Raw genomic sequence first — 53,842 nt, forward strand, 5'->3', positions numbered from 1 at the left:
ATAAATCTTTGGACTTACGTCATCATCCGGTATTAGCAGCAATTTCTCGCTGTTATTCCGAACCCAAGGGCAGATTCCCACGCGTTACGCACCCGTGCGCCACTAGACCCGAAGGTCTCGTTCGACTTGCATGTGTTAGGCATGCCGCCAGCGTTCATTCTGAGCCATGATCAAACTCTCAAGTTGATGAACCTTCCAATCGCGACGGAATAATCACGACGAGAAAGCGATCTCAAGGAGCCGTTCCTGCACAAATTACAAATACTGTGGAATTGTAATAAGGACATATAGGAACGGCCTAATTTAACCGAGCTCCTTGCGCCTTGAACGCAAGACCCGGAGCCGCCGCCCACATGTCCCTTCATCTATACCAACAATGTCAAAGAGCGCAAAAGCCCGACGCCACTCCAAACCCCTTTTTATCGGGGCGATCCGACGCCTGGTTTATGGTGACCGTAAAGGCGAACCGTGTGGTCCGTCGCTGCGGTGGAGCTCATTTAGGTGGGGGGTCCCGGACCGTCAACGGCTTTTTGCAATTTTCTTACAACGCCCAGTGAAAACCGCGGATTTCCGCGGGTTTGCGGCGACCCGGGAGCCCGGCTACCGGCGGCTGCCCCGATCGAATCGGCCACCAGCGGCTCGAATCGCCCCGCTGAGTCGCGCCCGAAGCAGGTCGGGAGGGCCGATTCACGGCACCCGGCGGGAATCGCCCGGAGTCGTTTCAGCGACACGGCGCCGGCCCGTTCCCGCAACGCCGCCAATTTCAGGCCGACTGGATATAGCTCCGCATCGCCTCGGCATCGGCCTCGATCCGGTCGATGCGGTATTTGACGAGGTCGCCGATCGAGACGACCCCGATCACCCGGCCGCCCTCGACCACCGGGAGATGGCGGATGCGCCGCCGGGTCATCAGCGAGAGCGCCCCGATCGCCGCCTCGGACGGGCTGACCGTGATCGCGGGCGAGGTCATCACATCGCCCACCTTGCGATCGAGCGCGCCCGCGCCATGGCTGCTCAGCGCGTGGATCACATCGCGTTCCGAAAAGATGCCGACCACTTGCTGACCGTCCATCACCGGTACCGCGCCGATTCGCCGGTCGGCGAGCAGCGTCACCGCCTCGCCCAGGCTTTGATGCGCGGTGATCGAGATCACGTCGCGTCCCTTGCCGGCCAGGATCGCTGCTATCGTCATCATCCATACTCCCCATGCACGACCCGGTTTGCTCCCGAGTCTCTGAGGCGCTTGAGGATTCCACGTTTGCGGCCATATGGGAAGCATGAGCGAACACGCCTCAGGACTTGATGACCCCGAACAGGCGGCATTTGCCTGGCGCCGCTATCGCCGGATGCTCGGCTGGATGAGCCTGTTCTCGCTTGCATGCGGGCTGGTCGCGGCATTCGGGCTGCAGCAACTCTATGGGCCGCTGTCCTGGGTCGCGGTCGCCGCGGCGATCGGCGGCATCGGCGGATCGGTGCTGATGGCAGCGGCGCTGATGGGGCTGGTGTTCCTCAGCTCGGGCACCGGCCATGACGAATCGGTCGATGCGCGGGATCCCGAAGGCCCCGCCGGTCCGCGGCACGACCGGCCCTAGCTTTCCGGCTCCAGTTTCAGCGCGAAGTCCAGCTTCGCCTCGCCATTCGCCGGGACGATGACGCGCCAGGTCTTCACCCCCTTGCGCTCGATCAGCTTCTCGCTGGATGAGCCGACCTTATAGGGAATCTCCAGCTCGAAAAGCTCCGGCGTGGCGCGCGCATTGGTGACGCGGACCCTATAGGGTTTGCGCCGTTCCGATCCCGGGCGCGCGACGACCGTGTAACGCAGATCGGGGCTCTGCCCGGCGCCGATCTCGACCTCGTCGCCGACCGCGCGGTCGGCAAGCCTGCTTTCGGCGACCAGGATCGGGGCGCCGTCCACTGGCTCGAACAGGGCGACGCCGCCTGCCGGCAAGGGCAGGCCAAGCCCGTTCGTCGCGCGATTCTCGGTGCGCAGCACGACCTCGGCCGGTGCGCTCTCGGGCTCGTCGTCCTTGTCGTAATCGAATTCCTCGAACGCGCCTTTATGGATCCGTTCGAACCGTATGTTCGGCTGATCGATCATCGCGACCTGCTTGCTGCTCTTCGCGGCGACGGTGACGCGTTCGGGAATACGGTAGAGCTTCAGGTCGCCCAGTTCCTCCAGCTTCGCCTTCATCACCACACTGATCGCCATCGGCACCTCGTATAGGCCCTGGCGTCGTCGCTGGGCCGTCACGACGATATCCTCATAGGATTCAGCCGCGACTTCCGATGGCGGCTCAGGCGGAGCAGGCCGATCGATATTCCAGCGCGCATGGGTACTGGTGATGTCCATCGGCCAGCATTGCAGGCGCAGCTCGGGTGGTGGCCCCTTGGGCAGCGCCGCATTGGCTTCCCTGTTCGGCGCGCCCGCGACGGCCTGGGTATGGGCGTCGGCAAAGCCCTGGCTCCCGCCATTGGCGATGGTCATCCAGGCGAACAGGTCGAGCGTCTTCCCGTCCCCACTCAGCCGCGCGACATAATTGGCCGACCAGTCGAAGCCCTGGGCGAGATAGGAAAGCTGCACCGTCGCGGTCGCCGCCACCGCGCTGTCAGTGACGACCGACAGAGTCGGTTTCGCGGAGAGATCGGCCGGCACCCCCGAATAGGAGAGCGCTTCGGGGAGCCCCGAGCAGGACAGAGCCTCGACGCCTTCCGGCGTAGTGAGCAGCACCCCGCCGCCGGGGCCCGACTGGATGATCGCCTCGCCCGTCGTCGTCAGGCCGGTGCGGCGATTGGTACGGCGGAGCGTGACACGGCGCTTGAGATAGGCGTCGACCAGTGCCGCGGGCGAGAGGAGCCGGGCATCGCGATTCTTCTCTTTCACGCCGCGCGGCAGGCCGGTGACGATCGCGCTTTCGGGCAGCATGCCCTCCGACACGCCCTCGAACCGGATCACCGACCGGCCGGCGGGCACGCGGATCGTGCGTGTCTCGGTGATCAACGCATAGCCGCCGGGCCAGCCATTCTGCGCCGCGCGCTCGCCGCGATAGAGCGTAACCGACACTGAATCGACATGGTCCGAGGCGATGATGGCTTGGGCCCCGGCCGAACCAGCGGCGAGCAGGGCGACCGGCGCGAACAGGATGGCCACGCCGCGCATGGTCAGGATTTGAGGTCGAACGTCACGTTCAGCTCTACGGCGCCATTGGCGGGCACGACGACGCGCCACACCTTGCCACCCTTGCGCTCGATCATCGTGTCGCTGGCCGATCTGATCTTGAGCGGCAGGGGGAGCTCGAACGTCTCGGGCGTCGACCGCGCGTTGGTGACACGCACGGTGAAAGGCGCCGTGTCCTTCGTGCGCGGCAGGCTGGTCGTGACATAGCGGACGTCCGGGCTTGCGCCCCCGCCCAGCTCGACCTCCTCGCCGACCGCGCGATCTTTCAGGTTGCTTTCCCCGACGAGCAGCGAAGCGCCGCCGCCCTTCTCGAACACCGCCACGCTGCCCGCCGGCAGCGGCAGGCCGAGGCCGTTCGCCTCGAGATTCTCGGTGCGCAGGATCAGTCCGGCGGGCTGGCTCGGCATCGCGTAAGCGGGCGGCGCGTAGAAGGAACCGTTGAAGTAGCCGGTATAGATGCGGTCGAAGCTCACACGCTTGCGATCGATCATCGCGACCTGCTTGCGGCTGAGCGCGGCGACGGTGACGGGTTCGGGAATGCGGTAGAGCTTGAGGTCGCCCAGATCCTCCTGCTGCGCCATCATCGCGGGCGGTGCCGGGGCGGGCGGGGGTGGCGGAGGCGGCGGCAGCGCCATGGCCATGGGCATCACCTCCATCGACACGCGATCCCTCGCCTCTTCCTCCATCACCATCTCCGGCGGCGGGGGCCGTTCCACATCCCAGGCCGGATACGTGCTGGTGATGTCCATCGGCCAGCATTGCAGGGTCAGCTTGGGCGGGAGGCCCTGGGGCAATTGCGCCGCCGGTTCGCGGTGCAGGCCACCGGCGACCGCCTGGGTCCTGGCGCGGGCAAAGCCCTGGCTGCCGCCGTTCGCGACGGTAAGCCAGGCGAACAGATCGAGCGTCTTCCCGTCATCGGCGACGCGCGCGACGTAGTTGGCCGACCAGTCGAAGCCCTGGGACAGATAGGAAAGCTGCACCGTCACGGTCGCCGCCCTGGCCGTGTCGGTCACGATCGACAGAGTCGGCTTGGCGGACAGATCGTCGGGCACGCCACTATAGCGTAGCGCTTCGGGCAGGCCGGAACAGGAGAGCGCCTCGACGCCGGCCTCGGTGGTCAGCAGCACACCGCCGCGCGGGCCCGACTGGATGACCGCTTCCTCGGTCCTGGCCTTGCCGGTGGCGCGGCTGGTGCGGGTGATCATCACCCGGCGCTTGAGATAGGCATCGACCAAGGCGGCCGGCGACAACAGCCGGGCATCGCGATTCTTCTCGTTTACCGGCCGCGGGAGGCCGGTGACGATCGCGCTTTCGGGGAGCATGCCTTCCGCCACGCCCTCGAACCGGATGATCGAACGGCCGGCGGGCACGCGGATCGTGCGCGTCTCGGTGACCAGGGCATAGCCGCCGGGCCAGCCGGGCCGGATCGCGCCTTCGCCCCGGCCCGGCTCGCGGTAGAGCGTCACCGACACCGCATCGATCCGGTCGGATTGCACGATCGCCTGCCCCGCCGCGGGCGAGGCAGCGAGAAGCGCCATCGGGAAGGCGAGACGCCGCACCGTCAGTACCGCGTGTCGAACACCACGTTCAGCGACGCCTTGCCATTGGCCGGCACCGGCACCTTCCATTCCATCCGGTCGGCGGAGATGCGTTCGCCGGTGATGGTCTGATCGGTCACGCGCACGTCACCCCACAGCCCGTCCTGCGCCAGATCGACCGTTACCGGTTCGGGCCGGGCATTGGTGAAGTCGTAGCGCATCGTCGTGCGCCAGCGGCTCGACGACAGGCGCTTGCGCTCGACGATCACCGCCGCACCCTTCACGTCGAACGCGTCGCCGGTGCGGATCGACATCTGCGATCCCATCGGTGTCGCCGGGATGCGGTTCTCGCCGATGAACTGCGGGTCGCCGCGCGCATCGCGCATATAGACGCGGATCGTGCCGGCCGGGAGCTGATCGCCGAGCCCGCCGCTCTTCGAGGTCGAGAATTTCAGCACGGTCGAGGCGCTGCGCGGGTCGGCCGTGGTGCCAAGCCAGCCATTGATCCATTCATAGGCCTTGCGCGCCGGCGCGCCCTTCACGTCGAGGAAGCTGACCTGCTTCTGCTGGGCATTGGCGATCGTGGTGCGATCGCTCAGCGGGTAGAGATAATAGTCGCCGAGCCGCTCGCGCGTGCCCGTCTCGGTGCCGGCCTGGTCGATCGCGCCGCCCCCGAGCCGCTCGAAGCTGCCGGGGTTGCGATTGGGGTTGCCGGCGACGAGCAGCACATCAGCATTGCTGTAGGTCGTGCCGGTGCTGTTCGTCAGCGTGACCCAGCCCTGCACGTCGATCGCCCCCTTGGGCTCGTCGAACAGCATGACATAGTCGCTGGTCCAGCCGAGCCCGGGCGTCAGATAGGACAGCGTCGCGGGAATGCGCCCGGCGCGCGCGACTTGGAGCGTGACCGACAGAGTCGGCCGGGCGCGCAGATTCTCCGGCACCTTGTCGAACACCACGCGCACCGGCAGCCCGTCGTCACGCAGCACCTCGATGCGGTTGCCGATCTGCAGCACGATGCCGCCATTCGCCGCCAGCACTTTCGCCTGTTCGCGCGTCTCGGCGCCGGTCGCGGGATTGGTACGGACGATGGTAACGACCGATCCGACCGCCTTTTCCATCAGCTTGTCGGGCGAGAGCAGGTCGAAATCGAAATTCTGCTCGACGATGCCGATGCCCGGCCCGCCGAGCGTGACCGTCTCAGACCGGATCTGCGCCGAGACGTCGGGGAATTCCTGGCGCGTGCGGCCCGCGGGCAGATCGAGCTGGCGCACGTCCTGCACCAGCGACTGGCCGTTCTGATAGATGGTGACCGACAGGTCGCCCTGGGCGCTGGGGCCCGTCGGCAAGGTCGGTGTCGTTTGCGCCGCAGCCGCCGAGGGCAGCGCCGTCAGCGCCAGCAAGGTCCAGAACCGCATCCCCGTCCTCCCAGTGTTATGAAATATCATCTTAGCCGGGCGCTGCCCGGCGTCAACCGCGGATCCATGGTCTCGAACGCCCTCAGCGGCGGATGCTGCTGGGAGGATATTATTCCACCGTCTGTTCGATCACCCCGAAGATCGGGTGGTGCTTGTCGTCCTCCACCCAGATGCGGACGGTGTCGCCCTTTTTCAGGAATGGCGTCGCCGCGGCGCCGCCCGTGATCGTCTCGACCATGCGCACCTCGGCGATGCAGCTATACCCCACGCCGCCACCGGCGACCGGCTTGCCCGGGCCGCCGCCCGAATCGCGATTGGAGACGGTGCCCGAACCGATGATCGTCCCCGCCCCCAGCGCCCGCGTCTTCGCCGCATGCGCGATCAGCGTGCCGAAATCGAAGGTCATGTCCTCCGCGGCTTCGGCCCGGCCGAATGCCTTGCCGTTGAGATCGACCATCAGCCGACGGTGGAGCTTCCCGTCCTTCCACCATTCGCCAAGCGACTCGGGCGTGACGAACACCGGCGAGAAGGCGCTGGCCGGTTTCGACTGGAAGAAGCCGAAGCCCTTGGCCAGCTCACCGGGAATCAGGTTGCGCAGCGACACGTCGTTGGTCAGGCCGACCAGCAGCACCGCCTCGAGCGCCTGCTCGCGGCTCGCGCCGAGCGGCACGTCGCCGGTGACGACCACCACTTCGGCTTCCATGTCGCAACCCCAGCTTTCGTCCGCCAGCGGGATCGGGTCGCGCGGCCCGAGAAAACCGTCCGAGCCGCCCTGATACATCAGCGGATCGTGCCAGAAGCTCTCGGGCATCTCGGCGCCGCGCGCCTGCCGGACCAGCGCGACATGATTCACATAGGCCGAGCCGTCCGCCCATTGATAGGCGCGTGGCAAGGGCGCCGCCGCGCCATGTTCGTGGAAGCGGCGCATCGGGATCATCTCATGCTCGAGATCGGTCGCGAGGTTCCTGAGATCGGGCAGCAGCCGGTCCCAGTCGTCCAGCGCCGCCTGCAGCGTGGGGGCGATGTGCCCCGCATCGGCATACCAGGCCAGATCGTTCGAAACGACGACAAGCTTGCCGTCGCGTCCATGCTTTAGGCTGGCCAGTTTCATGCACTCTCCTGTGTTTGCGCCGAGCATAGTCCGATCGCTCGGGCTGTCGAGCGCCAGCGAGCTTGACGTTCGCGTAAACTGCCCGCAACCTCTCCCGAAACAGACCAGGAGAGAAGAATGTCCCTCGACACCGTGCAAGGCCGCTTTGCCTATACCGAGGATCACGAAGCGTTCCGCCAAAGCGTGCGCAGCTTCCTGCAAAAGGAAGCCGTTCCCCATGTCGCCGCGTGGGAAGAGGCGGGAATCGTCGACAAGTCGATCTGGACCAAGGCCGGCGCGATCGGGATGCTCTGCCCCACGGTGCCCGAGGCCTATGGCGGGCTGGGCCTGGATTTCGGCTATAACGCGATCATCGACGAGGAGATCAGCTATGCCGGGACGCCGCTCGGCTTCTCGCTCCAGTCCGACATCGTCTGCGACTATATCGTCCAGTACGGCTCCGAAGAGCAGAAGAAGCAGTGGCTGCCGCGCCTCGTCTCGGGCGAGACGATCACCGCGATCGCGATGACCGAGCCGGGCACCGGATCCGACCTGCAGGGCATCCGCACCAGCGCGAAGAAGGACGGCAATCATTATGTCGTCAACGGATCCAAGACCTATATCACCAACGGCCAGAATGCCGACCTGATCCTGGTCGTCGCCAAGACCGATCCCGACGCCAAACCTGCGTACAAGGGCATGTCGATCATCCTGGTGGAGAGCGACCGAGAAGGCTTCAAGCGTGGACGCAACCTCGACAAGATCGGCCAGGACGCGGCCGATACCTCGGAGCTGTTTTTCGAGGATGTGCGCGTGCCGATGACCAATTGCCTGGGCGAGGAAGGCAAGGGCTTCATCTATCTGATGAGCCAGTTGCCGCAGGAACGGCTGTCGATCGCGGTCGGCGTACAGGCGTCGGCGCAAAAGGCGTTCGACGAGACGGTCGCCTTCACCAAGGAGCGCAAGGCCTTCGCCGGCGTGGTGTTCGATTTCCAGAACACGCGTTTCGTCCTCGCCGATCTGAAGGCGAAGCTGCAGGTCGGCTGGGCGCATCTCGACTGGGCGATCAAGCGGCACCTCGCCGGCGAGCTGACCCCGACCGAGGGCGCTGCGGCCAAGCTATGGCATAGCGAGCTGCAATGGGAGGTGATGGACAAATGCCTCCAGCTCCATGGCGGCGCCGGATACATGAACGAATATCCGATCGCGCGGGCCTGGCGGGGCGCGCGGGTCAGCCGGATCTATGGCGGGACGAACGAGATCATGAAGGAGCTGATCGGGCGATCGCTCTGAGGCGTCAGCGCGGCGCGACCGCCCGGAATGCCTCGCGCACCCTGGCATCGACCATCGGCTTGCCCAGCACGATCGCCGGTGGGCCGCAGGTCGTGCAGGCTTCGGGCGTGGCGGTGATGAAGATCACCGGGAGCGGTCCCATCTCGTCCTGGATCAGCTCTACTGCATGCGGCCCGGTGCCCTCGCGCAGCATCACGTCCGACATGATCACATCGGGCCGATGCGCGCGGGCGGCATCGAGTGCCTCGCGCTCGGTTTCGGCGAAGGAAAAGGTGGTCGCTCCGGCCAGTTCGAGCATCTCTTGAAGATCGAGCGCGATCAGCGCTTCGTCCTCGATGATCAGCACATGGCACACGGGCGGTCTCCCAGACCCATGGTAACGTACCACATCGACAAACGGGTACAGGCCGGGAGCGGTATTTTCAGGCCAGCGGCATCAGGAAAGTGAAGCAGGTCTGCATCGGCGACGACGCGACACGGAGCGATCCGCCATGCGCCCGGGCGATTTCCGAGGCGATATAAAGGCCGAGACCGAGACCTGCCTGGTCAGGCCGCACCGCACCGCGCGCGAAGGGCTGGAACAGGCGTTCGATCGCGGCGGGCGGAATTTCCTCGCCGGCATTGCTGACCGACAGCTCGAGGGCGGCGCCGTGCGTCACAGCGCGTACCAATACGGGCCGATCGGCGGCGCCGTGAGTCAGCGCGTTGCCGAGCAGGTTGGACAGGAGCTGCGCGATCCTGCCCCGGTCGCAATCGACGTCGGCATCGAGCTCGATCACTGCCTCGACCTTCTGGTCCGGATGACTGGAGCCCAGTTCGTCGATCACCTGGCGCAGCACGGGTTCGAGCTGCACCGGCGCGCGCTGAAGCGTGAGTCCGCCGCCGAGCCGCCCGCGCGCCAGGTCGAGCACATTGTCGATCAGCCCGGCCATGCGCACCACGCTGCTCTGCATCAGCGCCAGCACCATTGCCGCCTTTTCGGGCGACGGGTCGCGCGCGAGAAGCCGCGTGCCCGCGTCGATCGAGGCCAGCGGATTGCGCAGGTCATGGCCAAGCACCGCGATGAACTGTTCGCGCAACTCGGCGGTCTTGCGCTCGTCGAGCAGGATCGCCGCGCTCCGCTCGATCTGGGCCTGGGCGTCGAGATGGAAGGCGATCATGTCGGCGAACATGCGGAACATGCCGATCGTCTCGGGATTGTTCAGCCGCGCGGGGCGCGGGTCGATCGCGCACAGCGTGCCGAAGAAGCGGCCGTCGGGCAGCAGGATCGGCATCGAGATATAGCTCTGGAAGCCGTAGGTCGCCGGGGTGTGGTGATGGCGGAATTCGGGATGCTCGGCGACGTGATCGATCACCACCGGCTCGCGGCTGTCGCGGATTTCGTTGCAGATCGTCGTCTCGACCTTCAGCTCGCCGCCCGGCGTCAGCCCGAAGGCGATGTCGTCGCGCACGCTGCAGGCGATCCAGCGATCCTCGGTGACACGCGCGACCGCGGCGAAGCCCATGCCGGTGGTGCGGCACACGACGTCGAGGATCGTCGGAACGGCCTCGATCCGCTCGATCGCCGCGATATCGAGCTCGAACGCCGTCGGCTGAGCAAGGTCCCCCGTCTGCACCGCGCCAGCCTAGGCGCGATCAGGCGCCGCGTCACCCCGCACCATGATGATCCGGATCAAGCGGTTCGCGGCACCGTCGTTTTCGCCACCGATCTTGACTTTTTGCACCGCAACATGCATATGCCGCCCATCGAGGCGTCATGCAGCGTGATCGGATCTTAGGGTCCAAGCTCCGCCTCGGTCGTTTTTAACGGGCTTCCCTTTTCACGCGGGGTGTCATTCTCCCCCGCCACTCGTGCGTCCGCCGGACTCGCGAGCCCGGCTAATATTGGACTATAATTCTCATGTCTTTCGCACATCTCGGCCTTGCCGAGCCGCTCGTCCGCGCGCTCGAAGCCAAGGGCTACACCACTCCCACCCCGATTCAGAAGCAGTCGATCCCGACCCTGCTCGACGGCCGCGACCTGCTCGGCATCGCGCAGACCGGCACCGGCAAGACCGCCGCGTTCGTCCTTCCCTCGATCCAGCGCCTCGTCAACGCGCCCAAGAACGTGCTGCCGACGCATTGCCGCATGCTCGTCCTGGCGCCGACGCGCGAGCTGGCCAGCCAGATCGCCGACAGCGCCCGCGATTACGGCAAGTTCTCCAAGATGTCGGTCGCGACCGTGTTCGGCGGCACCAGCATCAACAAGAACCGCCAGGACATGGCGCGCGGCATCGATATCCTCGTCGCCACCCCGGGCCGCCTGCTCGATCTGATCGAGCAGCGCTTCGTCAGCCTGGCCACGCTGGAGATCCTCGTCCTCGACGAGGCCGACCAGATGCTCGACCTCGGCTTCATCCACGCGCTCCGCAAGATCGTGAAGATGGTGCCGCGCGATCGCCAGACTCTGTTCTTCTCGGCGACCATGCCCAACGCGATCCGCGAGCTGGCCGACCAGTTCCTGAAGGACCCGGCGACCGTGAAGGTCGCGCCGGTGTCGACCACTGCGGAGCGCGTCGAGCAATACGCGACGCTCGTCAACCAGTCGGAAAAGCAGGCGCTGCTCACCATCCATCTCCGCAACCCGGAGATCGAGCGCTGCCTCGTGTTCACCCGCACCAAGCACGGCGCCGACCGCGTCGTGAAGCTGCTCGGCCATGCCGGCATCGCCGCCAACGCGATCCACGGCAACAAGAGCCAGCCGCAGCGCGAACGCGCGCTGGGCGAGTTCAAGTCGGGCAAGGTCAAGGTGCTGATCGCGACCGATATCGCCGCGCGCGGCATCGACGTGTCGGGCGTGAGCCATGTCTTCAACTTCGAGCTGCCCAACGTACCCGAGCAATATGTCCACCGCATCGGCCGCACCGCGCGTGCCGGCGCATCGGGCGTCGCAATCAGCTTCGTGGCGGATGACGAGCGCGCCTATCTGCGCGACATCGAGAAGCTCACGCGCGTGAAGCCGACCCCGATGCCGCTCCCCGAGGGCTTCACTGCCGAGGCGGCGAAGATCAAGGCACAGCGCCCGGCCGGATCGGACGACGATCGTCGCCGCGACGATTCGGGCCGCCACCGTGCGCCGCCGCGCGCGACTCACGCTGCGCGCCCGACCGGCGCCCGCCCCGAGGGCCAGGCTCGCCCGCAGGGCGCGCGTCCCGAAGGTGCCGGCCGTCCCCAGGGCGCTCGCCCCGAGGGTGGTCGTCCCTACAATGCAGGTCGCCCCAATGGCGGCGGCCGTCCGGGCGGCCAGGGCCGTCCCGGTGGCGGCGGTCGCCCCGGCGGCCAGGGCCGCAACCATTCGGGCGGCGGTCGCCGTTCGCCCGCGGCGGGCTGAAGGATATAGCGACGGCGGGACAGATGTTCCGCGCTCCAAGCCCCTCCCCCACCCGCTGAAGAAGCGGGTGGTCCCCCTCCCCGAGCAAGCTCGGGGAGGACTAAGAGCTGCGCCGCTCCAGGCTTACCGACAGCGCCAGGATCGCCAGCCCGCCCAGCGCGAGCGCGCAGCCGACCCAGCCGGTCGACGTCCAGCCGAACCCCGCCGCGATCGCCAGCCCGCCGAGCCACGGACCCAAGGCATTCGCCACGTTGAACGCGGAATGGTTCAGCGCCGCCGCCAGCGCCTGCGCGTCGCCCGACACGTCCATCAGCCGGGTCTGCAGCACCGTGCCCAGCGCGCCGCCGCATCCGATCGCGCAGACGTCGATCAGCATCGTCCAGAAATTCTGCGCCGCGAGCGGATAGAGCGCCAGCGCCACGAGACTCCACACCAGCAGCGCCGCCGCGGTCGGCATCAGGGCGCGGTCGGCGAAGCGCGGGATCACCAGATTGCCCGCCGTCATGCCCACACCGAACACCATCAGCGCGACCGGCACCATCAGCGGCGACACGCCGGTGACCTCGGTCAGGGTCGAAGCGAGATAGGTATAGACCGCGAACAGCCCGCCGAATCCGATCGCGCCGATCCCGAGCGTCAGCCACACCTGTCCACGCTTCAGCGCATCCAGCTCGGCGAGCGGGCTACGCGTCCGGTCGGGCAGATCGCGCGGGGCGTAGATCGCGACAAGCGCCGCGGTCAGCAGCGCCAGCGCGCCGACAATGGCGAAGCTCCAGCGCCAGCCGATCGTCTGGCCGAGGAAATTGGCCAGTGGCACCCCGGCGATCGTCGCCACCGTCAGCCCGAGCAGCACGCGCGCCACCGCCTGGGTGCGCTTGCCCGGCGGTACCAGCGACGCCGCGACCAGGGTCGCGATCCCGAAATAGGCGCCGTGCGGCAGGCCGCTGAGGAAGCGCAGCCCCATCATCATCGTATAGCTCGGCGACAGCGCGGTCAGGACGTTGGCGACCGCGTAGAAGCTCATCAGCAGGATCAGCAGGGCACGGCGCGACATGCGCGCGGCGAGCACCGCGATGGTCGGCGCCCCCACCACCACGCCCAGAGCATAGGCGCTGATGACATGGCCGGCGGTCGGCGCGTCGATGTGCAGATCGCGCGCGAAATCGGGAACGAGACTCATCGTCGCGAATTCGGTCGTGCCGATCGCGAAGCCGCCGACCGCGAGCGCGAGATGCGTCAGGCCGACACGGTGGGCCGGGGCGGCGGGTTCGGCGAGCAGCGCCGGCGCGGTCGGATCAAGCATCGGCCACAGGTGGCGATGCTGCAGTGCAGCGTCAATTGCAGAGTTGGGACTACGGCAGGCATTGGGCGCAATCGCCTCAATTCTTCCCCGGAACGGGGAGAGGGACCAGGAAGTGGTAGAGGGGCTTGGAGCGCAAGATGCGAACCCTTTGCGCCGGCTTTGCGAATTGCGATGGAGAGTTCCGGGCACGCACGCCGCGCTCCAAGCCCCTCCACCGCGCAAGCGCGGTCCCCCTCCCCGCTGTGCGGGGAGGAATAGAGGGAGGATCAGGTGTGTACCGCCAGCCATTCCTCTTCCGGCGCCCGCGCGGTGCGCAACCGGTTCGCCGGTTCCTTCTCATCCTCATGGCCGATCGCCATGCCGCAAAAGAGCATCCGCTCCGCCGGCGTGCCGAGGAAGCTGGTGATCGTCTCGGGATAGACCGCCCAGCATTCCTGCGCGCAGGTCGCGAGACCCCCCTCCACCGCCAGCAGCATCACATTCTGCAGATACATGCCGAGATCGGCCCATTGCGGCGGACCCATCTGGCGGTCGACGGTGCAGAACAGGGCGGCCGGAGCACCGAAGAACTGGAAGTTGCGTGCGAACCACATCCGCCGGGCCGCCTTGTCCTCGCGCGGGATGCCGATCTCGGCATACATCGCCTCCCCCACCGCGAAGCGCCGGTCGCGATAGGGCGCGGTCAGGTGCGGCGGATAGATCGCATAGGCATGCTCCTCGGTCTCGCCCGCGATCAGCTTCGCCATCATCAACGCCTTGAGGCTGGCCAGCGACTCGCCGCTCACCAGATCGATATGCCAGGGCTGGAGATTGCCGCCGGTTGCCGCCCGCGCTGCCTTCGTCACGATCTCTTTCAGGATTGCGCCGTCGACCGGCTTTTCCAGAAATCCGCGTACAGAGCGGCGTGCCGCTACGGCTTCCGTCACATTCATCGCGCAGCTCCATGTTTCGACGATCGGGTATGGCTTGTCACCCTTGCCCACCCGCCGGGATTGGGCAAGTATGGGTTGCAAATAGGAACTTTATGGAGAGTCGAGCATGGCTGAGGCCTATATCGTGGAAGCGGTGCGCACCGCGGGCGGCAAGCGTGGCGGCAAGCTCGCCGGATGGCACCCGGCGGACATGGGCGGCGCGGTGCTCGACGCGATCGTCGACCGCTCCGGGATCGATCCTGCCGCGATCGAGGACGTCATCATGGGTTGTGTCAGCCAGGGCGGCGAACAGGGCTTCCAGGTCGGGCGCGGCGCGGTGCTCGCGTCGAAACTGCCCGAGAGCGTGCCCGCCGTGTCGATCGACCGGCAATGCGGCAGCTCGCAACAGGCGATCCAGTTCGCGGCGCAGGCAGTGCTCTCCGGCACGCAGGACGTGGTGATCGCCTCCGGCGTCGAGAGCATGACGCGAGTCCCGATGGGTTCCACCGGCATGCTGTTTGCCCAGGCCGGCCTCGGCAAATCCAAGTCGCCACGCCAGGAAGCGCGCTATCCCGGCGTTCAGTTCAGCCAGTTCCTCGGTGCGCAGATGATCGCCGACAAATATGGCTTCGATCGCGACCAGCTCGACCGTTATGCGCTGGAGAGCCATCGCCGCGCTGCCGCCGCGACCGAGCGGGGTGATTTCAGGGACGAGATCGTCGGACTCGAGATCGTGACCCCCGAAGGCGAGGCCTGCCATCTGGTCGACGAAGGCATCCGTTTCGACGCTACCTTCGAGGGCATCCACTCGGTCAAGCTGTTGCAGGAAGGCGGAGTGATCTCCGCCGCCAATGCCAGCCAGATCTGCGACGGCGCGAGCGCGGTGCTGGTGGTGAGCGAACGCGCGCTGAAGGAGCATGGCCTGACCCCGCTGGCGCGCATCCACAACCTCACCGTCACCGGTGGCGATCCCGTCATCATGCTGGAGGAGCCGCTGTTCGCGACCGACAAGGCGCTGAAGCGCGCGGGCATGAAGATCGAGGATATCGACCTGTATGAGGTCAACGAAGCGTTCGCGCCGGTGCCGCTCGCCTGGCTGAAGCATGTCGGTGGCGATCCCGAGCGGCTGAACGTCAATGGCGGCGCGATCGCGCTCGGCCATCCGCTCGGCGCCTCGGGCACCAAGTTGATGGCCACTCTGGTCCATGCGCTGCACACGCGCGGGCTTCGCTACGGATTGCAGACGATGTGCGAGGGCGGCGGCATCGCCAACGTCACCATCGTCGAGCGGGTTTGACATATTTGTGTCCCCGCGAAGGCGGGGACCCAGTCTGGGCTCCCGCCTTCGCGGGAGCACAAGGGAGAATGGAATGAAACTCGACACCAACATCGCCGCCGTCGTCACCGGTGGCTCTTCCGGCCTCGGCGAAGCGACCGCGCGGGCGCTGGCGGCGAAGGGCGTGAAGGTCGCCATCTTCGATCTCCAGGCGGAGAAGGGCGAGAAGGTCGCGGCCGAGATCGGCGGCATCTTCTGCGAAGTGAACGTGACCTCGGACGAGAGCGTCGATGCCGGTTTCGCCAGGGCACGCGCGGTGAACGGGCAGGAGAGCATCCTGGTCTGCTGCGCCGGCACCGGCAATGCGATGAAGACGGCGAGCCGGTCGCGGGAAGATGGCAGCATCAGGCATTTCTCGCTGGAGGCGTTCAACTGGCTCATCCAGATCAACCTGGTCGGCACGTTCCGCTGCGTGGCGAAATCCGCCGCCGGCATGCTGACGCTGGAACCGGGCGAGGATGGCGAGCGCGGGGCGATCGTGATGACCGCGAGCGTGGCGGCCGAGGACGGGCAGGTCGGCCAGGCGGCCTATTCGGCGTCGAAGGGCGGCGTGGTCGGCATGACCCTGCCGATCGCGCGCGACCTTATGGGCGAGGGCATCCGGGTCAACACGATCCTGCCCGGCATCTTCAACACGCCGCTGATGCAGGGCGCGCCGCAACAGGTGAAGGACAATCTCGCCGCTTCGGTGCCTTTTCCGAAGCGGCTGGGGAACGCACCGGAATATGCGCAGTTGGCATTGGCGATGATCGAGAACAGCTATTTCAACGGCGAGGACGTCCGCCTCGACGGTGCCATCCGGATGGCGCCGCGGTAACCGCTTCCCTCCCCTTTCGGGAGGGGCTTGAGAGAAGGAACGATGGCCCGACCCGATCCATCCCGGCTGAACCCGGCGGCCTATCCGCACAGCGAGACGATCCAGACGCGATTCCAGGACCTGGATCCGCTCGGTCATATCAACAATGTCGCGATGGCGGCCTTGTTCGAAAGCGGGCGGGTGCGGTTCAACCAGGCGATGGAACTGTCGGGCTGGGCGGGGCATCGCTGGCTGGTCGCGCGGATCGAGATCAATTACCTCGCCGAGGGCAGTTTCCCGGCGGATGTCGAGATCGCGACCGGCATCGGGGAGATCGGCACCAGAAGCTGGCAGATCGTGTCCGCGGCCTTTCAGCAGGGGTTCGCGATCGCGACCTGCGACGCCTTGCTGGTGATGAGCGCCGCCTCGGGCGCGACCCGGCTGCCCGACGATTTCCGTGCCGGGCTGGAGAAATACCAGTTGCTGGTCGGCGCGCCCCTCCCCAATCTCTGAAGCGCCTCAATCTTTGAAGCGGGGCGCGCGCTTTTCCATATTGGCCATCACTGCTTCGACCTGATTGGGCTGGCGGATCACGCGCAACTGCTCGACCGTCTCGGCGTCGAGAATCGCCTTGGGATCGGCATCGGCGGCGAGGTTGAACAGCCGCTTCGACCCGCGCACCGCATGCGGGCTGCGCCCCGCGATCTCGTGCGCCAGCGCCATCGCGGCTTCGTGCGGATCGTCCGCAAGACGCGTGACGAAGCCATAGCCCAGGGCTTCCTCGGCGGTGAATTCGCGCGCGGTATAGGTCAGCTCGCGCAACACATCGTCGCGCGCCAGCGTCCGCCACAGCGCGATGCCGCCCATGTCCGGCACCAGCCCCCAATGCCCCTCGCGGATCGACATGCGCGTGCCGGGCGCGGCGATGCGGACATCGGCACCCGACATGATCTGGAACCCGCCGCCCAGCGCCACGCCGTGCACCGCCGCGATCACCGGCATGGGCAGCATGCGCCAGCCCCAGGACACCTGCTGCACCAGATTGGCGCCGTCCGGCCGCCGGCTGCCGAGATCGATGCCCGATCCGCCGCCCGCCATGCTCTGCATGTCGAGCCCGGCGCAGAAAGCGCGCCCTTCGCCCGACAGCACGACGGCGCGGACATTGGCCATGCCGTTCAGCTGGTCGATCGCCGCGGCGATGCCCTTGAACATCGCCGGATCGATCGCGTTCATCTTGTCGGCGCGAGTCAGGCGGACATCGGCGACATGGTCGGCAACGGTGATCGAGACGCGGTCGTTCATGGTCTTGTCCTTAATCCTCGCTCCCTCTGCCGTTCGTGTCGAGCGAAGTCGAGACACCGTTTTCCCAGAAAGGCGTCCCGACTTCGCTCGAAGCGAACGGCTGGCGGAAACCTAAACAATCCGGCCCCCGCCGACACCCCAATAGCGATCGCGCAGCAGGCGTTTGTAGAGCTTGCCCGTCGCGTGGCGCGGCAGTTCCCCGGTGAAATCGATCTGGCGCGGCGTCTTCACCCCCGAAAGCTCGGCGCGGCACCATGCCGTCAGCTCCTCCGCCAGTGCCGGGCCGGCCTCCGCCATGTCGACTGGCTGGACCACTGCCACCACCCGCTCCCCCATTTCCGGGCACGGCCCGCCGATCACGGCGACGTCCGCAACCCTGGGATGAGTGATCAGCCGGTTCTCGATCTCCTGCGGATAGATGTTCACCCCGCCCGAGATGATCATGAAGCTCTTGCGGTCGGTCAGGTAGAGATAGCCCTCCGCGTCGATCCGCCCGATATCGCCGAGCGTGGTCCAGCCCCGCGCGTTGCGCGCCTCGGCGGTCTTGTCCGGATCATTGTGATATTCGAACTGGCCCCCGCCCTCGAAATAGACCAGCCCCTCCTCGTCCGGCCCGAGCGCCTCCCCCGCTTCGTTGCAGATGTGCAGCACGCCGTATGCCGCCTTGCCGACCGACCCCTTGTGCGCCAGCCACTCCTCCGAGTTGATCGTGGTCAGGCCGTTCCCTTCCGATCCGGCATAATATTCGTAGAGCACCGGCCCCCACCAGGCGATCATCGCTTCCTTGATCGGGATCGGGCAGGGCGCAGCGGCGTGGATCGCCACCTTCAGGCTCGACAGGTCGAAGCGGCTGCGATCCTCCTCGCTCAGCTTCAGCATGCGCACGAAATGCGTCGGGACCCATTGGCTGGCCGTCGCGCCATAGGTCTCGATCGCGGCGAGCGCGGTCAGCGGCGAGAAATGCTGCATCATCACCACGGTGCCACCGAGCCGCAGCACCGTCATCGACCAGCGCAAGGGCGCCGCATGATAGAGCGGTGCCGGGCTGAGATAGATCGTATCCGGCCCGAGCCCATAGAGCCCGCGCGCGAGCATCATCAGCACGTTCGGCGCGGCGATCGCCGGATCCTCGGGTAGCGCGACACGAACGCCCTTGGGCCGGCCGGTCGTGCCGGAGGAATAAAGCATGTCGATCCCGGCGCGTTCGTCGGCGATCGGCGAGTCCGGCATCGCCGCGACCGCGTCCTCCCAGCGCGACCAGCCCGGTACCGCGCCACCGATCGTATAGCGCGCGACCCCGGCCAGTTCCGCGGCGAGCGGCCCGGCGACGTCAAGCCCGGCCGAGGCGACGACCAGCTTCGCGCCGCTGTCGCGGACGATATAGGCGACTTCGGGCGCGGTCAGCTTGGTCGAGATGCAGACATAGAACAGCCCGCTGCGCTGTGCCCCCCAGGCGACATCGTAGAATTCCGGCACATTCTCCAGGAACAGCGCAACCGTATCGCCGACGGCCAGCCCGACAGAGCGGAACAGGTGCGCCGCGCGGTTCGATCGCCGGTCGAGCTCGCCGAAGCTCACCGTCTCGCCGGTCTCCGCCACAATCAGCGCAGGCTTGTCCGGCGTCTCCGCGCCATGGATGCTGGGGTGCATCCGCCTCTCCTATCCGTTGTTCTTTGCAACCGAAGCTATACGGCGCCGGCCACCCCTGCAATCGCCCAAATAAGTCGATCGTGCGGACGGCTTTGCGGTTCACGCTGCACTGCGGTAGGGATTGTCGGATGACGATAATCGACGCCTTTCGTTTCGACCCCGAACGCTTCCTGCGCAACGGCGCCGGAGGCCATGGCAGGCGGCTGGGCCTCGACTATCATGCGCATGGTGCGGATTGGGTCGAGCTCGCACTCCCCTATAGCGAGGAGCAGATCGGCGAATCCGAAACCGGGGTGATCGCCTCCGGCCCGATCCTGTCGATGATGGACATGGCGACCAGCATGGCGGTGTGGCTGAAGCTCAACGCGTTCCGGCCGCACGCGACCTTGGACCTGCGCGTCGATTATCTCCGGCCGGCAACGCCGGGCAGGACGGTGATCGGGCACGGCGAATGCTATCGCATCACCCGCTCGATCGCGTTCGTGCGCGGCCAGGCGCATGATGGCGATCCCGACGATCCGCTGGCGCATGTCGCGGGTACGTTCATGGCGCCGGAGGGCTATTTGTGACCTTGCCCCCCTATGCCGACCTGCTCGGGCTGAGCATCGATCCCGATGACGATAGCATCTTGATCATGCCGTTCGAGGACGGGGTGCTGGGGCGTCCCGGTTTCCTGCACGGCGGCGCGATCAGCGGGCTGATGGAGATGGCGGCGATCGTCGCGGTGCAGCAGGCGCTTGCCGAGGAAGGCGGCGGCCGGATCAAGCCGATCAACGTCACGGTCGATTTCATGCGCGGCGGGCGCGACAAGCCGACCCGGGCGCAGGGCGTGGTGACCCGGCTGGGTACGCGTGTCGCCAATGTCGAGGCGACCGCCTGGCAGGACGATCGCACCAGGCCGATCGCGGCGGCGCGGCTCAACTATCTGATCGCGCGGCCATGAGCGACGCGCGGGCACAGGCCGAGACCTATGCCCGCGAGGCGCAACGCCTGCGCGATGCCGGCGATCATCATGAGGCCTTGAGCCGCCAGCGCCGCGCGGTGGTGCTGTGGCGCGATGTCGGCGACGTCGCCACATTGGCTCATGCCGTCCGCCATGTCGCCGACATCCTGATCGAAGCCGGGCGCGGCGAGGAAGCCGGCGCCGCGATCACCGAAATGCTCGCGCTCTACCGAGCCGCGGCCGACGTCCCACCGCTCGACGTCGCCAATGCGCTGCGCAGCGCGGCGCTCCAGGCCGAGGCGATCCAGGACAGCGACACCGCCTGGATCTTCTGGATCCAGGCCCGGGCGCGCTACAAGGAGCTCGACGCGCTATTCGAGGAAATGACCGGGACGCCGGGCAATCCGGGCGTCGCGGAGGCGGACGCGCATCTCGCGCGGTTGCGGGGCTAGATCGGCCGACGACCGATGTTTGAAGGTACCCCTCTCCACCGTTCGCCTTGAGCCTGTCGCAAGGCTGTTCTTCCTCGTCCAACCGGCGAATGGAAGAACAGTGCTTCGACAAGCTCAGCACTAAATGGGGGTCCGCCTGCTTCAGCGCGGCGTCAGCCGCATCAGATGCCCGCCGCTGCCGCGGCCGTCCTGCAACAGCCAGATCGCCCCATCGGGCGCCTGCGCGACATCGCGGATGCGCATGCCCATGTTCCACTGATCGGCCTTGGCCGCCTTGTCGCCCTCCAGCGAGACGCGGATCAGCGCCTGGCCGGACAGCGCGGCGATGAAGGCCGAACCCTGCCAGGCCGGAAACATCTTGCCCGAATAGATCATCAGCCCGCCCGGCGAGATCGAGGGATTCCACCAGATTTTGGGCGGCTCGAACCCGTCGCCCGGCGCGTGATCGGGGATCGGCGTGTCGTCGTAATTGCTGCCGTTCGACGCCTTGGGCCAGCCGTAATTCTTGCCGGGCTGGATCAGATTGACTTCGTCGCCGCCCTTCGGCCCCATCTCGATCTCCCAGAGCCGGCCGTCCCTGTCGAAGGAGAGGCCATAAGGATTGCGATGGCCGATCGACCAGGTTTCCGCGCGCGCGCCGCCGGCCGCATAGCTGGGATTGCCCGGCGCCGGCTTGCCGTCGAGCGTCAGGCGCAGGATCTTGCCGATCGCCTGGTCGGGGTCCTGCGACGGCGTGAAGCGCTGACGCTCGCCGGTCGAGAGATAGAGCAGCCGGTGGTCGGGCGAGAAGGCGATGTTGCCGCCGAACTGCTCGCCCGTGCCGTCGGACCCGGCGCGGAAGATCACCTGCAGCCCCTGGAGGCTCGGTGCGGCACCGTCCTTCAGGGTCGCGCGGGCGAGCGCCAGGCTCCGGCCGTTCGGGCGCGGCTCCGAATAGGACAGGTAGATCGTGCGGCTCTTCGCGAAATCGGGCGCGAGCGCGACGTCGAGCATGCCGCCCTGCCCGCCCGGCGCCACGGCCGGTACGCCGGCCACCTCCTTCACCCCACCATCGGTCGCCCGAAGCTTCAGCTTGCCGGGCTTCTCGGTGACGAGGATTCGGCCATCGGGCAGGAAGGCGAGCGCGAAGGGGGTGTCGAACTTGCCCTGTTCGCTCACCGCGAAGGGCAGACCGTCCGGCACCTTGAAGACGGCAGGGGCGTCCTGCGCAACGCTGGCGGTAGTGGCGCCGGCCAGGGCGAGAAGAGGCAAGGCGTACAAGGAGAATCGAGTCATGCCGGGCGAACTTTCATCGGGAGGTGTCGGCGCAACGATCCGATGGGCGGATCGCTGCATTCCGTTATACTATTGTCAGGCCTTGGCCGGCGTAAGCCTGATCAGCCGCCCGGCGGCGCCGCGTGTGCCATCCTCGATTAGCCAGATCGCCCCGTCCGGGCCCTGTTCCGCCTCGCGGATGCGATTGCCCATCGGCCATTGATCACCCTTCTTCGCGCTGGTGCCGTCCAAGTCGATGCGCAGCAGCGACTGGCTGGAAAGTCCGCCGATGAACGCGTCGCCCTTCCAGGCCGGGAACATGTCGCCCGAATAGATCATCATGCCGCCGGGCGAGATCGACGGGTTCCACCAGACCTTTGGCGCCTCGAAGCCATCGCCCGTCGCATGATCGGGGATGTCGCGATCGTCATAGTGGCTGCCGTTCGACGCCTTGGGATAGCCGTAATTCCTGCCAGGCTGGATGAGGTTGACCTCGTCGCCGCCCTTCGGCCCCATCTCCTGCTCCCACAGATTGCCCTGCGCGTCGAACGCAATGCCGAGCAGGTTGCGGTGACCATAGGACCAGATTTCCGGTTGTGCGCCGGCCTGCCCGGCGAAGGGATTGCCGGGCGCCGGCTTGCCGTCCGGGGTGAGGCGCAGCACCTTGCCGAGCGTCATGCTCAGATCCTGCGCCGGATCGAACTTCTGGCGCTCGCCATTGGTGAAGAACAGGTGTTGGCCGTCGGGCGAGAAGGCGATGCGGCCCGAATAATGGCCATTGCCTTCAACCGCGTGGCCGGCGCGGAAAATGACCGAGACATCGGCCAATGCCGGTGCCGCGCCCTTTTCGTCGAGCCGCCCGCGCGCGAGCGCCACTGCCTTGCCGCCGTCACGTGCCTCCGAATAGCTGAAATAGACCAGGCGATCCTTCGCGAAGCCGGGCGAGAGCACCACGTCCATCAGGCCGCCCTGGCCGGCGCTGTCGACGCCGGGGATCGTCGCAAGCGTCGCGACCTGCTTCGCATCGGCGGAGACGATCAGCAGCTTGCCGGCCTTTTCGGTGACCAGCAGCCGGCCGTCGGGCAGGAAGGTCATCGCCCAGGGCGACTCGAAATCCGCCATCACGGTTTCGGTGAAGGGCTTAGCGGCCGCCGCTGCATCCTGCGCCGGCGCGGTCGACGCTGAGCATGCGGTGGCGATGACCGCGGAGAGCGCCAGGATTGCATAGGAGGAGAATCGCGTCATGCAGGCAGCCTCTCGGTTCTTGAACCAGTCGCGGGCGAGTCGCGCACGTCCGCGAGCGGCGAGTTGCCGTATAGCCTATAGGATCATATCGCAGGATCAAGGCAGTCGGGCTGTCACTTTCGCCTCGTTGCGGGGGGCCTTGCCGCGCGGGCCATCCCGCCGTATATCGCCCTCACATTCTCTACATCGTTGTTGGTGAAGAGGTCGGGGCCACACGGTCCCGGCGACGAGAAGGCATGTTTCGAACCTGATGACGGACACCACGAAGCTGGCACAACTGATCGAGCCCGAGGCGAACGCCCTGGGATTCGATCTCGTGCGCGTGAAAATGTTCGGCAACCGGGACGACCTGACCCTGCAGGTGATGGCCGAGCGGCCCGACACCCGCCAGCTGACGATCGACGATTGCGCGGAACTGTCGCGTCGCATCTCCGACCTGTTCGACGAGAAGGACCCGATCCAGGAGGCGTACCGTCTCGAGGTCAGCTCGCCGGGGATCGACCGTCCGCTGACTCGGCTCGCCGATTTCCAGGATTGGGCGGGTCATGAGGCGCGCATCCATCTCACCGCGCCGGTCGATGGCCGCAAACAGCTCACCGGCTTCTTGAAGGGCGTCGAGGACGGGCGCATCACCATCGACGTGAACAAGCATGAGCCGATGACGATCGGCTTCGATCAGGTCGCGAACGCCAAGCTGCTGCTGACCGACGCGCTGATCGCCTCCACCCGCCCGCTGTCGCTGGACGGTGTCGAGGAAGAAGAATTCGAAGACCTAGAAGAGACGCCGGAAGGCGCCGAAAGCAACCCGGATGATATCATGAACGAAGGGCAAGACTGATGGCCACCGCCGTTTCCGCCAACAAGGCCGAGCTGATCGCGATCGCGAATGCCGTCGCCGCCGAGAAGATGATCGACAAGGGCATCGTGATCGAGGCGATGGAGGACGCTATCCAGCGCGCCGCCCGTGCCCGCTACGGCGCCGAGAACGACATTCGCGCGAAGCTCGATCCGACCTCGGGCGATCTGCGCCTGTGGCGCGTCGTCGAAGTGGTCGAAGCGGTCGACGATTATTTCAAGCAGGTGAACCTGAAAGAAGCCCAGAAGCTCCAGGCTGGCGCTGTCGTCGGCGACTATATCGTCGATCCGCTGCCCCCGATCGAGTTCGGCCGCATCGCCGCACAGGCAGCGAAGCAGGTGATCTTCCAGAAGGTTCGCGATGCCGAGCGCGAGCGGCAATATGAAGAATTCAAGGACCGCATGGGCGAGATCATCACTGGCGTGGTGAAGCGCGTCGAGTTCGGTCACGTCGTGGTCGATCTGGGCCGCGCGGAAGGCGTCATCCGCCGCGACGCGCAGATTCCACGCGAGATCGTGCGCGTCAACGACCGCATCCGTGCGCTGATCCTCAACGTGCGCCGCGAGAATCGCGGGCCGCAGATCTTCCTCAGCCGCGCGCACCCCGACTTCATGAAGAAGCTGTTCGCGCAGGAAGTCCCCGAAATCTACGACGGCATCATCGAGATCAAGGCTGCCGCCCGCGACCCGGGCAGCCGCGCCAAGATCGGCGTGATCAGCCATGACAGCTCGATCGATCCGGTCGGTGCGTGCGTCGGCATGAAGGGCAGCCGCGTGCAGGCCGTCGTGCAGGAAATGCAGGGCGAGAAGATCGACATCATCCCCTGGTCGCCCGACACCGCGACCTTCGTCGTCAACGCGCTGCAACCGGCCTCGGTCAGCCGTGTCGTGATCGACGAGGAAGAGGACCGCATCGAAGTCGTCGTGCCCGACGATCAGCTGTCGCTCGCCATCGGCCGCCGCGGCCAGAATGTCCGCCTCGCCAGCCAGCTGACCGGCAAGGCGATCGACATCCTGACCGAGGCCGACGCGTCCGAGAAGCGCCAGAAGGAATTCCTCGAGCGCACCGAGATGTTCCAGACCGAGCTCGACGTCGACGAGACGCTGGCCCAGCTGCTGGTCGCCGAAGGCTTCGGCGCGCTGGAAGAAGTCGCTTATGTCGAGGCCGACGAAATCGCCTCGATTGAGGGTTTCGACGAGGATCTCGCCGCCGAGTTGCAGAGCCGCGCGACCGAGGCGCTCGAGCGCCGCGAGGAAGCCAACCGTACGCTTCGCCGCGAGCTTGGCGTGTCGGACGATCTCGCCGCGATGCCGTACATCACCGAGGCGATGCTGGTGACGCTCGGCAAGGCGGGCATCAAGACGCTCGACGATCTCGCCGATCTCGCGACCGACGAGCTGGTGCAGAAGAAGCGCCAGGAACCGCGCCGCCGCAACGAGGACGCCCCCAAGCGCCCCGAGGACAAGGGTGGCGTGCTCGGCGAATATGGTCTGAGCGAAGAGCAGGGCAACGAGATCATCATGGCTGCCCGCGCGCACTGGTTCGAGGATGAGGAGGCACCCGCCGCCGAACCCGCGACCACGGACGAGGAAGCGTAAGCGCAGATGCCGTTCGTCAGCATCCGGATCGCGGGCACCGCGACGCACGACCAGAAAGCGGGGATCGTCGCTGACGTGACGCGTTCGCTGGTCGACCGTCTCGGCAAGCCCGCGGGCGCGGTGCAAATCGTGATCGAGGAAATCTCCACGGAGAATTACGGCGCTGGCGGTCTGCTTCTGGCCGACCGCGATGCGCCGAAGAGGGAGGACGCGCATGCGGTTCCCTCACAATGACGCGCTAGGGCTTCAGACAGGTACTGGCTCCCTTTCCTACTCCTCCCTTTCAAGGGAGGGGCAAGGGGTGGGTGAGCACCGCGCCGGGCTCGATGCCCGGCGCGGTGCTTCGCCGCGAGCGCTGAAGATTCTTTTGGGCGCGCAGACGCGCGCACCCACCCCCGTCCCCTCCCTTGCAGGGAGGGGCGAAGAACAATGACTGCCGCTGACCCCATCCGCCGCTGCATCCTGATCGGCGACCGCGCCCCGCGCGCCGCGCTGGTGCGCCTCGCGCTGTCGCCCGACGGCCATGTCCTGCCCGATGTCCGCGCCAAGGCTCCTGGCCGCGGGGCGTGGATCGGCGTGACCAGGGCCGAGCTCGAAACCGCGATGACCAAGGGCAAGCTCAAGGGCGCCCTCGCCCGCGCGTTCAAGACCGGCCCGGTGCTCATCCCCGACGACCTGCCCGCGCTGATCGAGGCCGCGCTCGAACGCGCTGCGCTCGACCGGCTCGGCCTCGAATCCCGCTCCGGCGGGCTGCTGATCGGCACCGAAAGGATCGAGACCGCCGCCCGTTCCGGCAAGCTTCACCTGCTGCTCCACGCCGCCGATGCGGGCGAGGACGGCAACCGCAAGCTCGACCAGGCCTGGCGCGTCGGAAAGGACGAGGAAGGCAGCGGGCTCAGGGGGTTGGCGCTGCCGGTATCACGCACCATATTGGCCGTGGCACTAGGACGGCAGAATGTGGTACATGTCGGCCTGACTGATCCCGATGCGGCGAAGCGGGTGGGCGAAGCGCTCCATCGCTGGCTGCATTTTATCGGCCCTGACCCGAGTACAGCGCCTTGCGAAACGGTCTCGCAGGGCGCAACGCCGTTTGAAACACAGCCGACGGATGGTGGCGCGTCCGATACGGCCGAAGATTGATCTACGAGGAATTTGAGTGAGCGATACCGACAACGAAAAGCCGAAACTGGGCATGCGCGCGCCGCTGGGGCTGAAGCGCACGGTCGAGACGGGCAAGGTGAAGCAGAGCTTCAGCCATGGCCGTTCCAACACCGTGGTCGTGGAAGTGAAGAGCCGGCGTGTCCTGCGGCGCCCCGGCGAGCCGGAAGCGCCCGTGGTCGAGGAAGCACCGGCGCCAGCGCCCGTCGCCGCCGCCCCGGTGCGCGCGCCCGAGCCGCCACGTCCGGCGCCCGTCTCGCCCGCCAATTCGCTGCTGTCGCGCCAGGAGTTGCAGACCAAGCTGCTCCGCGAGGCCGACGAGGCGCGGATGAACGCGCTCGAGGAAACCCGCCGCCGCGAAGAGCGTGATCGTCTCGAGGCAGCCGAGGAAGAGCGCCGCCGCGCCGAGGAAAATCGCCGCGCCGGCGACGCTCCGGATTCGCCCGCCGCCCCCGAGCAGCCTGCCCCTGCGCCCGCACCGGCCCCTGTCGAAGCAGCGGCACCCGAAGCGACCGCAGCGCCCGTAGCGGCAGCGGCACCTGCCGCGGCGCCTCCGGCCCCCGCGCCCGTTGCACCCGCAGCGCCGCCGCAGCCAATCACCGTTTCGCTCGATCCGAGTATGCCAGCGCCGCGCCGCTTCACGCCGGTTGCGCGCCCCGAGCGTCCGCGCCCGGCGCCTGCTCCCGTGGCGGCAGCACCCGCCGCGACGACCGCAACGCCAGCCGCCTCACCTGCCGGCGCGCCAAAGCGCCCCGGTCCGGTCAGCGCCGCGCCGAGCAATGACGGCCCTGGCCGTCCGCAGCAGCGCGACCGCAAGGGCGATGACCGCCGCACCGCCGGCAAGCTGACCGTCAACCGCGCCCTGGGCGACGGCGACGGCGCGCGTGCCCGTTCGCTCGCGGCGCTCAAGCGCGCCCGCGAGAAGGAACATCGCCGGATGGGTGGCCCGCGCGAGGCGCAGGCCAAGCAGATCCGCGACGTCGTCGTTCCCGAGGCGATCACCGTCCAGGAACTCGCCAACCGCATGGCGGAAAAGGGTGCCGACCTGGTCAAGGCGCTGTTCAAGATGGGCATGCCCGTCACGATCAACGCGACGATCGACCAGGACACCGCCGAGCTGCTGGTGACCGAATTCGGCCACAACATCACGCGCGTCAGCGATTCGGACATCGATCTCGCGAACGACACGCATGAGGAAGAGGACGGCGCCGCCGTGCCGCGCCCTCCGGTCGTGACGATCATGGGCCATGTCGATCACGGCAAGACCTCGCTGCTCGACGCGCTCCGCGGCACCGACGTGGTGAAGGGCGAAGCCGGCGGCATCACCCAGCATATCGGCGCCTATCAGGTCACCCTGAAGGACAAGTCGAAGATCACCTTCCTCGACACGCCGGGCCATGAGGCGTTCACCGAAATGCGCGCACGCGGCGCCAACGTCACGGATATCGTGGTATTGGTCGTGGCGGCGGATGACGGCCTGAAGCCCCAGACGATCGAGGCGATCAACCACACCAAGGCGGCCGGCGTGCCGATGATCGTGGCGATCAACAAGGTCGACAAGCCCGACGCCAATCCGCAAAAGGTCCGCGAGGCACTGCTGCAGTATGAAGTCGTGGTCGAGGAGATGTCGGGCGACGTCCAGGACGTCGAAGTCTCGGCGCTCAAGAAGACCGGTCTCGACGAGCTGATCGAGAAGATCCAGCTCCAGGCCGAACTGCTCGAGCTGAAGGCGAATCCGGACCGCGATGCCGAGGGCACCGTGATCGAGGCGAAGCTCGACAAGGGCCGCGGCCCGGTCGCGACCGTCCTCGTCAACCGCGGCACGCTCAAGGTCGGCGACGTGTTCGTCGTCGGCGCCGAGAGCGGCAAGGTCCGCGCGATGACCAACGACAAGGGCCAGCAGATCAAGGAAGCCGGCCCGTCCATGCCGGTCGAAGTGCTCGGCCTGTCCGGCGTGCCGCGCGCGGGCGATCAGCTGACGGTGGTCGAGAACGAGGCGCGTGCCCGCGAAGTCGCGGAATATCGCCAGAGCGTGATTACCAGCAAGCGCACGACCTCCGCGCCCGCCAGCCTGGAGAGCATGTTCTCCGCGCTGAAGGACAAGCAGGCGATCGAATATCCGCTCGTCGTCAAGGCCGATACGCAAGGTTCGGTCGAAGCGATCGTCAGCTCGATCAACAAGATCTCGACGGACGACATCAAGGCGCGTGTGCTGCACTCGGGTGTCGGCGGCATCACCGAGAGCGACGTCACCCTGGCGGGCGCATCGGGCGCGCCGATCATCGGCTTCAACGTCCGCGCCAATGCCAAGGCACGCGAGATCGCCGAGCGTCAGAAAGTCGCGTTGAAATATTATGACGTGATCTACGACCTGATCGACGACATCCGCGCCGGCATGGCGGGCGAGCTTGGCCCCGAGGCGTTCGAAACGGTCGTCGGCCGCGCCGAAATCCGCGAGGTCTTCTCGGCGGGCAAGCATGGGCGCGCCGCCGGTCTGCTGGTGGTCGAGGGCTATATCCGCAAGGCGCTCAAGGCCCGCATCACGCGCGACGACGTCATCATCTACAATGGCGAGATCGCGTCGCTGCGGCGCTTCAAGGACGACGTGGCCGAAGTTCGTGCGGGTCTGGAGTGCGGCGTGACCTTCGCCAGTCACACCGACATCAAGCCCGGCGACTTCCTCGAAACCTATGAAGTCGAGCTGCGCGAACGGACGCTGTAAGATGCGAATGATGCAGACCGGCACGGCGCTGGCCCTCGGGCTCGCGCTGGCCGGCTGCGGCGAGCCGACGATCGAATGGCAGCGCGCGATATCGCGCGACGGCCAGTATATCGCGACCGCCGAATATGATGCGCCGGTGCTCGACCGGAAGGACACTTATGTGTTCCTGCAATCGGGCCGGCCGTTCACGCGCGAGGCGGTGTATCAGAGCCCTCAGCACGATTGCGTCGTGCTGCGCTGGACGGGGCCGCGCGCACTGACGATCAGCCATCTGTCCGGCGTGCCGACACTGCGCAAGCCGGAATGGAAACCGCGCTGGGGCGGTGAGCCGGTCAAGATCAGCTACCGCGATTTCAGCCTGATCGGGCTGGCGCTGCCCCCCGAATGTATGGTGATGAAATGAGACCCGCCGAAACCCCCGAGACACGCTCCGTCCGCCTCCTCCGCGTCGGCGAGCAGGTGCGCCATACGCTGGCCGATATCCTCGCGCGCGGCGACGTACATGACGAGACCCTGGCGAAGCATGTCGTGACCGTCACCGAGGTCCGCATGTCGCCCGACCTGCGCCACGCCACCGTCTTCATCAAGCCGTTGCTCGGCAAGGACGAGGAAGCGGTGCTGAAGGCACTGCGCACCAACACCGCCTATCTCCAGCGCGAGGTCGCGGCGCGGGTGAACACGCGCTACGCGGCCAAGCTGAAATTCATCGCCGACGAAAGCTTCGACGAGGGCAGCCATATCGACAAGCTGCTGCGCGACCCGCATGTCGCCCGAGATCTCGAGCAGGACGAGGGCGAGGCCTGATCAGATCGCCGGCCGGTCTTTGGCCTGACGGATCAGCAGCGTACAGCTGAGCCACAGGATCGCGGCCGCCGAGAGGCCGACCACGCCCATGCGCTCATTCCCGGGTAGCACGAGCGCGCCCAGGCCGAGAACGATCAGCGCGGCGCCGGTCGCATAATAAAGAGGCACCGGGATACCGCGCGCCAGGGGCAGGAAATGCAGCCCGACGATGATGGCGATCACCGGCACGACAGCATCGCGCGCGCCGATATTCTGACAAATGGTGACCGCAACGAAGATCGCCACGCCTTCAACCGCGCTCCAGATCCCGACGAGCCGCCCGACATGGCCGCCCTGCGCGGCGGGCTCGCCGGCAGCGCGACGTCCCCACACGAGCAGCGTGCCGGAAATCGCCGCGGGAATCACCAGCGCCGCCCAGGGCAGGCCTTCTCCCGCCGCGCCCACAACGAACCAGATCGCAGCAAAGATTGTGAGAACCCAGATACCGCCGCGCATCGAAAACGCTCCTGAATTAGGGGCGCCAGTCTAGCATCCGGTGCCGCACCGTCCATCGGGATCGACGGTATTCGTTGCCGTCTACATGCCCGGCGCTATATTCTGATCCATGAAGGCCCAAATTCGTCTCTCTTCTCGGGGTAGAATCACGATTCCCAAGACCAATCGAGAGGAGCTTGGCTGGGCCGCCGGCACGAAAGTGATGTGGATCCGTCACCCCGACGGCTCGATCGAAGCGCGACACGCAGGGCTTTCGGGAAGCGGTGCATGACCGACCTGCGGTGGGCCTGCTAGATGGCGAAGCTCTATTTCTACTACGCCTCGATGAATGCCGGGAAATCGACCACTCTGCTCCAGGCCGATTTCAACTATCGCGAGCGCGGCATGCGCACCCTGCTGTTCACCGCGGCGATCGATGATCGGTTCGCGGCGGGAACGGTCACCTCGCGGATCGGGCTGGGGGCGGATGCGATCGCGTTCGACCGCGACACGGATCTCGCCGCGATCGTGGTGCGTGACGGCAAGGCGCCGCCCGCCTGCGTGCTGGTCGACGAGGCACAATTCCTCACCGCGGCGCAGGTCGACCAGCTCGCCAGTCTTGCCGATTTCCACGGGGTGCCGGTGCTCGCTTACGGCCTGCGCACCGATTTCCAGGGGCAATTGTTCGAAGGGTCGGCGCGGCTGCTCGCGATCGCGGATTCGCTGATCGAGATAAAGTCGGTCTGCGCCTGCGGGCGCAAGGCAACGATGAACATGCGCGTCGATGCGGAGGGGAATGCGATCCGCGAGGGCGCGCAGACCGAGATCGGCGGCAATGACCGTTATGTCGCGATGTGCCGGCGACACTTCATCGAGCGTACAGCCGGACTGGCGTAAACAACGCCCACTCCGGGTCCCGAGTCGAGGAATCGCCATGTTCAACCGCACCCTGCTTGCCCTGCCCCTTGCGGCGCTGTGTGCCGCCGCTGCGGTTGCGCAAACCACGCCGCCCGAGACCGGCAAGCCCGCCTCAATTCCGTTCGTGCAGTTCGATGGAATCCAGGACTTCCAGCCAGACGGCGACCGCGCGATCTATCTCCAGGATCGCGGCCGCAAATGGTATCATGCGACCATTCTCGGCCCCTGCCTCGGCCTGTCCTTCGCGACCAGGATCGGGGTGAAGACCAGCGGATCGAACTCGCTCGATCGCTATGGCTCGCTGCTGGTCGATGGCCAGGAATGCCGGATCGACGAGCTGGCGACGAGCGGCCCGCCGCCGAAAAAGGCGAAGAAGCCGAAGAAGGGCTGAGGGCCACGCTGGCGCATACCCGGTCGCGTCCCTAGATGCAGGCGATGGACATTCCCAACATCCTCTATTCGGCCGCGGTCTGGATCATCCCCCTGACCATCGCGATCGTGCTGCACGAGGTATCGCATGGCTGGGTCGCCAATGCGCTCGGCGATCCGACCGCGAAGCGGCTCGGGCGCCTGTCGGTCAACCCGATCACGCATGTCGATCCGGTCGGCACGATCCTGCTGCCGCTGTCGCTCGCCATCGCCAACCTGCCGGTGTTCGGCTGGGCGAAGCCGGTGCCGGTGGTGGCGAGCCGGTTGCGCAATCCGCGCATCCACATGATGCTGGTCGCGCTGGCCGGTCCAGGCATGAATATCGCGCTCGCGCTACTCGGTACCGTCGCCATCGCGATCTTCATGGCATTCTGGCCGGGCGGTACGCCAACCGGTGCGAGCGCCTTTCTGTCCGAGAATCTGATCAATTTCGTGATGATCAACGTGTTCCTGGCGATCTTCAACCTGCTGCCGATCCCGCCATTCGATGGCGGTCACGTCGTGCAGGGCCTGCTGCCCCGCCCCCTCGCGGCGCAGTATGCGCGGATCGGCCGTTATGGCTTCCTGCTGCTGATCTTCCTGCTCGTCATCCTGCCGATGATCGCGCCGAACGCGAATATCGTCGGGCGCCTGATCGGCCCGCCGGCCTGGGCGGTGATCAGTTTTTTGCTCGGGTCCGCCGGCCTGTCGGTCTGATCCGGTGCATGGCTGGATCATTCTCGACAAGCCGCTCGGGCTCGGCTCGACTCAGGGCGTGTCGGCGGTCAAGCGCGCGCTTCGCGCCGGCGGCTATGGCAAGCTGAAGGTCGGCCATGGCGGCACGCTCGACCCGTTGGCGACGGGGGTGCTGCCGATCGCGATCGGCGAAGCGACCAAGCTCGCCGGGCGCATGCTCGACAGCGACAAGGTTTATGACTTCACGATTCGCTTCGGGGTGCAGACTGACACGCTCGACCTGGAGGGCGCGGAGATCGCCTGGTCGGAGGTACGGCCGACACTGGCGGCGCTCGAGGCAGTGCTGCCCCGCTTCACCGGCCCGATCGAACAGGTGCCGCCGGCCTATTCGGCGCTGAAGGTCGACGGGCAGCGTGCCTATGATCTGGCGCGGGCGGGCGAGGAGGTGGTGCTGGCGAGCCGGTCAGTGACGATCCACAGTCTAAGCTCCTCCGGGGAGGAGCCAAGGGAGGAAGTTGAAGAGGCCACCCTCACCGCCCATGTCTCGAAGGGCACCTATATCCGCAGCCTCGCGCGCGACATCGCGCTGGCGCTCGGCACGGTCGGGCATGTCACCATGCTCCGCCGCGTGAAGGCCGGCCCGTTCACCCTGGCGGACTCGATATCGCTGGACAAACTGGACGAACTCGGCCATGGGCGCGCCCTTGAAGACAAACTCCTGCCCTTGAGGGCGGGGCTGGACGACATCCCGGCTCTCTCCCTCACCCCCGATCAGGCAGGGCTGCTCCGACAGGGGCGGGTGTTGATCGGGATCGCCGCAGACGATGGCCTCCACTTCGCGATATCGGACGATGTTCCGGTCGCTTTGGTGGAAGTTCTGGACCGCGAGGTCCGCGTCGTTCGCGGTTTCAACCTCTAAGCGAAAGGATCACGATGTCGATCACTCAGGAGCGCAAGGAAGCGCTCGTCAAGGACCATGCCCGCGCCGAAGGCGATACGGGTTCCCCCGAAGTTCAGGTCGCGATCCTCACGGAGCGAATCCGCAACCTGACCGAGCACTTCAAGGACCACAAGAAGGACAATCATTCGCGCCGCGGGCTGCTGATGATGGTCAACAAGCGTCGGTCGCTGCTCGACTATCTCCGTCACAAGGACGGTCAGCGTTACACCGATCTCATCGCGAAGCTCGGCCTTCGCAAGTAAGAAACCGGCGCCCTCGGGCGCCGTTTTCATATTCCAGATAAACCCCGCCATGCGCGGGGCCGCCAGCTCATCGACGAGACTGGACCCCGATCAGGGGACACAGGACAGGATGCAATTCGGCTGATTGTCCAGAGGCCGTGAAAGACCTCAAACCGCGCGGGCCGGTCAAGCCCGCACATAGGCCCCGGCACGCATTTGGCGGCCGGAGTTGAAGGAAATAAAATGTTCGATACCAAAACCGTAAGCATCCAGTGGGGCGGCAAGACCCTCACGCTGGAAACGGGCCGCGTTGCCCGCCAGGCCAATGGCGCCGTCATCGCGACGCTCGGCGAAACCGTCGTGTTGTGCGCGGTCACCGCCGCACGCTCCGTCAAGGAAGGGCAGGATTTCTTCCCGCTCACCGTCCACTACCAGGAAAAATTCTCGGCTTCGGGCCGCATCCCCGGCGGCTTCTTCAAGCGTGAGCGCGGCGCCACCGAAAAGGAGACGCTGACCAGCCGCCTGATCGATCGCCCGATCCGTCCGCTGTTCCCGGAAGGCTTTTACAACGAGATCAACGTCATCGCCCAGGTGCTGAGCTATGACGGCGAGAACGAGCCGGACATCCTCGCGATGGTCGCCGCCTCGGCCGCCCTCACCATCTCCGGCGTGCCCTTCATGGGCCCGATCGGCGCGGCCCGCGTCGGCTATGTCGATGGCGAGTATATCCTGAACCCGACCCTCGAGCAGACCAAGGAAGGCGATCTCGACCTCGTCGTCGCCGCCACCGGTGGCGCCGTGATGATGGTCGAATCCGAAGCCAAGGAACTGTCGGAAGACGTGATGCTCGGCGCCGTGCAGTTCGCCCACAAGGCGTGCCGCGAAGCCGTCAACGCGATCATCGATCTCGCCGAGCAGGCCGCCAAGGAGCCTTGGGAAATGGCCGAGCAGGCCGACCTGACGGCCGCCAAGGACAAGCTGAAGAAGCTGATCGGCAAGGACATCGCCACCGCCTACAAGGTGACCGACAAGTCCAAGCGTTCGGACCTGCTGAACGAGGCCCGCGCCAAGGGCAAGGCGGCGTTCGCCGACGCGACCCCGCAGGACCAGATGGCCGCCGGCAAGCTGATGAAGAAGCTGGAAGCCGAGATCGTCCGCGGCGCCATCCTCAAGGACGGCCAGCGCATCGACGGCCGCACCACCACCCAGATCCGTCCGATCGAGGCGATGGTGCACTTCCTCCCGCGGACGCACGGCTCGGCCCTGTTCACGCGCGGCGAGACTCAGTCGATCTGCACCACCACGCTCGGCACGCGCGACGCCGAGCAGATGATCGACGGCCTGACCGGCCTGTCCTACGAGCATTTCATGCTGCACTATAACTTCCCGCCCTATTCGGTCGGGGAAGTCGGCCGCTTCGGCGCGCCGGGCCGTCGCGAAGTTGGCCATGGCAAGCTCGCCTGGCGCGCGCTGCATCCGGTGCTGCCGTCGAAGGAAGAATTCCCCTACACGATCCGCGTCCTCTCCGACATCACCGAGTCGAACGGCTCGTCGTCGATGGCGACGGTGTGCGGCGGTTCGCTGTCGATGATGGACGCAGGCGTGCCGCTGAAGCGCCCTGTCTCGGGCATCGCGATGGGCCTGATCCTGGAAGGCAAGGACTTCGCCGTCCTGTCCGACATCCTGGGCGACGAGGATCACCTCGGCGACATGGATTTCAAGGTGGCGGGTACGTCCGAGGGCATCACCACGATGCAGATGGACATCAAGATCGCCGGCATCACCGAAGAGATCATGCGCGTCGCGCTGAACCAGGCCAAGGAAGGCCGTGCGCACATCCTGGGCGAGATGGCCAAGGCGCTCGACCATACCCGTGAGGAACTGTCGGCCCACGCACCGCGCATCGAGACGATTACGATCGACAAGTCGAAGATCCGTGACGTCATCGGCACCGGCGGCAAGGTGATCCGCGAGATCGTCGCCACCACCGGCGCCAAGGTCGACATCGATGATGAGGGCGTGATCAAGGTCAGCTCTTCGGATTCGGCGCAGATCGACGCAGCGATCGCCTGGATCAAGGGCATCGTCGAGGAAGCCGAAGTCGGCAAGATCTATGACGGCAAGGTCGTCAACCTGGTCGATTTCGGTGCGTTCGTGAACTTCATGGGCGGCAAGGACGGTCTCGTCCACGTCTCGGAAATCAAGAACGAGCGCGTCGAGAAGGTTGCCGACGTTCTCAGCGAAGGCCAGGCCGTGAAGGTCAAGGTTCTCGAGATCGATCCGCGCGGCAAGGTCCGCCTGTCGATGCGCGTCGTCGATCAGGAGACCGGTGCCGAGCTGGAAGACACCCGTCCCGCCCGCGAGCCCCGCGAAGGCGGTGATCGCGGCGATCGTGGCCCCCGCGGCCCGCGCCGTGATGGCGACGGCGGTCGTGGCCCGCGTGGCGATGGCGGCGGTCGTGGCGATCGTGGCCCGCGCCGCGATGGTGACGGCGGCCGTGGTCCCCGTCGCGATGGCGGCGGTGCCCGGGACGAGGGCCGCGGCCCGCGCCGCGAGCGCAGCGAAGGCGGCAATGATGACGGCCCCGCGCCGGAGTTCGCACCCGCCTTTCTGACCGGCGACCGCGACTAAGCGATCCCGGTTCCGCAAGGACAAATGAAGAGGGGCCCGGGAAACCGGGCCTTTTTTTCTTTGATGAAGGATGGCGCCAGCCCACCCACAACCGTCACCCCGGACTCGTTCCGGGGTCCATCGTTCCGCAAGCGCACCCTATTCGACGCAATGCTGCGCCCGGCCGCAGAACGGATGCCGGAACAAGTCGGCATGACGGTGTGGCTTAAACCATCACCATCGCCCGCACCGGCCTCGGCCGCCGGTCCTGCCCCACGGCCACGAACGCGAACTCCGCCTCGGTCACCTTGTTCGCCTCTTCCGAATGCCGGTCGCGAGCCCAGGCTTCGACCCGGACCCGCATCGACGTCCGCCCGACCTTGATCAGCCGGGCGAACACCGACACCTCGTCGCCGACGAAGACCGGGCGGTGGAAGGCCATGCCCTCCACCGCGATCGTCACTGCCCGGCCGCCCGCGTGACGCGAGGCGACCGAGGAAGCGGCGAGGTCCATCTGGCTCATCAGCCAGCCGCCGAAGATATCGCCATAGACATTGGCGTCGGCCGGCACCGCCGTCACGCGCACGGCGGGCTGCTCGTCCGGCATCGTTTCGAGCGGGGTCTCAGGCCGCGTCATAGGCACCCCGCACGCGCATGCGCTGCGCCGCCGCGACCATCGCGATCAGCGCCGGGCGAACTTCCTCCCATTTGCGCGTCTTGAGCCCGCAATCGGGGTTCACCCATAGCTGCTCGGCCGGCAGGCGCTTGCCCGCGAGCGTCAGCAGCCCCGTCATCTCCGCTTCGGCGGGGATGCGCGGTGCATGGATGTCGTACACCCCCGGCCCGATCTCGTTGGGATAGGCATAATCGGCAAAGGCATCGAGCAGCTCCATCTGCGACCGGGCGGTCTCGATCGAGATGACGTCGGCGTCCATCGCGCCGATCGAGGGCAGGATGTCGTTGAACTCCGAATAGCACATATGGGTGTGGATCTGGGTGTCGTCGCGCACGCCCGACGCGGTCAGGCGGAAGCATTCGACCGCCCAGTCGAGATAGGCCTGCCAGTCGGCGCGGCGCAGCGGCAGCCCTTCGCGCAGGGCCGCCTCGTCGATCTGGATCACCGCCGCGCCAGCCGCCTCCAGGTCGATCACCTCGTCGCGGATCGCCAGCGCGATCTCGCGGCAGCTCTGCGAGCGTGGCTGGTCGTCGCGCACGAACGACCAGTTGAGGATCGTGACCGGCCCGGTCAGCATGCCCTTCATCGGCTTGCTCGTCAGCGACTGGGCATAACGCCACCACTCGACCGTCATCGGCTTCGGCCGCGCGACATCGCCGTACAAGATCGGCGGCCGCACGCAGCGCGAGCCATAGCTCTGCACCCAGGCGCTGCGGGTGAAGGCGAAGCCGGATAGCTGCTCGCCGAAATACTGCACCATATCGTTGCGCTCGAACTCGCCATGCACCAGCACGTCGAGGCCGATCTTTTCCTGCCACTCGACCGTCGTGGCGGTCTCGACGCGCAGGAACTGCTCATAGGCCAGGTCGTCGATCTCGCCCTTGATGTGCGCGGCACGCGCCTTGCGCACTTCCGGCGTCTGCGGGAAGGACCCGATCGTCGTGGTCGGGAAGCTCGGCAGGCCCAGCCGCCCCTGTTGCGCCACGCGGCGATCCGCGAAGGGCGACGTCCGCCTGGTCATGTCGAGATCGACCGCCGCCAGCCGCGCCGCGACGGCGGGATTGTGGATCAGCGGCGACGTCTTGCGCGACTCGACCGCCGCCCGGGCCAGCGCCAGCGGCGCGGCAACCGTCTCGGCGCCCTGGTTCAGCCCCTGGGCCAGCACCGACAATTCGCCGATCTTCTGCACCGCGAACGCCAGCCATTGCTTCACCTCCGGGTCGAGCGAGATCTCGATCGTGAGATCGACCGGCACGTGCAGCAGCGAACAGGACGGCGCGAGCACCAGATTGCGCTCGGCCGCGACGGGCGCAATCCGCGCGATCAGCGCATCGAGATCGGCCCGCCAGACGTTCCGCCCGTCGATCACGCCGAGCGACAGCAGCAGGTCGGGCCGGGCACGCTGCCACACCGGCTCGAGCTGCTCCGGCGCACGGACCAGATCGATATGCAGCCCGTGCACCGGCAGGTCGGTCGCCAGTTCCAGATTGTCGCCGAGCGCGCCGAAATAGGTCGCGAGCATCACCTTCGGCCCGTTCACCGACAGGCGCTTGTACGCTTGCTTCAGCGCGGCACGCTGATCGTCGTCGAGGTCGAGCACCAGGCAGGGTTCGTCGATCTGGACCCAGTCGGCGCCCGCTTGGGCAAGCTGCGCGAGCACTTCCTCATAAACCGGCAGCACCGCATCGAGTAGCGAGAGCGGGGCGACATCCTTGCCCTTGGCGAGCGCCAGCCAGGTCACCGGCCCGAGCAGCACAGGCCTCGTATGGTGGCCGAGCGCTTTGGCTTCGAGGAATTCGTCGACTGCCTTGCTTGACGACAGCGCGAAGGCCTGCCCCGCGCTCAGTTCCGGCACCATGTAATGATAGTTGGTGTCGAACCATTTGGTCATTTCCTGCGCGGTGCTGTCCAGCGCATGCGCGCAGCCTTCATGACCCTTCGCGCTCTGCGCACCACGAGCCATGGCGAAATAAGTGTCGAGGCCAACCTTGCCGCCGCTCCAGCCATAGCGCGCCGGCACCGCGCCGAGCATCGCGGAGGTGTCGAGCACATGATCGTAGAGCGAGAAGTCGCCGCTGGGGATGATGTCGGCGCCCAACGCCCTTTGCCGCGCCCAGGCGGCGGCGCGCAGGCCCTGTGCTCCGAGCGACAGAGCATCGGCATCCGACTTGCCCGACCAGAAGCTTTCGAGCGCGAACTTCAGCTCGCGGCGCGGGCCGATACGGGGGAAACCGAGGGTTGCGACTGAGATGGTCATCGTCTTGGCCTTGCGTTGGGCAAGGTGAAGGCCGGACGCACGGCAACGGGCACACGCCCTAATGACAAGCTGGGGCGCGGTGTTGCACGCGGCCTGACCGGGCACCCCGCCGGAGGACGTTATCTGACGAGGCAGGTCTCCTGGCTCGCGGGTCAATGCGACGATCCGGCCTTCCCGGTCCCTTGTCCGGACCAGTGACGCAAAATGGACCGCCGCTCACCGCTCACAGTTGCGGGGGCAGCGCCGGAATAAGCCCAAGGGCCGCACCGGCTTCCCGTCTTAGCTCCGACCGGGCAACCGGGCGAAGAACCTCGACCATCACAGGATAGAGGTTACGACGGGCGCGTCAAGCATCATATAAAGAATTCTTTATATGATGCTTTCAATACCGAACGGCACATGGACGCGACCATGACGAGCCTCCATAAGCCCCGCAACGTCAGCCGGAGCCAGAACCCATGTCCTTCTCCCTTTACGATGCCGTCGTACCGTCCAACCTCCAGATCCTGGGCGCGGTCGATGCGCTGGTCGACAAGGCGGCGGCATTCTGCGCCGAACAGGGCAGGACGGAAGCGGAGCTGATCGACACCCGCCTCGCACCGGACATGCTGCCCTTCGGCTATCAGGTGAAATCCTGCGCCGCCCATTCGGTCGGCGGAATCGAGGGGGTCCGGGCCGGCAGCTTCTCGCCCGACCGATCGGCCTGGCCGACCGACTTTGCCGGCCTGCACGGCATCCTGCAGACGGCGGTCACCAGCCTGAAAGCGCTCGATCGCGACGCGTTCGACGCCCTGGCGGACTGCGATACGCAGTTCGCCTTCGGGGAAACCATCATGCCCTTCACGGGCGCGAACTTCCTGCTCTCCTTCTCGCAGCCGAACTTCTATTTCCACGCGACAACGGCCTATGCGATCCTGCGCGCGCAAGGCGTGAAGCTGGGCAAACGCGATTTCATGGGAACGCCGCGTATCAAGCGGTAGGGCGTGACGAAGGTCTGGCCCGACCTCGTCGTTATCGGCGTCTCGCGCTTTATGCGTCGAGGTGGCGCAGATCACCGCCGCGCGTCTCGCGCCCGAACCAGGCGACCAGGCCAAGCGCGACCACCGCCGGCGCCATGATGATGACCGCCGCCAGTCCCATGGACGGGATCAGCGCGGCGATGCTCAGTCCTTGCGCAAACAGCCCGCCGGCCTTGGTGCAGGCGGCGACCCATCCGGTCGCCCGGCCGCGCACACGTAACGGGAAGCTTTCGGCGGTATAGGGCAGCAGGATGGCGAGGATGCCGTTCGAGCCGACGATCAGCAGCGCGACCGGCAGCACCGGGCTGCCCGTTCCCGCCAGCTCCAGCCTGAGCACGCCGAGCAAGCCGGCAAGCGTCACGCCGATCATGGTGACGAGCGACCATTTGGTGCTCCAGCGGCTGTACATGAGCGCCGCCAGAAACACGGTCGGAAAAGCAATCAGCGAGCTTTCCGCCAGCAGCCGGCTCGACACCGCGACTGAATAGCCCTTGGCGACGAGATCGGCCGGCAGCCACAGCAACAGGCCGAAATTGATCAGGCCCCAGGTCAGTGCGGCCACGGTCAGCGCGGTGAGCTTGCCGATCATCCGCCTGCCCGTCAGCGGCCCGTGGTTGACCCCGGTCGTCGTTGGCGGGGGCCCGCGCCGCACAGTTGCCCCGAAGCGCCGCATCACTGCTTCCGCTTCCACCTTGCGCCCCCGGGCGAGGAGGAACTTGGCCGATTCAGGGATGAGCGCGCCCAGCAGAATGAGGCTGAGCCCGGTCGGCAGGTTTGCCAGCCACAATATGCGCCAGCCGAAGATCGGCTGCAGCACCGCCGAGAGCCCGCTCGCCGCGAAATAGCCGCCGACCGCGCCGAGCCCGCCGACCAGCACCAGGCTCCAGCCGCGATGCCGGTTGGGCATCATCTCCGCGAGCAACGCGTATGTCACCGGCAACATGCCGCCCGCCGCCGCGCCCATCATGAAACACATGCCGATATTCCAGGCGAGCGACGGCATCGCGCCGCAGATCGAGGTGCCGACGAACATCACCGCCGAGAGCAGGATCGAGGCCTTGCGCCCATAGATATCGGCGATCACGCCCCACACGACCGACCCGACCACGGTGCCCATCAGCGCGAAGAACGGCACCAGCGACACGGTCGATCGCGGCACATGATATTCGCCGATCATGCCGGGCACGGTGAAGCCGAGCGAGGCCGGCTTCATCACATCGATGATCAGCGCGACGACCAGCACGATCATCAGCCGCCAATGCGCCCAGCCGAGCGCGGCATCCTCGGGCGCGGCGATGGTGATGTCCTCGGCCGCCGCGCGCTGTGCCGCGAGATTGCGCGGCAGCAGGCCATAGGCCGCGACGATCACGCCCCCGACGATCAGGAACATGCCGAAGATCATGCCCGAATCCATCGGCATGCCGGCGAGGTGATAGCCCATGTCCTTCGCCATCAGGAACATCGGGATGTGGAGCACTACCCCCGCCGTGACGGCCGCGCAGCCGAGAATGAACGCCCACAAGGCCTGGCGATCGGACAGACTGTTCATACGTGTTGCCATGCGACATCCCCACTTCGCCGCTTGTCGTCGCGGCGCCCCGGGCAATCGATACCGCTATCATCGCGGGCTGGCCATGCCCGACACGACGGGCGTCAGCCCTCGTCGCGCACGCGCTCGTGATGACGGATTACTTCGTCGATGATGAAGCGCAGGAATTTCTCGGAGAAATCGGGATCGAGATCGGCCTGTTTGGCCAGCCCGCGCAGCCGCGTGATCTGCGCATCCTCGCGGCTCGGGTCCCCAGGCGGGAGCCCGGCGGTCGCCTTGTAGCGGCCGACCGCCTGAGTCACCTTGAACCGCTCGGCAAGCAGGAAGACCAGAGCCGCGTCGATATTGTCGATGCTCTGGCGATAGCCGCTGAGCGTTTCGTCGGTCACCTTGCCGTCCTCACCAGTTCGCCCGGCCTTTTGCGGACGTCGCGCACGACGCGCAACCCCGAAAGGCGGGCGTTAACCCCGCAAAGGCTTGCCTTTACCCGGTCATACGGCCACATCGCACGCACCATGAGCGCCACGATCCACCGCCTCGATGCCCAGCGCCAGCCGTCGCTAGAACCGATGGTGCAGCTTGTCGCCGGCGATCTCAATCTCGTCAACGCGGTGATCCTGTCGCGGATGCAGTCCGAGATCCCGTTGATTCCGGAGCTGGCCGGGCATCTCATCGCCGGCGGCGGCAAGCGTATGCGCCCGATGCTGACGCTCGCGAGCGCGCGCCTGCTGGGCTATACCGGCGCGCGGCACCACCGCCTCGCCGCGGCGGTCGAGTTCATCCACACCGCCACCTTGCTGCACGACGATGTGGTCGACGGGTCCGATCTGCGCCGCGGCAAGCGCACCGCCAATCTGATCTGGGGCAATCCGGCGAGCGTCTTGGTCGGCGACTTCCTGTTCAGCCGCTCGTTCGAGCTGATGGTCGAGGACGGCAGCCTCAAGGTGCTGAAGATTCTGTCGGGCGCCAGCGCGATCATCGCCGAGGGCGAAGTCAATCAGCTCACCGCCGCGCGCCGCATCGATATCGGCGAGGAGCGCTATCTCGACATCATCGGCGCGAAGACCGCCGCCCTGTTCGCCGCCGCCTGCCGCATCGCGGCCGTGGTGGCCGAACGGCCCGAGGCCGAGGAAATGGCGCTGGACGCTTATGGCCGCAATCTCGGCATCGCCTTCCAGCTGGTCGACGACGCGATCGACTATGTCTCGGACGCGGGCACGATGGGCAAGGACGCCGGCGACGATTTCCGCGAGGGCAAATCCACCTTGCCCGTCATCCTCGCTTATGCGCGCGGCAGCGCCGAGGACCGCATATTCTGGAAAGCGGCGATCGAGGGGCATCGCTCCAGCGACGAGGATTTCGCGCACGCCGTCTCGCTGATCCGCTCGACGCGCGCGGTCGACGACACGCTCGCCCGGGCGCGCCACTATGGCCAGCGCGCGATCGACGCGATCGGCGGCTTCGCGCCGAGCCAGGCCAAGGCGGCGATGGTCGAAGCGGTCGAATTCGCGGTGGCGCGGGCCTACTGAGACGGCGGATTGCCCACACGCCGTTCGTGTCGAGAGAGACCGGGCTTGTCGAGGGCTCGTATCGAGACGTGGTTGGAGCGCGTGACGCCTGTCCCTCGATACGCCATCTCGACAAGCTGGATGGCACTCGGGACGAACGGCAGCGGGAACCGGCCTGAATCAGTGCCGGTACGTTTCCACCGCGGGCGCGCAGGGCAGCGGATCGCTTTCGCTGCCGATGATCTCCACCTGCAGCGTCGCGTGGCCGATGTCGAAGCGATGCTTCAGCATGTCCTGCGCCTCGCCCAGAAACGCGTCGCCGGGGTGACCATCGGGCATCACCAGATGCGCGGTCAGGACCGTCTCGGTCGTGCTCATCGGCCAGATATGGACGTGATGGACCCGCGCTACGCCGGGCAAGGTGCGTAGCGACATGCGCACCTTGTCGTAATCGATCCCGCGCGGCACCGCGCCGAGCGACATCTCGACTGATTCGCGCAGCAGACCCCAGGTCTGCCAGAAGATCAACGCAGCGATCGCGATGCTGACGATCGGGTCGATCCACAACTCGCCCGTCCACAGGATGGCGAGCCCGGCCAATACCACGCCCGCCGAAACCGCAGCGTCCGCCGCCATGTGCAGGAAGGCGCCGCGGATGTTGATGTCGTTCTTGCTTCCCCGCACGAACAGCAAGGCGGTCGCGACGTTCACCACGATGCCGATCGCGGCGACGATCGCGACGGTGCCGCCCTCGACCGGTGCCGGCGCCGCCATGCGCTGCGCCGCCGCCAGCACGATCGCGCCGAGCGCGACGAGCAGCAACAGTGCGTTGGTCAGCGCGGCGAGGATCGTCGTGCCCTTGAGCCCATAGGTGAAGCGCTTCGTCGCTGCCTTGCGGCCCAGCGCCACCGCGCCCCAGGCGACCGCCAGCCCGAGCACGTCGGACAGATTGTGACCGGCATCCGCGAGCAGCGCGACCGAGTCGGCGACGAAACCGAACGCTGCCTCGGTGACGACGAAACCCAGATTGAGTGCGATACCGATCGCAAAGGCGCGGTCATGGCCCGAAGCGGGCGCATGGGAATGGCCATGATGCCCATGACCATGACCATGACCATGACTGTGGCCCTGTCCATGGGAGTGCCCGTGCGAATGGCCGTGATGATGGCTATGATCGGCCACGCGATTCTCCGTCTATTGTCAGGGGCGTACCATCGCTTGCCCGCGATATGCTAGGACATCGAGAATGAGCGACGAGATCGAGACAGTCACCTTGTGGCGCCCTGTCGGGCCGCATGAGCTCGCCCTGATCGAGGAAACGGGTTTCAGGGCTTTTCCTCCGCGCCTGCCCGAACAGCCGATCTTCTATCCGGTGCTGACCGAAGCCTATGCCGTGAAGATCGCGCGCGACTGGAACGTCAAGGCGAGCGGATCGGGCTATGTCACGCGTTTCGAGGTGCGGAAGGACTATCTCGACGCGCATGCCGCGCAGGAAGCGGGCGGTCGCGCGCACCTGGAATATTGGATTCCAGCCGAAGATTTGCCCGCGTTCAATGCCGCGATCGTCGGTGAGATCGTCGTGACGCAGGAATTCCGCTGATTTCCCTCCCTATCCACGCCGTACTGCCCGACCTGCTCGCCGCGTTGCAGGTCGGGTCGAACGCCGTGCTCGTCGCGCCCCCCGGCGCGGGCAAGACGACGGCGGTGGCGCCTGCCTTGCTCGGCGAGGACTGGTGCACCGGCGAGATCCTCCTGCTGTCGCCGCGCCGCCTGGCCGCGCGCGCGGCGGGCGAGCGCATGGCGATGCTGGCGGGCGAGCCGGTCGGCAGGACCTTCGGCTACGCCACCCGGATGGATTCGAAGCGGTCGGCGGAGACGCGCGTCACGGTCGTCACCGAGGGAATCTTCGTCAACCGCATCCAGGCCGATCCCGAACTGGCCGGCGTCTCGGCGGTGCTGTTCGACGAGGTGCACGAGCGCAGCCTCGACAGCGATTTCGGCCTCGCGCTGGCGCTCGACGCACAAGGCGCGCTCCGGCCCGACCTGCGCATCGTCGCGATGTCGGCGACGCTCGACGGCGCACGCTTCTCCGTATTGATGGGCGGCGCGCCGGTGATCGAGAGCGAAGGGCGCAGCCATCCCCTCACGCTCCGCCATATCGGCCGCGCGGCCGAAGCGCGGATCGAGGATTCGGTCGCGGGCGCGATCAGGCTGGCGTTGCGCGAGGAGACCGGCGGCATCCTCGCCTTCCTGCCCGGTGTGGCGGAGATCGAGCGCACCGCTGAACGCATCGAGGGGCTCGGTGACGATATCGTCCTGCACCGGCTGCACGGCAGTCTCGACCCAGCCGCCCAGCGTGCCGCGATCGCGCCCGATCCGCAGGGACGGCGCAAGATCGTGCTCGCCACCTCGATCGCCGAGACGAGCCTGACGCTCGACGGCATCTCCGTGGTGGTCGATTCAGGGCTCGCCCGCCGCCCGCGATACGACCGCGCGGCGGGCATGACGCGACTCGTCACCGAGCGCGCAAGCCAGGCCGCCGTGACTCAGCGCGCCGGCCGCGCCGCGCGGCAGATGCCGGGCGTGGCCTATCGGCTGTGGGAGGAAGCGGCGACCGCCGGCCTGCCGCGCTTCGATCCACCCGAGATATTGGAGGCCGATCTGTCGGCGCTGACGCTCGACTGCGCGCTGTGGGGCGTGGCCGATCCGCGCACCCTCGCCTGGCTCGATCCGCCACCCGCCGCCGCGATCGACGAGGCGCGCAGCCGCCTGACCGTGCTGGAGGCGATCGATCCGGACGGCAGGCCGACGCCGCACGGCAAGGCGATCGCCCGGCTGCCGCTGCCGCCAAGGCTCGGCCACATGCTGGTGCGCGCGGGCGAGATTGGGCTGGCGGCAACCGCCGCTGATGTCGCGGTGCTGCTCGGCGAGCGTGGACTCGGCGGGAACGATGTGGACCTGGAGAGCCGCCTCAGGCGCTGGCGAACGGAACGTGGGCCACGGGCGGAGGGCGGACGCAAACTGGCAAAACGCTGGGCCTCTCTTGCTCCCCTCCCGCTTGCGGGAGGGGATGGGGGTGGGCACCCGACCTCCACGACCGCACCGCTGCCGGATCGCGGTACGGGAGACGAAGTCGCAGTCGCCATCGCCCTCGCCTTCCCCGATCGCATCGCCAAGCGCCGCGACGCCAGCGGCGAGACCTGGGCCTCGGCCGGGGGTCGCGGGTTCAAGCTCGACCCCACCTCCTCGCTCGCCCGCAACGAATGGCTCGCCGTCGCCGAGACCCAGGGCATGGCCTCGGGGGCGCGTATCCTCTCCGCCGCGCCGATCGACCTCGCCACAGTCGAATCGCTGTTCGGCAAGCGCATCGAAACAAGGCGCAGCGTGCGCTTCGATGCGGCGACCGGCGGCGTGCAGGCGCTGCGTGAGCGCCGGCTCGGCGCCATCCGCCTGTCGAGCGGGCCCGACGCCAACGCCGATCCGGAAGAAATCGCCACAGCCCTGCTGGAAGGCGTACGGACTGTCGGCCTGTCGCTCCTGCCCTGGAGTGAAGCGGCGCAGGCCCTGCTCGACCGCATCGCCTTCATCCGAGAGGCGGGCGCCCCGGTGGACGAGATTGACGAAGCGCATCTGCTCGCCCGCGCCGACGAGTGGCTCACGCCATTGCTCGTCGGGAAACGCCGCCTCGACGCGCTCGACGCTGGCGCGCTGGCCGAATCGCTGCGCGCGGTGATCGGCTGGGATACGCTCCGCACCCTCGACTCCTTGGCGCCGACGCATTTCCATTCGCCCGCCGGCACCAGCCACCCGATCGACTATGCCGCTGAGGGCGGCCCCCGGGTCGAGCTCCGCCCTCAGCAATTGTTCGGCCTCGCCACTCACCCGACCGTGGCGGGCGGCCGCGTGCCGCTGGTGCTGAGCCTCACATCGCCCGCCGGTCGGCCGATCCAGACGACGCGCGACCTGCCCGGCTTCTGGTCCGGAAGCTGGGCCGCGGTCGCCAGGGAGATGCGCGGGCGCTACCCCCGCCATCCCTGGCCCGACGATCCTGCCGGGGCCGCCCCCACCACGCGGACGAAAAATGCGGATGCACGCCGCGCGCAACCGCGATAGAGGGCGCAGGAGAGTTTCGAGGACAAGACCATGGCCACCGCCCGCATCTACCAGCGCCCCAAGAACGCGATGCAGTCGGGCCGCGCGCGCACTGACGCGTGGCTGCTCGAATTCGCGCCCGCCGAGGCGAAGCGTCCCGACCCGCTGACGGGCTGGGCCGGTTCCGGCGACACGCGCGAACAGGTGCGGCTCGGCTTCCCGACTCAGGAAGCGGCGATCGCCTATGCCGAGCGGGAGGGCCTGGCCTTCACCCTGATCGCGGCACCCGAGCGCAAGCTCAAGCTTCAGGCCTATGCCGACAATTTTCGGTGACGCCCAAATCGGTGGTGCGGCGCTGGATCGCCGCCTTCAATAATGCCGATGTCGACGCGCTGGCCGCCCTTTACCGGCCGGATGCGACCAACCACCAGGTGGCGCTGGAGCCCGTCCATGGCCGCGACGCGATACGCGCGATGTTCGACCGCGAATTCGCCACCGCAACGATGGAATGCATCCCCGAGAATCTGTTCGAGGATGGCGAATGGGCGATCCTCGAATGGCGCGACCCGAACGGCCTGCGCGGCTGCGGCTTCTTCCATGTGATCGACGGCCATATAGCGCTCCAGCGCGGCTATTGGGATCGGCTGAGCTTCGAGGCGGCGCAGAGGAAGGGCTGACACCCCTCCTTCCCGGCACGCTCACCCCAGGATCGACGGACTCAGCAGCAGCAGCAGGCGCACGTCGATCGCCACGCCCTCGGCACGTTTGGCCGCGACGAAATCAACTATACCGTCAAGCGGCACGCGGTGGACGGTGATGTCCTCGTCGGCCTGGCCGCCGCCGTCGCTCACCCTGGTCAGATCGGTGGCCCGCACCAGGGTAAAGCCTTCCGAGACCATGCCGGGCGAGGACTGGAAATAGCCGATCGTCTCGACTTGGGCCGGACGATAGCCGGTTTCCTCCTCCAGCTCGCGCGCGGCAGACGCCTCGGGCGCTTCGCCTTCCTCCTCGTCGCCGACCAGACCGGCGGGGAGCTCCAGGCTGCGCCTGCCGAGCGGCACGCGGTATTGCTCGACCAGGATCACCTCGCCGTCATCGATCGCCAGGATCACCGCCGCCTGGATACCACGCGCCCGGGAAACATATTCCCAGGTGCCCTCCTTCTTCACGACGATATATTTGCCTGCCCAGACCGTTTCGGCGGGTTCCGTCATAGTTCGATCAGCCTGTCCGGGAGTTCGTTGCGGTCGGTTTCGGTCTTGGGGAAATTCTCGGACAGGATCACGCCGATCTGCGCGACCGCCGCCGCCATGCCCAGGGCCGGTCGCCCGAGCCGCACTTCGTCGACCAGCGCCGCCATCGCGTCGCCCCAGCGTTCGGCCGGGACGGCATGGTGGATCGCCTCGTCAGCGACGATCTCGGCCATGCGCTCGTCGAGCGACAGATAGAGCAGGATACCGACTCGCGCCTGCGTGCGGCGTTCCGCACCGACCTTGAAATACTGGATCGCCCGCCGCCGCACCCGCCGCGCGCGCGTCGCACGCGGCGTGAGCGCGAGGCGGAGCGGGACCCAGGCCAGCGCGAAACGGAAGACCAGGAAGGCGATCGTCTGGGCGATCAGCACCGCGAAGAGCAGGCCGCGCGGGTCGGACTCGGCGCCCCAGCCGTTCGACGACCAGCCGAGCTTCGCCTCCAGCGCGACGGGGTTGATCGCGGCGAGCGCGACCACGAACAGCGTCGCCGCGATGGCATAATGCAGCGCGACGTCGTGATACTGGTCGGACCGTTCGCTGACGATCGTCACGATCTCGCCATCGGTGCCATCCTCCGCGCGCGACACCGCTTCGCCGACGAGCGCGTGATCCGCCGCGCTGAGTTGCGTGACCCGCGCCATCACCAGCCCCCCGAGGCGCCACCGCCCCCAAAGGAGCCGCCACCGCCGGAAAAGCCGCCACCGCCGCCACCGCCGCCCCAGCTGGAGCCGCCGCCGCTGCTCCACCCGCTACCCCAGCTGCTTCCCGATCCGCCGCCAAGGCCGGGGCCCCACAGAATGACCGGCGCGTGACCGCGGCGATACCGCTTGCCGCCCGCCCCGCGCCGAAGGCGGGACAGGACGATGAAGGCAACGACGATGATCCAGAAGATCACCACGAAGGGAATGCCGACATCCTTTGACGGCTTGGGCTTGGTGGTGACGAGCGACGCGCCCCGTGCCTCCGCGGCTTCGAGCGGGAGCTTCATCTGCTCGGCGATGGCATCCGCCCCGGCGATGATGCCGCCCGGCATGTCGCCCGCCTTGAACTTCGGCAGGATCGTGTCGTTGATGATCAGGCTCGACAGCGCGTCGGTCATGATCGGCTCCAGGCCGTACCCGACCTCGATCCGCACCTTGCGCTCCTGGGGCGCGACCAGCAGGATGATGCCGTTATTGGCCCCTCCCTGCCCGATCTTCCAGGCACGGCCGAGCCGATAGCCGAAATCCTCGATCGGATAGCCCTGGAGATCGGGAACGGTCGCCACGACGAACTGTCGCGACGACGTTTTTTCGATCCCTTCGGCCAATTGCGTGAGCTGGGCCTCCTGCTCCGGCGAGAGCAGGTCGGCGGCATCGACCACCCGGCCCGACAGCGGCGGGAAGGTCTGGGCCTGGGCGGCCTGAACGCCGCACAGCATCAGCCCCATGACGAGCATCAAACGAAGGAAATTCACGCTGCCAACCTTTCAGGAGGCGAGATTTCGCGGATCACGCCGTCGACTCCGCCGGCGATGCCGCGCGGATAATCGCCGGCACGAAAGGCCGGCAGGATGGCGGTGCCGATGATCGCCTTCGCTTCCTCGTCGCGCAGCGCCTTTTCGAGGCCGTAGCCGACCTCGATCCGTACCCTGCGCTCCGTGGGCGCGACGATCAGCAACACGCCGTCATTGATGTTCTTGCGCCCGATGCCCCATGTCCGCCCGAGCGTGACGCCATAATCCTCAATCGGATGACCGCCGAGGTCAGGGACGGTCACGACCACGAACTGATGGTGAGTCCGTGTCTCGAGCGCCACCAGCTTCTCGTTGATCGCCGTACGCGACGCCGGCGGCAGCAGATGCGCCGCATCGACGACGCGACCGGACAGCGCCGGAAAATCATATCCGGCTGGGGCGACCTGACTGGCCGGAGCGGCGGCACCGCACCCGGCCAGCATCAGCAACGGGGCGACGGGTCTGATCAGTTGGTGTTGCCGAAATTAACCGAGGGCGCGGTCTCCGCCCCTGGGCTGGTCGCCTGGAAGGGGGCCATCGGCTTGGAGCCGTAGAACACCTTCGCGCCGATCGCGTCGGGGAAGGTGCGAATGCGTGTGTTATAGGCCTGCACCGCGTCGTTATAATCCTTGCGCGCGATGGTAATGCGGTTCTCGGTGCCTTCCAGCTGGCTCATCAGCGTGGTGTAATTGCCCTGGCTCTTCAGCTCGGGATAGGCCTCCTGCAGACGCTGGAGATTCAGCGTCACGCCGGCTTGCGCCCGCTCATAGGCCGCGACCTTGGCCGGATCGGTGAGATCGTCGCCCGTAACCTTGACCTGGGATGCCGCGGCACGGGCCTGGGTCACCTGGACCAGAATGTCCTTTTCCTGCGCGCCGGCGGCCTTCACCGTGGCGACGAGATTGGGGATGAGATCGGCCCGGCGCTGATAGTTGTTCTGCACATCGGCCCAACGCGCCTTGGCGTTCTCCTCGGCCGTGGGGACGCTGTTCAGCCCGCAGGCGGACAGCGCGATGGCGGACATCAGCGCGAAGACGGCACGGTATTTCATAGACAATCCCTCCAACCCTTGCATGCGCATGATAGGCGAGTAGCGTGGGCACGCGGAAGCGAAATCGGATGGAGAGGTTCCATGTTCAAGGAGTTCAAGGCATTCATCGCCCGGGGCAACGTGCTCGATCTCGCGGTTGCGGTGATCATCGGCGCGGCTTTCGGCAAGATCGTGACCTCGCTGACGGACGATGTGCTGATGCCCGTGATCGGCAAGATCTTTGGCGGGCTCGACTTCTCCAGCTATTTCGTGGTGCTGGGCAAGGTGCCCGAGGCGCTGGCCGGATCGACCGATTATGCGGCGCTGAAAAAGGCCGGCGTGCCGGTGTTCGGCTATGGCGCCTTCATCACCCAGGCCGTCAATTTCGTGATCCTGGCCTTTATCATCTTCCTGATCGTGCGCGCCGCGAACAGGTTGATCGCGAAGCCGGAAGAAGCGCCCGCGGCCGAACCCGCCGATGTCACGCTGCTGCGCGAAATCCGGGACGAGCTGAAGAAACGCTGAGACAATCCCTCTCCCTCTCGGGGGAGGGAAGGATTCAGGCCGCAGCCAGATCCTCGGCGCGGGAATCGGCCAGGCTGGTCCCGTCGAGGATTCGCGCGGTCTCGTCGCGCACGCGCGCCATGGCGTGGCGGATCGCGCAGCTCGCCTCGTCCTTGCAGTCGCGGCACGGGCGATAGGCGGTGCGGCTGACGCAAGGGACCAGCGCCAGCGGTCCCTCGATCACCCGAATGATCTCGCCGAGCGAGATCAGGTGAGTCGGGCGCGACAGGCAATAGCCGCCCATCTTGCCGCGGTGGCTGTGCAGGAAGCCGGCCTCGCGCAGATCGGCCAGGATCAGCTCCAGGAACTTGCGCGGCACATTGGCCTCTGCGGCGATCCGGTTCATCGGGATGGGGGGGCCGCCCGCGGGCGCCTCAGCCAGGAAGATCATCGCGCGGAGCGCGTAACGGGAACGCTGTGTCAACATAGCATGACCGATATGGACTCATATTGTGGCGAGCGAAAGGCGGGCTTTTCATTAAGTTCGCAATCCCTATATTGGGGACGCCGCCGGTTCGCCGTCGGCTATGGTGATAAATTGCGGCGTACAATAGATGCAGCGGACCCGGGGGCAGTACCCGGCGACTCCACCACAACCGGCCCTTCGGGACCGGTCATGACGGGGTCGAACCAGGATCGACGTGTATTGAAAAGCGCTGTTTTTGCCCGGGCTGAGTAACCTGTAAAAGGCTCAAAACCACAAGTGCTAACGATAACGAAGCACTCGCGATTGCCGCGTAAACCGGACCTAACGGTCTAGTTTACTAAGGACGAAAGCGCGGTCCGGGCCGCACCGGGCAACAGAAGCGGACACCGGCGGTCCGGGGAGCACCGAGCAACAGAAGCTCCCCACTTTCTTTTACTGACCGCCACCCCGGTTCCGGGATCCATCGCGGCCAGCGAAGCGCTTATTTTCAGCACGTTGCGCCTGCAGCCCGATGATGCCGGAACGAGTCCGGCATGACGGAGGGGCTTATAGCCGCTCCCTCACTGCCTTCAAATCCGCCACGAATCGCTCGAACTCCAGCTCCGCCGCGTCGCGATCCGGCAGCCGCAGCAGAAAGCTCGGATGCACCGTGATCCATCCCTCGCTCCCATCGGGCAGCGCGTGCGGCCGGCCGCGCTCCTTGACGATCGTCATGACCTTGCCGAACAGCGATCGGGCCGCGGTCGCGCCGAGCGCCACCGTCACCTTCGGCTTCACCAGCAGCCTTTCCTGCTCGATCCACCAGCGGCACGCCGTAATCTCACCCGCATCGGGCTTCTGATGGATGCGGCGCTTGCCGCGCTGCTCGAACTTGAAATGCTTCACCGCATTGGTGACGTACACGCCCGAGCGATCGATCCCCGCCGCTGCGACGGCGCGGTCGAACACCTGGCCCGCCGGCCCGACAAAGGGCCTGCCCGCCAGGTCCTCCTGATCGCCCGGCTGCTCGCCAACAAACATCAGCGCCGCGTCCACCGGCCCTTCCCCGAACACCGTCTGAGTCGCGTGCCTGTGGAGATGGCAGCGCGTGCACCCCATGGCCTCGTCGCGCAGCGCCTCCCACGCGCCTTCGATATTGCCGTTGGGCCGTTCCTTCGCCCGTGCGATCATGCCGCTCTCCCGCGCCTGCGCGCTTGCGATCAGTCCAGGCACCAACGCGGTCTCGGGCATGTTTTTCCAATATTTGCGCGGCATTTCCTTCAGCATCGCGCCGACCTTCATCCGGGCCGGATTGAAGATCGAAGCGTAATAGGTCTTCCACACCGCCTCGATCGGGTCGCCGGAGGGCGCATCGCCCCGCGCCGCGCCGGGGCCTTCGCTCAGAATCTTGCCGTCCCAGTGCAGCGACACCTCCGGCGTCAGGATCGACCAGCGCATGCTGGCGAAGCGATCAACGAAGAAACCGGCATTGGC

Annotated in this window: 56 protein-coding genes, 1 rRNA gene, 1 other RNA gene and 1 riboswitch (2 of these 59 only partly in view); of the genes, 31 read left to right on the forward strand and 27 right to left on the reverse strand. The window is 66.7% G+C overall.

Annotation, left to right across the window (positions count from 1 at the left end):
* Both ACZ1I2_RS24010 and ACZ1I2_RS24015 read right to left on the reverse strand, forming a co-directional pair.
* Positions 1–186 (reverse strand): 16S ribosomal RNA (locus ACZ1I2_RS24010) (it extends 1,299 nt beyond the left edge of the window).
* Between the two features lie 577 nt (positions 187–763).
* Entirely contained in the window at positions 764–1,192 is a 429-nt protein-coding gene (locus ACZ1I2_RS24015; protein WP_465171699.1) for a CBS domain-containing protein, read from the reverse strand.
* An 85-nt stretch (positions 1,193–1,277) separates the two neighbouring features.
* Here ACZ1I2_RS24015 and ACZ1I2_RS24020 point away from each other — a divergent pair, with 85 nt between their 5' ends.
* A complete protein-coding gene (locus tag ACZ1I2_RS24020) occupies positions 1,278–1,592 on the forward strand; it encodes a hypothetical protein (RefSeq protein ID WP_465175565.1) in 315 nt (104 codons plus the stop codon).
* Here ACZ1I2_RS24020 and ACZ1I2_RS24025 read toward each other — a convergent pair.
* The 4 genes from ACZ1I2_RS24025 to ACZ1I2_RS24040 all read right to left on the reverse strand — a co-directional run bounded on the left by ACZ1I2_RS24025 (position 1,589) and on the right by ACZ1I2_RS24040 (position 7,239).
* The gene (locus tag ACZ1I2_RS24025; protein ID WP_465175564.1) at positions 1,589–3,157 is read right to left on the reverse strand and encodes a DUF4139 domain-containing protein; all 1,569 of its coding nucleotides are present in this window, start codon (positions 3,155–3,157) and stop codon (positions 1,589–1,591) included. The two genes, ACZ1I2_RS24020 and ACZ1I2_RS24025, sit on opposite strands and share 4 nt — an antisense overlap.
* A gap of 2 nt (positions 3,158–3,159) precedes the next feature.
* Entirely contained in the window at positions 3,160–4,734 is a 1,575-nt protein-coding gene (locus tag ACZ1I2_RS24030) for a DUF4139 domain-containing protein (protein WP_465175563.1), read from the reverse strand.
* A 2-nt stretch (positions 4,735–4,736) separates the two neighbouring features.
* Positions 4,737–6,128, reverse strand: a complete 1,392-nt coding sequence (locus ACZ1I2_RS24035; RefSeq protein WP_465171695.1) for a DUF4139 domain-containing protein — start codon at positions 6,126–6,128, stop codon at positions 4,737–4,739.
* 109 nt (positions 6,129–6,237) lie between these two features.
* Positions 6,238–7,239 (reverse strand): fumarylacetoacetate hydrolase family protein, encoded by a 1,002-nt coding sequence (locus ACZ1I2_RS24040; RefSeq protein ID WP_465171694.1) that lies wholly within the window; start codon positions 7,237–7,239, stop codon positions 6,238–6,240.
* 117 nt (positions 7,240–7,356) lie between these two features.
* Between ACZ1I2_RS24040 and ACZ1I2_RS24045 the strand changes: the two genes are divergently transcribed.
* Entirely contained in the window at positions 7,357–8,511 is a 1,155-nt protein-coding gene (locus ACZ1I2_RS24045) for an acyl-CoA dehydrogenase family protein (RefSeq protein WP_465175562.1), read from the forward strand.
* A 4-nt stretch (positions 8,512–8,515) separates the two neighbouring features.
* Here the strand turns inward: ACZ1I2_RS24045 and ACZ1I2_RS24050 are convergent, their stop codons facing one another.
* Positions 8,516–8,866, reverse strand: a complete 351-nt coding sequence (locus ACZ1I2_RS24050; RefSeq protein WP_465171692.1) for a response regulator — start codon at positions 8,864–8,866, stop codon at positions 8,516–8,518.
* Between the two features lie 67 nt (positions 8,867–8,933).
* Positions 8,934–10,127, reverse strand: coding sequence for a GAF domain-containing sensor histidine kinase (locus ACZ1I2_RS24055; RefSeq protein WP_465175561.1), 1,194 nt, complete (start codon positions 10,125–10,127; stop codon positions 8,934–8,936).
* 284 nt (positions 10,128–10,411) lie between these two features.
* On the opposite strand from ACZ1I2_RS24055, the gene ACZ1I2_RS24060 reads away from it, so the two are divergent.
* Positions 10,412–11,881, forward strand: coding sequence for a DEAD/DEAH box helicase (locus ACZ1I2_RS24060; protein ID WP_465171690.1), 1,470 nt, complete (start codon positions 10,412–10,414; stop codon positions 11,879–11,881).
* 100 nt (positions 11,882–11,981) lie between these two features.
* On the opposite strand, the gene ACZ1I2_RS24065 is transcribed toward ACZ1I2_RS24060, so the two are convergent.
* Together ACZ1I2_RS24065 and ACZ1I2_RS24070 are read right to left on the reverse strand one after the other, a co-directional pair.
* Entirely contained in the window at positions 11,982–13,184 is a 1,203-nt protein-coding gene (locus ACZ1I2_RS24065; protein ID WP_465175560.1) for an MFS transporter, read from the reverse strand.
* 266 nt (positions 13,185–13,450) lie between these two features.
* Positions 13,451–14,116, reverse strand: coding sequence for a nitroreductase (locus ACZ1I2_RS24070; RefSeq protein WP_465175559.1), 666 nt, complete (start codon positions 14,114–14,116; stop codon positions 13,451–13,453).
* A 106-nt stretch (positions 14,117–14,222) separates the two neighbouring features.
* Here ACZ1I2_RS24070 and ACZ1I2_RS24075 point away from each other — a divergent pair, with 106 nt between their 5' ends.
* The 3 genes from ACZ1I2_RS24075 (at position 14,223) to ACZ1I2_RS24085 (ending at position 16,740) form a co-directional block, all read left to right on the forward strand.
* Positions 14,223–15,392, forward strand: a complete 1,170-nt coding sequence (locus ACZ1I2_RS24075) for an acetyl-CoA C-acetyltransferase (RefSeq protein WP_465175558.1) — start codon at positions 14,223–14,225, stop codon at positions 15,390–15,392.
* 73 nt (positions 15,393–15,465) lie between these two features.
* A complete protein-coding gene (locus ACZ1I2_RS24080) occupies positions 15,466–16,248 on the forward strand; it encodes an SDR family NAD(P)-dependent oxidoreductase (RefSeq protein WP_465175557.1) in 783 nt (260 codons plus the stop codon).
* Between the two features lie 42 nt (positions 16,249–16,290).
* Complete coding sequence (locus ACZ1I2_RS24085; RefSeq protein WP_465171685.1) at positions 16,291–16,740, forward strand: acyl-CoA thioesterase; 450 nt, start codon at positions 16,291–16,293, stop codon at positions 16,738–16,740.
* A 6-nt stretch (positions 16,741–16,746) separates the two neighbouring features.
* Here the strand turns inward: ACZ1I2_RS24085 and ACZ1I2_RS24090 are convergent, their stop codons facing one another.
* Both ACZ1I2_RS24090 and ACZ1I2_RS24095 read right to left on the reverse strand, forming a co-directional pair.
* Entirely contained in the window at positions 16,747–17,529 is a 783-nt protein-coding gene (locus ACZ1I2_RS24090; protein WP_465175556.1) for a crotonase/enoyl-CoA hydratase family protein, read from the reverse strand.
* Between the two features lie 111 nt (positions 17,530–17,640).
* Complete coding sequence (locus tag ACZ1I2_RS24095; protein ID WP_465171683.1) at positions 17,641–19,179, reverse strand: acyl-CoA synthetase; 1,539 nt, start codon at positions 19,177–19,179, stop codon at positions 17,641–17,643.
* A 128-nt stretch (positions 19,180–19,307) separates the two neighbouring features.
* On the opposite strand from ACZ1I2_RS24095, the gene ACZ1I2_RS24100 reads away from it, so the two are divergent.
* From ACZ1I2_RS24100 to ACZ1I2_RS24110, 3 genes are read left to right on the forward strand one after another with little or no spacing between them, the layout of a single operon-like run.
* Complete coding sequence (locus ACZ1I2_RS24100) at positions 19,308–19,748, forward strand: PaaI family thioesterase (protein WP_465171682.1); 441 nt, start codon at positions 19,308–19,310, stop codon at positions 19,746–19,748.
* The gene (locus tag ACZ1I2_RS24105; RefSeq protein ID WP_465171681.1) at positions 19,745–20,122 is read left to right on the forward strand and encodes a PaaI family thioesterase; all 378 of its coding nucleotides are present in this window, start codon (positions 19,745–19,747) and stop codon (positions 20,120–20,122) included. Before ACZ1I2_RS24100 ends, ACZ1I2_RS24105 begins: the two co-directional genes overlap by 4 nt.
* On the forward strand, positions 20,119–20,574 hold the full coding sequence (locus ACZ1I2_RS24110) for a hypothetical protein (RefSeq protein ID WP_465171680.1): 456 nt from the start codon (positions 20,119–20,121) through the stop codon (positions 20,572–20,574). Before ACZ1I2_RS24105 ends, ACZ1I2_RS24110 begins: the two co-directional genes overlap by 4 nt.
* Before the next feature lie 141 nt (positions 20,575–20,715).
* Here the strand turns inward: ACZ1I2_RS24110 and ACZ1I2_RS24115 are convergent, their stop codons facing one another.
* Positions 20,716–21,849, reverse strand: a complete 1,134-nt coding sequence (locus ACZ1I2_RS24115; RefSeq protein WP_465175555.1) for a PQQ-dependent sugar dehydrogenase — start codon at positions 21,847–21,849, stop codon at positions 20,716–20,718.
* A 75-nt stretch (positions 21,850–21,924) separates the two neighbouring features.
* Entirely contained in the window at positions 21,925–23,073 is a 1,149-nt protein-coding gene (locus tag ACZ1I2_RS24120) for a PQQ-dependent sugar dehydrogenase (protein WP_465175554.1), read from the reverse strand.
* A gap of 250 nt (positions 23,074–23,323) precedes the next feature.
* Between ACZ1I2_RS24120 and rimP the strand changes: the two genes are divergently transcribed.
* The 7 genes from rimP (at position 23,324) to rbfA (ending at position 30,211) form a co-directional block, all read left to right on the forward strand.
* Positions 23,324–23,911 (forward strand): ribosome maturation protein RimP, encoded by a 588-nt coding sequence (gene rimP / locus ACZ1I2_RS24125; RefSeq protein ID WP_465175553.1) that lies wholly within the window; start codon positions 23,324–23,326, stop codon positions 23,909–23,911.
* A complete protein-coding gene (nusA, locus tag ACZ1I2_RS24130) occupies positions 23,911–25,527 on the forward strand; it encodes a transcription termination factor NusA (protein ID WP_465171676.1) in 1,617 nt (538 codons plus the stop codon). The genes rimP and nusA overlap by 1 nt, the downstream gene beginning before the upstream one ends.
* Before the next feature lie 6 nt (positions 25,528–25,533).
* Positions 25,534–25,761: a tautomerase family protein gene (locus ACZ1I2_RS24135; RefSeq protein ID WP_465171675.1), complete on the forward strand. Its 228-nt coding sequence runs from the start codon at positions 25,534–25,536 to the stop codon at positions 25,759–25,761.
* 195 nt (positions 25,762–25,956) lie between these two features.
* Positions 25,957–26,667 carry a DUF448 domain-containing protein gene (locus ACZ1I2_RS24140; protein ID WP_465171674.1) on the forward strand — a complete coding sequence of 237 codons (711 nt, stop codon included), beginning with the start codon at positions 25,957–25,959 and terminating at the stop codon, positions 26,665–26,667.
* Between the two features lie 16 nt (positions 26,668–26,683).
* A complete protein-coding gene (infB, locus tag ACZ1I2_RS24145) occupies positions 26,684–29,407 on the forward strand; it encodes a translation initiation factor IF-2 (RefSeq protein WP_465171673.1) in 2,724 nt (907 codons plus the stop codon).
* Position 29,408: 1 nt separating this feature from the next.
* The gene (locus ACZ1I2_RS24150; protein WP_465171672.1) at positions 29,409–29,810 is read left to right on the forward strand and encodes a hypothetical protein; all 402 of its coding nucleotides are present in this window, start codon (positions 29,409–29,411) and stop codon (positions 29,808–29,810) included.
* Positions 29,807–30,211 carry a 30S ribosome-binding factor RbfA gene (gene rbfA, locus ACZ1I2_RS24155; protein WP_465171671.1) on the forward strand — a complete coding sequence of 135 codons (405 nt, stop codon included), beginning with the start codon at positions 29,807–29,809 and terminating at the stop codon, positions 30,209–30,211. Before ACZ1I2_RS24150 ends, rbfA begins: the two co-directional genes overlap by 4 nt.
* On the opposite strand, the gene ACZ1I2_RS24160 is transcribed toward rbfA, so the two are convergent.
* Positions 30,212–30,706 (reverse strand): DUF7010 family protein, encoded by a 495-nt coding sequence (locus ACZ1I2_RS24160; protein ID WP_465171670.1) that lies wholly within the window; start codon positions 30,704–30,706, stop codon positions 30,212–30,214.
* A 109-nt stretch (positions 30,707–30,815) separates the two neighbouring features.
* Here ACZ1I2_RS24160 and ACZ1I2_RS24165 point away from each other — a divergent pair, with 109 nt between their 5' ends.
* The 7 genes from ACZ1I2_RS24165 (at position 30,816) to pnp (ending at position 36,520) form a co-directional block, all read left to right on the forward strand.
* Complete coding sequence (locus tag ACZ1I2_RS24165; protein ID WP_465171669.1) at positions 30,816–30,977, forward strand: AbrB/MazE/SpoVT family DNA-binding domain-containing protein; 162 nt, start codon at positions 30,816–30,818, stop codon at positions 30,975–30,977.
* Between the two features lie 23 nt (positions 30,978–31,000).
* Positions 31,001–31,582, forward strand: a complete 582-nt coding sequence (locus ACZ1I2_RS24170; protein ID WP_465171668.1) for a thymidine kinase — start codon at positions 31,001–31,003, stop codon at positions 31,580–31,582.
* A gap of 37 nt (positions 31,583–31,619) precedes the next feature.
* Positions 31,620–31,994, forward strand: a complete 375-nt coding sequence (locus ACZ1I2_RS24175) for a DUF6491 family protein (RefSeq protein WP_465175551.1) — start codon at positions 31,620–31,622, stop codon at positions 31,992–31,994.
* Between the two features lie 44 nt (positions 31,995–32,038).
* Positions 32,039–32,728, forward strand: coding sequence for a site-2 protease family protein (locus ACZ1I2_RS24180; protein WP_465175550.1), 690 nt, complete (start codon positions 32,039–32,041; stop codon positions 32,726–32,728).
* Positions 32,729–32,732: 4 nt separating this feature from the next.
* Complete coding sequence (truB, locus tag ACZ1I2_RS24185; protein ID WP_465175549.1) at positions 32,733–33,626, forward strand: tRNA pseudouridine(55) synthase TruB; 894 nt, start codon at positions 32,733–32,735, stop codon at positions 33,624–33,626.
* A 14-nt stretch (positions 33,627–33,640) separates the two neighbouring features.
* Positions 33,641–33,910, forward strand: a complete 270-nt coding sequence (gene rpsO / locus ACZ1I2_RS24190) for a 30S ribosomal protein S15 (protein WP_465171664.1) — start codon at positions 33,641–33,643, stop codon at positions 33,908–33,910.
* A 222-nt stretch (positions 33,911–34,132) separates the two neighbouring features.
* Positions 34,133–36,520, forward strand: coding sequence for a polyribonucleotide nucleotidyltransferase (gene pnp, locus ACZ1I2_RS24195; protein ID WP_465175548.1), 2,388 nt, complete (start codon positions 34,133–34,135; stop codon positions 36,518–36,520).
* Positions 36,521–36,725: 205 nt separating this feature from the next.
* On the opposite strand, the gene ACZ1I2_RS24200 is transcribed toward pnp, so the two are convergent.
* Both ACZ1I2_RS24200 and metE read right to left on the reverse strand, forming a co-directional pair.
* On the reverse strand, positions 36,726–37,136 hold the full coding sequence (locus ACZ1I2_RS24200; RefSeq protein WP_465175547.1) for an acyl-CoA thioesterase: 411 nt from the start codon (positions 37,134–37,136) through the stop codon (positions 36,726–36,728).
* Entirely contained in the window at positions 37,123–39,432 is a 2,310-nt protein-coding gene (gene metE, locus ACZ1I2_RS24205; RefSeq protein WP_465175546.1) for a 5-methyltetrahydropteroyltriglutamate--homocysteine S-methyltransferase, read from the reverse strand. The genes ACZ1I2_RS24200 and metE overlap by 14 nt, the downstream gene beginning before the upstream one ends.
* Positions 39,433–39,545: 113 nt before the next feature.
* Positions 39,546–39,761: riboswitch (cobalamin riboswitch) on the reverse strand.
* A 129-nt stretch (positions 39,762–39,890) separates the two neighbouring features.
* On the opposite strand from metE, the gene ACZ1I2_RS24210 reads away from it, so the two are divergent.
* Positions 39,891–40,412 (forward strand): DUF1993 domain-containing protein, encoded by a 522-nt coding sequence (locus tag ACZ1I2_RS24210; protein ID WP_465171660.1) that lies wholly within the window; start codon positions 39,891–39,893, stop codon positions 40,410–40,412.
* Positions 40,413–40,461: 49 nt separating this feature from the next.
* On the opposite strand, the gene ACZ1I2_RS24215 is transcribed toward ACZ1I2_RS24210, so the two are convergent.
* Together ACZ1I2_RS24215 and ACZ1I2_RS24220 are read right to left on the reverse strand one after the other, a co-directional pair.
* Complete coding sequence (locus ACZ1I2_RS24215; RefSeq protein WP_465175545.1) at positions 40,462–42,012, reverse strand: MFS transporter; 1,551 nt, start codon at positions 42,010–42,012, stop codon at positions 40,462–40,464.
* Between the two features lie 92 nt (positions 42,013–42,104).
* Positions 42,105–42,389, reverse strand: a complete 285-nt coding sequence (locus ACZ1I2_RS24220) for a chorismate mutase (protein ID WP_465181548.1) — start codon at positions 42,387–42,389, stop codon at positions 42,105–42,107.
* 126 nt (positions 42,390–42,515) lie between these two features.
* Between ACZ1I2_RS24220 and ACZ1I2_RS24225 the strand changes: the two genes are divergently transcribed.
* Complete coding sequence (locus ACZ1I2_RS24225) at positions 42,516–43,529, forward strand: polyprenyl synthetase family protein (RefSeq protein WP_465171657.1); 1,014 nt, start codon at positions 42,516–42,518, stop codon at positions 43,527–43,529.
* Positions 43,530–43,688: 159 nt separating this feature from the next.
* Here ACZ1I2_RS24225 and ACZ1I2_RS24230 read toward each other — a convergent pair whose 3' ends face one another.
* Positions 43,689–44,690: a cation diffusion facilitator family transporter gene (locus ACZ1I2_RS24230; protein ID WP_465171656.1), complete on the reverse strand. Its 1,002-nt coding sequence runs from the start codon at positions 44,688–44,690 to the stop codon at positions 43,689–43,691.
* A gap of 64 nt (positions 44,691–44,754) precedes the next feature.
* Between ACZ1I2_RS24230 and ACZ1I2_RS24235 the strand changes: the two genes are divergently transcribed.
* From ACZ1I2_RS24235 to ACZ1I2_RS24250, 4 genes are read left to right on the forward strand one after another with little or no spacing between them, the layout of a single operon-like run.
* Positions 44,755–45,108, forward strand: coding sequence for a hypothetical protein (locus ACZ1I2_RS24235; protein WP_465171655.1), 354 nt, complete (start codon positions 44,755–44,757; stop codon positions 45,106–45,108).
* Positions 45,105–47,621 carry an ATP-dependent helicase HrpB gene (gene hrpB, locus ACZ1I2_RS24240; RefSeq protein WP_465174039.1) on the forward strand — a complete coding sequence of 839 codons (2,517 nt, stop codon included), beginning with the start codon at positions 45,105–45,107 and terminating at the stop codon, positions 47,619–47,621. The genes ACZ1I2_RS24235 and hrpB overlap by 4 nt, the downstream gene beginning before the upstream one ends.
* A gap of 30 nt (positions 47,622–47,651) precedes the next feature.
* Positions 47,652–47,933 (forward strand): ETC complex I subunit, encoded by a 282-nt coding sequence (locus tag ACZ1I2_RS24245; RefSeq protein WP_465171654.1) that lies wholly within the window; start codon positions 47,652–47,654, stop codon positions 47,931–47,933.
* Positions 47,930–48,277, forward strand: a complete 348-nt coding sequence (locus ACZ1I2_RS24250) for a nuclear transport factor 2 family protein (RefSeq protein ID WP_465171653.1) — start codon at positions 47,930–47,932, stop codon at positions 48,275–48,277. Before ACZ1I2_RS24245 ends, ACZ1I2_RS24250 begins: the two co-directional genes overlap by 4 nt.
* A 21-nt stretch (positions 48,278–48,298) precedes the next feature.
* On the opposite strand, the gene ACZ1I2_RS24255 is transcribed toward ACZ1I2_RS24250, so the two are convergent.
* The 5 genes from ACZ1I2_RS24255 to ACZ1I2_RS24275 are packed head-to-tail and all read right to left on the reverse strand — an operon-like array spanning position 48,299 to position 51,399.
* Positions 48,299–48,814: an NUDIX hydrolase gene (locus tag ACZ1I2_RS24255; protein ID WP_465171652.1), complete on the reverse strand. Its 516-nt coding sequence runs from the start codon at positions 48,812–48,814 to the stop codon at positions 48,299–48,301.
* Positions 48,811–49,494 carry a TPM domain-containing protein gene (locus tag ACZ1I2_RS24260; protein WP_465171651.1) on the reverse strand — a complete coding sequence of 228 codons (684 nt, stop codon included), beginning with the start codon at positions 49,492–49,494 and terminating at the stop codon, positions 48,811–48,813. The genes ACZ1I2_RS24255 and ACZ1I2_RS24260 overlap by 4 nt, the downstream gene beginning before the upstream one ends.
* Positions 49,494–50,291, reverse strand: coding sequence for a TPM domain-containing protein (locus tag ACZ1I2_RS24265; protein WP_465174038.1), 798 nt, complete (start codon positions 50,289–50,291; stop codon positions 49,494–49,496). Before ACZ1I2_RS24265 ends, ACZ1I2_RS24260 begins: the two co-directional genes overlap by 1 nt.
* Positions 50,292–50,305: 14 nt before the next feature.
* Positions 50,306–50,791 (reverse strand): TPM domain-containing protein, encoded by a 486-nt coding sequence (locus tag ACZ1I2_RS24270; protein WP_465174037.1) that lies wholly within the window; start codon positions 50,789–50,791, stop codon positions 50,306–50,308.
* Positions 50,792–50,814: 23 nt separating this feature from the next.
* The gene (locus ACZ1I2_RS24275) at positions 50,815–51,399 is read right to left on the reverse strand and encodes a LemA family protein (RefSeq protein ID WP_465171650.1); all 585 of its coding nucleotides are present in this window, start codon (positions 51,397–51,399) and stop codon (positions 50,815–50,817) included.
* Positions 51,400–51,480: 81 nt separating this feature from the next.
* Here ACZ1I2_RS24275 and mscL point away from each other — a divergent pair, with 81 nt between their 5' ends.
* Complete coding sequence (gene mscL / locus ACZ1I2_RS24280) at positions 51,481–51,903, forward strand: large conductance mechanosensitive channel protein MscL (protein WP_465171649.1); 423 nt, start codon at positions 51,481–51,483, stop codon at positions 51,901–51,903.
* A gap of 34 nt (positions 51,904–51,937) precedes the next feature.
* On the opposite strand, the gene ACZ1I2_RS24285 is transcribed toward mscL, so the two are convergent.
* Positions 51,938–52,369, reverse strand: a complete 432-nt coding sequence (locus tag ACZ1I2_RS24285) for an RrF2 family transcriptional regulator (protein WP_372855684.1) — start codon at positions 52,367–52,369, stop codon at positions 51,938–51,940.
* A gap of 41 nt (positions 52,370–52,410) precedes the next feature.
* On the opposite strand from ACZ1I2_RS24285, the gene ssrA reads away from it, so the two are divergent.
* Positions 52,411–52,757: a transfer-messenger RNA gene (gene ssrA, locus ACZ1I2_RS24290) on the forward strand.
* 158 nt (positions 52,758–52,915) lie between these two features.
* Here the strand turns inward: ssrA and ACZ1I2_RS24295 are convergent.
* Positions 52,916–53,842 carry the 3' portion of a UdgX family uracil-DNA binding protein gene (locus tag ACZ1I2_RS24295; RefSeq protein ID WP_465171648.1) on the reverse strand. It continues 459 nt past the right edge of the window, so the window shows 927 of its 1,386 coding nt (coding positions 460–1,386); its start codon lies off the right edge, out of view — the gene reads right to left on this strand; the stop codon is at positions 52,916–52,918.

It is taken from the genome of Sphingomonas sp. BL-S-29 (assembly GCF_055521495.1).

What these genes read in the sequence shown, in the direction of transcription:
- ACZ1I2_RS24150 (WP_465171672.1), top strand. Translation starts at nt 29,409, where the DNA reads ATGCGAATGATGCAGACCGGCACGGCGCTGGCCCTCGGGCTCGCGCTG.
- ACZ1I2_RS24245 (WP_465171654.1), top strand. Translation starts at nt 47,652, where the DNA reads ATGGCCACCGCCCGCATCTACCAGCGCCCCAAGAACGCGATGCAGTCG.
- ACZ1I2_RS24065 (WP_465175560.1), bottom strand. Translation starts at nt 13,184, where the DNA reads ATGCTTGATCCGACCGCGCCGGCGCTGCTCGCCGAACCCGCCGCCCCG.
- ACZ1I2_RS24110 (WP_465171680.1), top strand. Translation starts at nt 20,119, where the DNA reads ATGAGCGACGCGCGGGCACAGGCCGAGACCTATGCCCGCGAGGCGCAA.
- metE (WP_465175546.1), bottom strand. Translation starts at nt 39,432, where the DNA reads ATGACCATCTCAGTCGCAACCCTCGGTTTCCCCCGTATCGGCCCGCGC.
- ACZ1I2_RS24225 (WP_465171657.1), top strand. Translation starts at nt 42,516, where the DNA reads ATGAGCGCCACGATCCACCGCCTCGATGCCCAGCGCCAGCCGTCGCTA.
- ACZ1I2_RS24260 (WP_465171651.1), bottom strand. Translation starts at nt 49,494, where the DNA reads ATGGCGCGGGTCACGCAACTCAGCGCGGCGGATCACGCGCTCGTCGGC.
- ACZ1I2_RS24060 (WP_465171690.1), top strand. Translation starts at nt 10,412, where the DNA reads ATGTCTTTCGCACATCTCGGCCTTGCCGAGCCGCTCGTCCGCGCGCTC.
- ACZ1I2_RS24100 (WP_465171682.1), top strand. Translation starts at nt 19,308, where the DNA reads ATGACGATAATCGACGCCTTTCGTTTCGACCCCGAACGCTTCCTGCGC.
- ACZ1I2_RS24160 (WP_465171670.1), bottom strand. Translation starts at nt 30,706, where the DNA reads ATGCGCGGCGGTATCTGGGTTCTCACAATCTTTGCTGCGATCTGGTTC.
- pnp (WP_465175548.1), top strand. Translation starts at nt 34,133, where the DNA reads ATGTTCGATACCAAAACCGTAAGCATCCAGTGGGGCGGCAAGACCCTC.
- ACZ1I2_RS24285 (WP_372855684.1), bottom strand. Translation starts at nt 52,369, where the DNA reads ATGTTGACACAGCGTTCCCGTTACGCGCTCCGCGCGATGATCTTCCTG.
- ACZ1I2_RS24040 (WP_465171694.1), bottom strand. Translation starts at nt 7,239, where the DNA reads ATGAAACTGGCCAGCCTAAAGCATGGACGCGACGGCAAGCTTGTCGTC.
- ACZ1I2_RS24135 (WP_465171675.1), top strand. Translation starts at nt 25,534, where the DNA reads ATGCCGTTCGTCAGCATCCGGATCGCGGGCACCGCGACGCACGACCAG.
- ACZ1I2_RS24170 (WP_465171668.1), top strand. Translation starts at nt 31,001, where the DNA reads ATGGCGAAGCTCTATTTCTACTACGCCTCGATGAATGCCGGGAAATCG.
- nusA (WP_465171676.1), top strand. Translation starts at nt 23,911, where the DNA reads ATGGCCACCGCCGTTTCCGCCAACAAGGCCGAGCTGATCGCGATCGCG.
- ACZ1I2_RS24115 (WP_465175555.1), bottom strand. Translation starts at nt 21,849, where the DNA reads ATGACTCGATTCTCCTTGTACGCCTTGCCTCTTCTCGCCCTGGCCGGC.
- ACZ1I2_RS24080 (WP_465175557.1), top strand. Translation starts at nt 15,466, where the DNA reads ATGAAACTCGACACCAACATCGCCGCCGTCGTCACCGGTGGCTCTTCC.
- ACZ1I2_RS24120 (WP_465175554.1), bottom strand. Translation starts at nt 23,073, where the DNA reads ATGACGCGATTCTCCTCCTATGCAATCCTGGCGCTCTCCGCGGTCATC.
- ACZ1I2_RS24070 (WP_465175559.1), bottom strand. Translation starts at nt 14,116, where the DNA reads ATGAATGTGACGGAAGCCGTAGCGGCACGCCGCTCTGTACGCGGATTT.
- ACZ1I2_RS24165 (WP_465171669.1), top strand. Translation starts at nt 30,816, where the DNA reads ATGAAGGCCCAAATTCGTCTCTCTTCTCGGGGTAGAATCACGATTCCC.
- ACZ1I2_RS24095 (WP_465171683.1), bottom strand. Translation starts at nt 19,179, where the DNA reads ATGCACCCCAGCATCCATGGCGCGGAGACGCCGGACAAGCCTGCGCTG.
- ACZ1I2_RS24235 (WP_465171655.1), top strand. Translation starts at nt 44,755, where the DNA reads ATGAGCGACGAGATCGAGACAGTCACCTTGTGGCGCCCTGTCGGGCCG.
- ACZ1I2_RS24175 (WP_465175551.1), top strand. Translation starts at nt 31,620, where the DNA reads ATGTTCAACCGCACCCTGCTTGCCCTGCCCCTTGCGGCGCTGTGTGCC.
- ACZ1I2_RS24255 (WP_465171652.1), bottom strand. Translation starts at nt 48,814, where the DNA reads ATGACGGAACCCGCCGAAACGGTCTGGGCAGGCAAATATATCGTCGTG.
- ACZ1I2_RS24140 (WP_465171674.1), top strand. Translation starts at nt 25,957, where the DNA reads ATGACTGCCGCTGACCCCATCCGCCGCTGCATCCTGATCGGCGACCGC.
- ACZ1I2_RS24210 (WP_465171660.1), top strand. Translation starts at nt 39,891, where the DNA reads ATGTCCTTCTCCCTTTACGATGCCGTCGTACCGTCCAACCTCCAGATC.
- mscL (WP_465171649.1), top strand. Translation starts at nt 51,481, where the DNA reads ATGTTCAAGGAGTTCAAGGCATTCATCGCCCGGGGCAACGTGCTCGAT.
- rbfA (WP_465171671.1), top strand. Translation starts at nt 29,807, where the DNA reads ATGAGACCCGCCGAAACCCCCGAGACACGCTCCGTCCGCCTCCTCCGC.
- ACZ1I2_RS24270 (WP_465174037.1), bottom strand. Translation starts at nt 50,791, where the DNA reads ATGCTGGCCGGGTGCGGTGCCGCCGCTCCGGCCAGTCAGGTCGCCCCA.
- ACZ1I2_RS24200 (WP_465175547.1), bottom strand. Translation starts at nt 37,136, where the DNA reads ATGACGCGGCCTGAGACCCCGCTCGAAACGATGCCGGACGAGCAGCCC.
- ACZ1I2_RS24275 (WP_465171650.1), bottom strand. Translation starts at nt 51,399, where the DNA reads ATGAAATACCGTGCCGTCTTCGCGCTGATGTCCGCCATCGCGCTGTCC.
- ACZ1I2_RS24025 (WP_465175564.1), bottom strand. Translation starts at nt 3,157, where the DNA reads ATGCGCGGCGTGGCCATCCTGTTCGCGCCGGTCGCCCTGCTCGCCGCT.
- ACZ1I2_RS24015 (WP_465171699.1), bottom strand. Translation starts at nt 1,192, where the DNA reads ATGACGATAGCAGCGATCCTGGCCGGCAAGGGACGCGACGTGATCTCG.
- ACZ1I2_RS24020 (WP_465175565.1), top strand. Translation starts at nt 1,278, where the DNA reads ATGAGCGAACACGCCTCAGGACTTGATGACCCCGAACAGGCGGCATTT.
- ACZ1I2_RS24265 (WP_465174038.1), bottom strand. Translation starts at nt 50,291, where the DNA reads ATGCTCGTCATGGGGCTGATGCTGTGCGGCGTTCAGGCCGCCCAGGCC.
- ACZ1I2_RS24035 (WP_465171695.1), bottom strand. Translation starts at nt 6,128, where the DNA reads ATGCGGTTCTGGACCTTGCTGGCGCTGACGGCGCTGCCCTCGGCGGCT.
- ACZ1I2_RS24075 (WP_465175558.1), top strand. Translation starts at nt 14,223, where the DNA reads ATGGCTGAGGCCTATATCGTGGAAGCGGTGCGCACCGCGGGCGGCAAG.
- ACZ1I2_RS24090 (WP_465175556.1), bottom strand. Translation starts at nt 17,529, where the DNA reads ATGAACGACCGCGTCTCGATCACCGTTGCCGACCATGTCGCCGATGTC.
- ACZ1I2_RS24085 (WP_465171685.1), top strand. Translation starts at nt 16,291, where the DNA reads ATGGCCCGACCCGATCCATCCCGGCTGAACCCGGCGGCCTATCCGCAC.
- rpsO (WP_465171664.1), top strand. Translation starts at nt 33,641, where the DNA reads ATGTCGATCACTCAGGAGCGCAAGGAAGCGCTCGTCAAGGACCATGCC.
- ACZ1I2_RS24180 (WP_465175550.1), top strand. Translation starts at nt 32,039, where the DNA reads ATGGACATTCCCAACATCCTCTATTCGGCCGCGGTCTGGATCATCCCC.
- ACZ1I2_RS24045 (WP_465175562.1), top strand. Translation starts at nt 7,357, where the DNA reads ATGTCCCTCGACACCGTGCAAGGCCGCTTTGCCTATACCGAGGATCAC.
- ACZ1I2_RS24215 (WP_465175545.1), bottom strand. Translation starts at nt 42,012, where the DNA reads ATGGCAACACGTATGAACAGTCTGTCCGATCGCCAGGCCTTGTGGGCG.
- rimP (WP_465175553.1), top strand. Translation starts at nt 23,324, where the DNA reads ATGACGGACACCACGAAGCTGGCACAACTGATCGAGCCCGAGGCGAAC.